43 protein-coding genes (2 of these 43 running past the window's edge) are annotated in these 57,671 nt (G+C 64.1%); 24 read left to right on the forward strand and 19 right to left on the reverse strand.

Annotation, left to right across the window (positions count from 1 at the left end):
- Positions 1 to 256 carry the 3' portion of a TSUP family transporter gene (locus CAF92_RS04210; protein WP_085599384.1) on the forward strand. The gene continues 524 nt to the left of window position 1, outside the view, so 256 of the gene's 780 nt are visible here — the last part of the coding sequence; its start codon lies beyond the left edge, outside the window; its stop codon occupies positions 254 to 256.
- Here CAF92_RS04210 and nudC read toward each other — a convergent pair.
- Positions 224 to 1,054 carry an NAD(+) diphosphatase gene (gene nudC / locus CAF92_RS04215; protein WP_085599386.1) on the reverse strand — a complete coding sequence of 277 codons (831 nt, stop codon included), beginning with the start codon at positions 1,052 to 1,054 and terminating at the stop codon, positions 224 to 226. The genes CAF92_RS04210 and nudC overlap by 33 nt on opposite strands.
- 35 nt (positions 1,055 to 1,089) lie before the next feature.
- On the reverse strand, positions 1,090 to 1,902 hold the full coding sequence (locus CAF92_RS04220) for a crotonase/enoyl-CoA hydratase family protein (RefSeq protein ID WP_046617238.1): 813 nt from the start codon (positions 1,900 to 1,902) through the stop codon (positions 1,090 to 1,092).
- A gap of 150 nt (positions 1,903 to 2,052) precedes the next feature.
- Between CAF92_RS04220 and nhaB the strand changes: the two genes are divergently transcribed.
- The 4 genes from nhaB to CAF92_RS04240 all read left to right on the forward strand — a co-directional run bounded on the left by nhaB (position 2,053) and on the right by CAF92_RS04240 (position 6,129).
- Complete coding sequence (gene nhaB, locus CAF92_RS04225) at positions 2,053 to 3,555, forward strand: sodium/proton antiporter NhaB (protein WP_085599388.1); 1,503 nt, start codon at positions 2,053 to 2,055, stop codon at positions 3,553 to 3,555.
- A gap of 195 nt (positions 3,556 to 3,750) precedes the next feature.
- Positions 3,751 to 4,365, forward strand: a complete 615-nt coding sequence (locus tag CAF92_RS04230; RefSeq protein WP_085599390.1) for a dihydrofolate reductase family protein — start codon at positions 3,751 to 3,753, stop codon at positions 4,363 to 4,365.
- Between the two features lie 80 nt (positions 4,366 to 4,445).
- The gene (locus CAF92_RS04235; RefSeq protein WP_046617235.1) at positions 4,446 to 4,991 is read left to right on the forward strand and encodes a lipocalin family protein; all 546 of its coding nucleotides are present in this window, start codon (positions 4,446 to 4,448) and stop codon (positions 4,989 to 4,991) included.
- Between the two features lie 178 nt (positions 4,992 to 5,169).
- Complete coding sequence (locus CAF92_RS04240) at positions 5,170 to 6,129, forward strand: ribonuclease Z (protein ID WP_085599392.1); 960 nt, start codon at positions 5,170 to 5,172, stop codon at positions 6,127 to 6,129.
- A 42-nt stretch (positions 6,130 to 6,171) separates the two neighbouring features.
- On the opposite strand, the gene CAF92_RS04245 is transcribed toward CAF92_RS04240, so the two are convergent.
- Both CAF92_RS04245 and CAF92_RS04250 read right to left on the reverse strand, forming a co-directional pair.
- A complete protein-coding gene (locus CAF92_RS04245) occupies positions 6,172 to 7,455 on the reverse strand; it encodes a Zn-dependent hydrolase (protein ID WP_085599394.1) in 1,284 nt (427 codons plus the stop codon).
- A 138-nt stretch (positions 7,456 to 7,593) separates the two neighbouring features.
- The gene (locus tag CAF92_RS04250) at positions 7,594 to 9,084 is read right to left on the reverse strand and encodes an NCS1 family nucleobase:cation symporter-1 (RefSeq protein ID WP_046615651.1); all 1,491 of its coding nucleotides are present in this window, start codon (positions 9,082 to 9,084) and stop codon (positions 7,594 to 7,596) included.
- Positions 9,085 to 9,427: 343 nt separating this feature from the next.
- Between CAF92_RS04250 and hydA the strand changes: the two genes are divergently transcribed.
- The 3 genes from hydA to preA all read left to right on the forward strand — a co-directional run bounded on the left by hydA (position 9,428) and on the right by preA (position 13,723).
- A complete protein-coding gene (hydA, locus tag CAF92_RS04255; RefSeq protein WP_085599396.1) occupies positions 9,428 to 10,867 on the forward strand; it encodes a dihydropyrimidinase in 1,440 nt (479 codons plus the stop codon).
- Between the two features lie 213 nt (positions 10,868 to 11,080).
- A complete protein-coding gene (locus tag CAF92_RS04260; RefSeq protein ID WP_085599398.1) occupies positions 11,081 to 12,448 on the forward strand; it encodes an NAD(P)-dependent oxidoreductase in 1,368 nt (455 codons plus the stop codon).
- Entirely contained in the window at positions 12,449 to 13,723 is a 1,275-nt protein-coding gene (gene preA / locus CAF92_RS04265) for an NAD-dependent dihydropyrimidine dehydrogenase subunit PreA (RefSeq protein ID WP_085599400.1), read from the forward strand.
- A gap of 147 nt (positions 13,724 to 13,870) precedes the next feature.
- Here preA and CAF92_RS04275 read toward each other — a convergent pair whose 3' ends face one another.
- From CAF92_RS04275 to gnd, 4 genes are all read right to left on the reverse strand, one after another.
- Positions 13,871 to 14,491 (reverse strand): TetR/AcrR family transcriptional regulator, encoded by a 621-nt coding sequence (locus CAF92_RS04275; protein ID WP_015270992.1) that lies wholly within the window; start codon positions 14,489 to 14,491, stop codon positions 13,871 to 13,873.
- A 183-nt stretch (positions 14,492 to 14,674) separates the two neighbouring features.
- The gene (locus tag CAF92_RS04280; protein ID WP_085599402.1) at positions 14,675 to 16,471 is read right to left on the reverse strand and encodes a glycoside hydrolase family 15 protein; all 1,797 of its coding nucleotides are present in this window, start codon (positions 16,469 to 16,471) and stop codon (positions 14,675 to 14,677) included.
- Positions 16,472 to 16,615: 144 nt separating this feature from the next.
- Entirely contained in the window at positions 16,616 to 18,121 is a 1,506-nt protein-coding gene (zwf, locus tag CAF92_RS04285; RefSeq protein ID WP_085599404.1) for a glucose-6-phosphate dehydrogenase, read from the reverse strand.
- Positions 18,118 to 19,152 (reverse strand): phosphogluconate dehydrogenase (NAD(+)-dependent, decarboxylating), encoded by a 1,035-nt coding sequence (gene gnd, locus CAF92_RS04290; RefSeq protein ID WP_256573610.1) that lies wholly within the window; start codon positions 19,150 to 19,152, stop codon positions 18,118 to 18,120. Before gnd ends, zwf begins: the two co-directional genes overlap by 4 nt.
- A gap of 152 nt (positions 19,153 to 19,304) precedes the next feature.
- Here gnd and CAF92_RS27420 point away from each other — a divergent pair, with 152 nt between their 5' ends.
- Positions 19,305 to 19,472, forward strand: a complete 168-nt coding sequence (locus CAF92_RS27420; RefSeq protein WP_013973320.1) for a DUF6026 family protein — start codon at positions 19,305 to 19,307, stop codon at positions 19,470 to 19,472.
- Positions 19,473 to 19,514: 42 nt separating this feature from the next.
- Here the strand turns inward: CAF92_RS27420 and CAF92_RS04295 are convergent, their stop codons facing one another.
- From CAF92_RS04295 to CAF92_RS04315, 5 genes are read right to left on the reverse strand one after another with little or no spacing between them, the layout of a single operon-like run.
- Positions 19,515 to 19,772, reverse strand: a complete 258-nt coding sequence (locus tag CAF92_RS04295; RefSeq protein ID WP_046615644.1) for a PAAR domain-containing protein — start codon at positions 19,770 to 19,772, stop codon at positions 19,515 to 19,517.
- Between the two features lie 54 nt (positions 19,773 to 19,826).
- Positions 19,827 to 20,789: a PoNi-like cognate immunity protein gene (locus tag CAF92_RS04300; RefSeq protein WP_085599408.1), complete on the reverse strand. Its 963-nt coding sequence runs from the start codon at positions 20,787 to 20,789 to the stop codon at positions 19,827 to 19,829.
- Between the two features lie 15 nt (positions 20,790 to 20,804).
- On the reverse strand, positions 20,805 to 21,761 hold the full coding sequence (locus tag CAF92_RS04305) for a PoNi-like cognate immunity protein (RefSeq protein WP_085599410.1): 957 nt from the start codon (positions 21,759 to 21,761) through the stop codon (positions 20,805 to 20,807).
- Positions 21,762 to 21,770: 9 nt separating this feature from the next.
- A complete protein-coding gene (locus tag CAF92_RS04310) occupies positions 21,771 to 23,174 on the reverse strand; it encodes a hypothetical protein (protein WP_178081762.1) in 1,404 nt (467 codons plus the stop codon).
- The gene (locus CAF92_RS04315; RefSeq protein WP_085599412.1) at positions 23,171 to 25,486 is read right to left on the reverse strand and encodes a type VI secretion system Vgr family protein; all 2,316 of its coding nucleotides are present in this window, start codon (positions 25,484 to 25,486) and stop codon (positions 23,171 to 23,173) included. The genes CAF92_RS04310 and CAF92_RS04315 overlap by 4 nt, the downstream gene beginning before the upstream one ends.
- Before the next feature lie 896 nt (positions 25,487 to 26,382).
- Here CAF92_RS04315 and glgA point away from each other — a divergent pair.
- The 8 genes from glgA (at position 26,383) to CAF92_RS04360 (ending at position 39,514) form a co-directional block, all read left to right on the forward strand.
- A complete protein-coding gene (glgA, locus tag CAF92_RS04325; protein ID WP_046615641.1) occupies positions 26,383 to 27,942 on the forward strand; it encodes a glycogen synthase GlgA in 1,560 nt (519 codons plus the stop codon).
- Positions 27,943 to 27,956: 14 nt separating this feature from the next.
- A complete protein-coding gene (treZ, locus tag CAF92_RS04330; protein ID WP_085599416.1) occupies positions 27,957 to 29,699 on the forward strand; it encodes a malto-oligosyltrehalose trehalohydrolase in 1,743 nt (580 codons plus the stop codon).
- Positions 29,696 to 31,765, forward strand: a complete 2,070-nt coding sequence (malQ, locus tag CAF92_RS04335) for a 4-alpha-glucanotransferase (RefSeq protein WP_085599418.1) — start codon at positions 29,696 to 29,698, stop codon at positions 31,763 to 31,765. Before treZ ends, malQ begins: the two co-directional genes overlap by 4 nt.
- Positions 31,762 to 34,536, forward strand: coding sequence for a malto-oligosyltrehalose synthase (locus CAF92_RS04340; RefSeq protein ID WP_085599420.1), 2,775 nt, complete (start codon positions 31,762 to 31,764; stop codon positions 34,534 to 34,536). The genes malQ and CAF92_RS04340 overlap by 4 nt, the downstream gene beginning before the upstream one ends.
- A gap of 14 nt (positions 34,537 to 34,550) precedes the next feature.
- Positions 34,551 to 34,835, forward strand: coding sequence for a DUF2934 domain-containing protein (locus CAF92_RS04345; protein WP_085599422.1), 285 nt, complete (start codon positions 34,551 to 34,553; stop codon positions 34,833 to 34,835).
- Between the two features lie 155 nt (positions 34,836 to 34,990).
- Positions 34,991 to 37,144, forward strand: coding sequence for a glycogen debranching protein GlgX (glgX, locus tag CAF92_RS04350; RefSeq protein WP_046615636.1), 2,154 nt, complete (start codon positions 34,991 to 34,993; stop codon positions 37,142 to 37,144).
- A 183-nt stretch (positions 37,145 to 37,327) separates the two neighbouring features.
- Positions 37,328 to 38,137 carry an endonuclease/exonuclease/phosphatase family protein gene (locus CAF92_RS04355; RefSeq protein WP_046615635.1) on the forward strand — a complete coding sequence of 270 codons (810 nt, stop codon included), beginning with the start codon at positions 37,328 to 37,330 and terminating at the stop codon, positions 38,135 to 38,137.
- A 300-nt stretch (positions 38,138 to 38,437) separates the two neighbouring features.
- Positions 38,438 to 39,514 carry an autotransporter outer membrane beta-barrel domain-containing protein gene (locus tag CAF92_RS04360; RefSeq protein WP_085599424.1) on the forward strand — a complete coding sequence of 359 codons (1,077 nt, stop codon included), beginning with the start codon at positions 38,438 to 38,440 and terminating at the stop codon, positions 39,512 to 39,514.
- 117 nt (positions 39,515 to 39,631) lie between these two features.
- Here CAF92_RS04360 and glgB read toward each other — a convergent pair whose 3' ends face one another.
- The 3 genes from glgB to CAF92_RS04375 all read right to left on the reverse strand — a co-directional run bounded on the left by glgB (position 39,632) and on the right by CAF92_RS04375 (position 47,350).
- The gene (gene glgB / locus CAF92_RS04365) at positions 39,632 to 41,842 is read right to left on the reverse strand and encodes a 1,4-alpha-glucan branching protein GlgB (protein ID WP_085599426.1); all 2,211 of its coding nucleotides are present in this window, start codon (positions 41,840 to 41,842) and stop codon (positions 39,632 to 39,634) included.
- Positions 41,843 to 45,160 (reverse strand): maltose alpha-D-glucosyltransferase, encoded by a 3,318-nt coding sequence (gene treS, locus CAF92_RS04370; RefSeq protein ID WP_085599428.1) that lies wholly within the window; start codon positions 45,158 to 45,160, stop codon positions 41,843 to 41,845.
- A gap of 171 nt (positions 45,161 to 45,331) precedes the next feature.
- A complete protein-coding gene (locus CAF92_RS04375; RefSeq protein WP_085599430.1) occupies positions 45,332 to 47,350 on the reverse strand; it encodes an alpha-1,4-glucan--maltose-1-phosphate maltosyltransferase in 2,019 nt (672 codons plus the stop codon).
- Between the two features lie 140 nt (positions 47,351 to 47,490).
- On the opposite strand from CAF92_RS04375, the gene CAF92_RS27425 reads away from it, so the two are divergent.
- Positions 47,491 to 47,652, forward strand: a complete 162-nt coding sequence (locus tag CAF92_RS27425) for a hypothetical protein (RefSeq protein WP_173015129.1) — start codon at positions 47,491 to 47,493, stop codon at positions 47,650 to 47,652.
- A 140-nt stretch (positions 47,653 to 47,792) separates the two neighbouring features.
- Here the strand turns inward: CAF92_RS27425 and CAF92_RS04380 are convergent, their stop codons facing one another.
- On the reverse strand, positions 47,793 to 49,475 hold the full coding sequence (locus tag CAF92_RS04380; protein WP_085599432.1) for an AMP-binding protein: 1,683 nt from the start codon (positions 49,473 to 49,475) through the stop codon (positions 47,793 to 47,795).
- Between the two features lie 241 nt (positions 49,476 to 49,716).
- On the opposite strand from CAF92_RS04380, the gene CAF92_RS04385 reads away from it, so the two are divergent.
- The 4 genes from CAF92_RS04385 to CAF92_RS04400 are packed head-to-tail and all read left to right on the forward strand — an operon-like array spanning position 49,717 to position 55,275.
- Positions 49,717 to 50,880: an isovaleryl-CoA dehydrogenase gene (locus CAF92_RS04385; protein ID WP_013973339.1), complete on the forward strand. Its 1,164-nt coding sequence runs from the start codon at positions 49,717 to 49,719 to the stop codon at positions 50,878 to 50,880.
- Between the two features lie 19 nt (positions 50,881 to 50,899).
- Positions 50,900 to 52,507 carry a carboxyl transferase domain-containing protein gene (locus CAF92_RS04390; protein ID WP_046615628.1) on the forward strand — a complete coding sequence of 536 codons (1,608 nt, stop codon included), beginning with the start codon at positions 50,900 to 50,902 and terminating at the stop codon, positions 52,505 to 52,507.
- 3 nt (positions 52,508 to 52,510) lie between these two features.
- A complete protein-coding gene (locus CAF92_RS04395) occupies positions 52,511 to 53,326 on the forward strand; it encodes a gamma-carboxygeranoyl-CoA hydratase (RefSeq protein WP_046615627.1) in 816 nt (271 codons plus the stop codon).
- Positions 53,323 to 55,275 (forward strand): acetyl/propionyl/methylcrotonyl-CoA carboxylase subunit alpha, encoded by a 1,953-nt coding sequence (locus CAF92_RS04400; protein WP_085599434.1) that lies wholly within the window; start codon positions 53,323 to 53,325, stop codon positions 55,273 to 55,275. Before CAF92_RS04395 ends, CAF92_RS04400 begins: the two co-directional genes overlap by 4 nt.
- 137 nt (positions 55,276 to 55,412) lie before the next feature.
- On the opposite strand, the gene CAF92_RS04405 is transcribed toward CAF92_RS04400, so the two are convergent.
- Positions 55,413 to 56,066, reverse strand: coding sequence for a LexA family transcriptional regulator (locus CAF92_RS04405; RefSeq protein ID WP_046615625.1), 654 nt, complete (start codon positions 56,064 to 56,066; stop codon positions 55,413 to 55,415).
- 130 nt (positions 56,067 to 56,196) lie between these two features.
- Here CAF92_RS04405 and CAF92_RS04410 point away from each other — a divergent pair, with 130 nt between their 5' ends.
- Entirely contained in the window at positions 56,197 to 56,508 is a 312-nt protein-coding gene (locus tag CAF92_RS04410; protein ID WP_046615624.1) for a DUF6124 family protein, read from the forward strand.
- A gap of 438 nt (positions 56,509 to 56,946) precedes the next feature.
- Positions 56,947 to 57,462: a DUF4880 domain-containing protein gene (locus CAF92_RS04415; RefSeq protein ID WP_085599436.1), complete on the forward strand. Its 516-nt coding sequence runs from the start codon at positions 56,947 to 56,949 to the stop codon at positions 57,460 to 57,462.
- A gap of 53 nt (positions 57,463 to 57,515) precedes the next feature.
- Here CAF92_RS04415 and CAF92_RS04420 read toward each other — a convergent pair whose 3' ends face one another.
- Positions 57,516 to 57,671, reverse strand: the final stretch of a protein-coding gene (locus CAF92_RS04420; RefSeq protein ID WP_085599544.1) for an MFS transporter. The gene runs 1,032 nt beyond the window's last position; the window shows 156 of its 1,188 coding nt (coding positions 1,033-1,188); its start codon lies beyond the right edge, outside the window; it ends in the stop codon at positions 57,516 to 57,518.

Consider the following 57,671-nt stretch of genomic DNA (forward strand, 5'->3'; position numbering starts at 1 on the left):
CCTGGTCCGTGCCAGCGGCGTGGCGCGCAGCATGAACTTCGTCAGCAACATCGCGGCGCTGACGGTGTTCATCATTTCCGGGCAGGTGGACTACATCGTCGGCCTCTGCATGGGCCTGTCGGTGATGGTCGGCGCGTTCTTCGGCGCACGCACGGCGATCAGTGGCGGCAGCAAGTTCATCCGCCCGGTGTTCATCACCGTGGTGCTGGCATTGACCGTGCGCCTAGCGTGGCAGCACTGGTTCGGCCAAGCCTAGGCGGCGCGCAACGTACAGATCGATCAGGTACCGGGCAATCGACCGCCCGGCCGGCAGCGGCGGCAGGTCGTGGACGCTGAACCACTTGGCATCCTCGATCTCGTCCGGCTGCATGACGATCTCGCCGCCAGCGTATTCGGCGTGGAAGCCCAGCATCATCGAATGCGGGAAAGGCCAGCACTGGCTGCCGACGTACTGAATGTTCTTCACTTCTACCGCCACCTCTTCACGCACTTCGCGCACCAGGCAGTCCTCGGCCGACTCGCCCGGTTCGGCGAAGCCTGCCAGGGTGCTGTACACCCCGGTGACGAAACGCGGCGAGCGCGCCAACAGGATTTCGTCGCCACGGGTCACCAGTACGATCATGCTTGGCGAAATGCGCGGGTAGCTGCGCAGGTCGCAAGGCTGGCAGTACATCGCCCGCTCCCAGCGAATCTGCGTCATTGCCTGGCCGCAGCTGCCGCAGAAGCGGTGCTCGCGGGCCCAGGTGCCGATCTGCGCGGCATAGCCCAGCACTTTGTAGGTGTCGAAATCACCCTCGAGCATGAACGCGCGCAGGCCCCGCCAAGTGCAGCCAGGCACGTGGGTGGCGCTGCGCAGCTCCAGCAGGAACACCGGCTGGCCGTCGAAGTGGCCGATGCCGTGCTCGCACAGTACGTCGAGGTCCTGGCGCTTGAGCCAGTCGCGAGGGAACAGCGCGCCGTTGTCGTCCACCAGGAACCCTTCCGGGCTGCGGGCCACGGCCAGCCCGCCGTTGATCTGCGGGTCGATTACTGCGGTAGTCCAGCGTGCTGACATGTCGGGGCTCCTTTACTGCGCGTCCCCCGGCCCGATCAGTCGGCGAACGTCGGTTTCTGTTTGCTCATGTGCGCCGCCACCGCCACCCGCAGGTCTTCGGACTGCAGCATCGCGGCGTTCCAGGTAGCGATGTACTCCAGGCCATCGTCGATGCGATGGTCACGCATGTAGCTGAGCATTTCCTTGGTGCCGGCCACGGCAATCGGCGATTTTGCGGCAATCTCGCCGGCGATGGCAAAGACCCCTTCCATCAGCGCGGCCTGGTCATCATAGACCCGGTTGACCAGGCCGATGCGCAGCGCCTCTTCGGCCTCGACATTGCGCCCGGTGAAAGCCAGCTCACGCATCATGCCGTCACCGATGATACGAGGCAAACGTTGCAGTGTGCCGACATCGGCGGCCATGCCCATGTCGATTTCCTTGATCGAGAACTGCGCGTCGCGGCTGCAGTAACGCATGTCGCAGGCCGAGATCAGATCGATGGCGCCGCCAATGCAGTAACCCTGCACTGCCGCCAGTACCGGCTTGCGGCATTTGTCCACGGCATTGAACGACGCCTGCAGGCGCAGGATTGTACTGCGCAGGAAACGTGCGTTACGACCCACGTCCTTGCCCATCTGCCCGGCCAGCGAAGCCAGCATCATCAGGTCGATACCAGCGGAAAAATGCTTGCCTGCCCCACTGATCACTACCGCCCGCACCGCATCGGTGTCGTCGATCCACTGGAAGATATCCACGATCTCTTCCCAGAAGGCCGCATTCATCGCGTTGACCTTCTCTGGGCGGTTGATCTGAACGTGGGCGATGCTGTCGGTCAGTTCGACCTTGAATGCGCTGTACTCGGTCACGGGCGGCACTCCTGCGGGTGAAGGGTTCATGGCACGGATGGTAACCCAGCCGGGTGACCGCACTTGTGCCAAAAACGGGACTTTACGCCTTGCCTAAGGCGCGCTGATCCGGCACCGTGCGCCATCGCCGAATCATAAGGATACAAATTCATGTCGCGCTCCCTGACCGGCGCCCTGGCCCACAGCTTTCTGGGCCAGTCGCCGCTTTGGTACAAGGCAGTCATCTGCCTGTTCCTGGTGCTCAACCCGCTGCTGCTTATGACCGTCGGCCCGGTGGCCGCCGGCTGGGCACTGGTGCTCGAATTCATCTTCACCCTTGGCATGGCGCTGAAGTGCTACCCGTTGATGCCTGGCGGCCTGCTGCTGGTCGAGGCCCTGCTGTTGCAGATGACCACCCCACAAGCCCTGTATGAAGAGCTGCAACACAACTTCCCGGTGATCCTGCTGCTGATGTTCATGGTGGCGGGCATCCACTTCATGAAGGAACTGCTGCTGTTCCTGTTCTCGCGCATCCTGCTGGGGGTGCGTTCGAAGGCGATTCTGGCGTTGCTGTTCTGCGTGCTGTCGGCATTCCTGTCGGCGTTTCTCGATGCGCTGACCGTGACCGCCGTGATCATCAGCGCCGCGGTCGGTTTCTATGCGGTGTACCACCGCGTAGCCTCCGGGGCCAACCCGCGCGAAGACAGTGCGCTGGACAGCGACCAGCAGGTCGCACAGTTGCACCGTGAAGACCTCGACCAGTTCCGCGCCTTCCTGCGCAGCCTGCTGATGCATGGCGCGGTGGGTACCGCCCTGGGCGGCGTGTGCACGCTGGTGGGCGAGCCGCAGAACCTGCTGATCGGCCATGAGATGGGCTGGCACTTTGCCGATTTCTTTCTGAAGGTGGCGCCGGTGTCGTTGCCGGTGCTGGGCGCCGGCCTGCTGACCTGCGTACTGCTGGAGAAGCTGCGCCTGTTCGGCTACGGCACGTTGATGCCCGAGCCGGTGCGTCAGGTACTGGCCGCCTACGCCGCCGAGGACGATGCTGCACGTACCACTGCCCAGCGCATCGCGCTTTGGGTGCAAGGGTTCGCCGCACTGATCCTGATCGTCTGCCTGGGCCTGCATGTTGCCGAGGTCGGCCTGATCGGCCTGATGGTCATCGTGCTGATCACGGCATTCACCGGCATTACCGACGAACACCGCCTGGGCCGTGCCTTCCAGGACGCCATGCCGTTCACCGCTTTGCTGGTGGTGTTCTTCGCCGTGGTGGCGGTAATTCATCAGCAGCAACTGTTCAGCCCGCTGATTACCTGGGTGCTGGCGCTGCCGGCAGAGCAGCAGCCGGGCATGCTGTACCTGGCCAACGGCCTGCTGTCGGCCATCAGCGACAACGTATTCGTTGCCACCATCTACATCACCGAGGTGAAGCAGGCATTTCTCAATGGCAGCATGAGCCGCGAGCATTTCGAGACGCTGGCGGTGGCGATCAACACCGGCACCAACCTGCCGAGCGTGGCTACGCCGAATGGGCAGGCGGCGTTCCTGTTCCTGCTGACTTCGGCGATTGCACCGCTGATCCGGCTGTCGTATGGGCGAATGGTGTGGATGGCCTTGCCCTATACCGTAGTGATGGGTGGGCTGGGGTGGTGGGCGGTGACCTACTGGCTTTGAGGTAGCCTGCACCGGCCTCTTCGCAGCACAAGGCTGCTCCTACAGGCACAGCAGCGCTTTCTGGAGCTGTGGTGATCCTGTGGGAGCGGGCATGCCCGCGAAAGGGCCGGCACAGGTTTGCGCTGTCGATTCTGCTGCCTGCCATTCGACTATCCCATGCCCTCAGCCACCCCGGCTGCCAACAGGAGAGTCCCCATGCGCAAACTCATCGTAGCCGCCTTCATCAGCCTCGACGGTGTCATGCAGGCCCCCGGCGGCCCGCAGGAAGACACCAGCGGCGGCTTCACCTACGGCGGCTGGATCGTGCCCTACGCCGAGGAAGTCTTCGGCCAGGCCATGCAGGCCCTGTTCAGCCAGCCCTTTGAGCTGCTGCTGGGCCGTCGCACTTACGACATCTTCGCCGGCTACTGGCCAAAGGTAAAAGACAGCTCGGAAGACTTCTCCATCGCCAACCTGTTCAACAGCGTGCCCAAGCACGTGGCCACCCACACCCCCGCAACCCTCGACTGGCACAACAGCCACTCCCTGGGCGCGGACGTCACCGCAGCGGTCCGCGCGCTGAAACAACAGGGCGGCGCCAACCTGCTGACTCAGGGCAGCAGCGATCTGGTGCAACAACTGCTGTCGGCGGGCCTGGTCGATGAACTGCAACTGCTGATCCACCCGTTGCTGCTCGGCCACGGCAAGCGCCTGTTCGGCGACGATGCGGCAGCGACGGCCTTCACCCTGCAGCACTCGCAGGTTTCGCCCAAGGGCGTGGTCATCGCCCGTTACGTGCGTGCCGGCGAAGTGCAGACCGGTTCGTTCTGAAAGGCACGATTCTGTACAACTTTTGCCTCTCGCCCGCATCGAAACACAGGTAAGCCCTGTCCGTATCAAGGAGGTTCACCATGGCGCTACGTAACACGTTGCTGCTTTCCTGCATGACCCTGGCCCTGCTCGGCTGCGCCGGCAACGATCACCCGGCGCCGCCGCGCACCCAGCAGGTCGACCTGCAACGTTACCAGGGCACCTGGTACGAACTCGCGCGGCTGCCGATGTTCTTTCAGCGCAACTGCGTGCAGTCCGAGGCGCGCTATGGGCTGCGAGAGGACGGCCGCATCGACGTGACCAACCGCTGCCGGGAAAAGGACGGCCAGTGGAACCAGGCCAAGGGCATCGCCGAAGCCCAGCAACCGGGCAGCACCGACAAGCTCTGGGTGCGCTTCGACAACTGGTTCAGCCGCCTCGCGCCCGGCCTGACCAAGGGCGAGTACTGGGTTCTGTATCACGACCAGGACTACCGCGTGGCGTTGGTCGGCCACCCGAACCGCGAATACCTGTGGCTGCTTTCGCGCACGCCCGCGGTCACCGACCAATTGCGCGAGCAATTGCTGACGATCGCCCGGGAGCAAGGCTATGACACCAGCAAGCTCATCTGGCGGCAGGCCGAGTAGGCAAGACCTGGCGCGCCATCGACGACATGCGGCAATCCGGCTAAGGTGTGCGCCCCCGCACACCTTGAAGGAACGAGCCCGTTGAGTACCACGCCGCCATCAGCACCTTGTCTTCGTCTGACGCACATCGGCCCGCTGGTACTGGCGTCACTGCCGGACTGAAACAAGGAGGCAGACCATGGACCTGCTGTTTCTGGGCACCTCCGCCGGCGTGCCGACCAAGGCACGCAACGTCAGTGCCACCGCTGTGATCGAAGCCAGTGGCAGCCACTGGTACCTGGTCGACTGTGGCGAAGGCACCCAGCACCGGCTGCTGCACACGCCGCTGTCGATCCGCGACCTGCGCGCCATCTTCATCACCCACGTGCACGGCGACCACTGCTTCGGCCTGCCGGGCCTGCTGGCCAGCGCTGGCATGAGCGGGCGCACCCAGCCGCTGGACCTTGTCCTGCCCGCCGCCCTGCACGACTGGGTGCGCCAGGGGCTGGTGGCCAGTGATACCTTTTTGCCGTTCGAACTGCGCCTGCTGGCCGTCGAAGAGCTGGTGGAGTGGCGCAGTGACGCCCTGCAAGTGACCAGCGTGCAGCTTTCGCACCGGGTGCCGAGCGTCGGCTTCGTGTTCACCGAACTAAAACCCGAACCGCGGCTGGACATCCCGCGCCTGGAAGCCGAAGGCATCCCCCGCGGCCCGTTGTGGGGCGACCTGGCAAAGGGCCTGACGGTGCCGCATGGCGGGAGGCTGCTGCACGGCAATGACTACCTACGCCCTTCACGCCCGCCACGGCGGGTGATCGTGTGCGGCGACAACGACAACCCCGAGCTGTTGGCCGACGTTGCCGAGGGCGCGGACGTGCTGGTGCACGAGGCCACGTTCACCCAGGCGGTGGTCGAGCGCACAGGGGTCACCTTCGGCCACAGCACCGCGGCTGCAGTGGCGCGCTTTGCCGAAACTGCGGGCGTGCGCAACCTGGTGCTGACGCACTTCAGCGCCCGCTACCAGAGCGACCCACGGCGCAGCCCGAGCATCGACAACGTGCGCGACGAAGCCCTCGCCCACTACAGCGGGCGGCTGACCCTGGCGCAGGACCTGCAGCGTTATCACATTGGGCGCGATGGCTGTCTTGAGCCCGCGGGATGAATTGTGGAGCTTCGCAGGTGCTCGCCACAACCCGCTGCTCCACTATGCCGCCAACCGGCCACTGGCAATCGCCTCGGACGCCGCCAGCATCGCGCGCAGCAACACCGCGCAGCCCGCGGCCAGGTCCTCGGGTGTGGCGTTCTCGATCTCGTTATGGCTGATACCGTTCTCGCACGGCACGAAAATCATCCCCGCCGGCCCCAGTTCGGCCAGGAAGATCGCGTCGTGCCCCGCGCCGCTGACAATGTCCATGTGCGGCAGGCCCAGCGCCTGCGCAGATTCACGCACAGCATCGACACACCCCTGGTCGAAGTACAACGCCGGGAAATCGGCCGTGGGTACCAGTTCGTGGCTCAGGCCATGCCTGGCACAGGTCGCCTCGATCACCGCGCGCACATCGGCAATCATGGCATTCAGCTGCTCACCCTCCAGATGACGGAAATCCAGGGTCATGCGCACTTCGCCCGGGATCACGTTGCGCGAACCTGGGTAGGCCTGCAGGCAACCCACCGTGCCACAGGCATGGGGCTGGTGCCCGAGGGCGGTGCGGTTGACTGCCTCCACCACCGCCGCCGCGCCAACCAGGGCGTCCTTGCGCAGGTGCATGGGCGTAGGGCCGGCGTGCGCCTCGACACCGCGCAGGGTCAGGTCGAACCACTTCTGGCCCAGCGCGCCCAGCACCACGCCGATGGTCTTGCGCTGATCTTCGAGGATCGGGCCCTGCTCGATATGCGCTTCGAAATAGGCCCCCACCGGGTGGCCTGACACGACGCGCGGGCCGGCGTAGCCGATGGCGTTCAACGCCTCGCCAACGCTGACACCCTGGGCGTCGCGCTTGGCCAGGGTTTCCTCCAGGGTGAACTTGCCGGCGAACACCCCGGAGCCCATCATGCACGGCGCAAAGCGCGAACCTTCCTCGTTGGTCCACACCACCACTTCCAGCGGTGCTTCGGTTTCCACGCCGAGGTCGTTGAGGGTGCGGAGCACCTCCAGCCCGGCCATCACCCCGAAGCAGCCGTCGAACTTGCCACCGGTGGGCTGCGTGTCGATGTGGCTACCGGTCATTACCGGGGGCAGCTTGGGATTACGCCCCGGGCGGCGGGCGAAGATGTTGCCGACGGCGTCGATGCTGACCGTGCAACCGGCGGCCTCGGACCACTGCACGAACAGGTCGCGGGCCTGGCGGTCGAGGTCGGTCAGGGCCAGGCGGCACACGCCGCCCTTGGCGGTGGCACCGAGGCGGGCCAGGTCCATCAGGGACTGCCAAAGGCGGGTGCTGTCGATATGGTGAGTGGTGGTCTTCAGGATCTCTTTGACTGGGGTCACGGGTTTCTCCTTCAGGCTTTTCTGTTGTCTGTGCTGGCCTCTTCGCGGGTAAACCCGCTCCCACAAGGACAGCGTTGGCCTCGGGACCTGCGCTGTACCTGTGGGAGCGGGTTTACCCGCGAAAAAGCCAGCGCGGTCTCACGGCAAGGGCTTGGCCACTCGCGCCGGGCTGCGCGCGACCACGCCGGCGAAGAGGTAATACAGCGCCCCACCCAGCAGCGAACCGGTGAACCAGCCGTAGTCGTAGAACCAGCTGAAACTGTTGTTGCCAATCGCCATGACGGTCAGCGCCACCGGCAACGCAAAGGCGGCAAAACCGGCCCAGTTCCACGCCGGGTACACGTCGTCGCGGTACAGCCCGGCCAGGTCCAGCTTCTGCCGGCGAATCAGGAAGTAGTCCACCACCATGATCCCGGCGATCGGCCCCAGCAGGCTGGAATAACCCAGCAGCCAGTTGGAGTACACACTCTCCAGGCTCAGGTCGGAGACGATCCAGCCCAGCTTCTTCAGCAACTCATGCCCCATAAGCGCCAAGCCGATGAAGCCGGTCAGCCACACCGCTCGGCTGCGACCGATCAGGCGTGGGGCGATGTTCTGGAAGTCGTTGGTCGGCGACACGATGTTCGCCGCGGTGTTGGTCGACAGCGTGGCGATCACGATCAGCGCCATGGCCAGGGCCACCCAGAACGGGCTGTGGATCTTGCCGATCAGGCTGACCGGGTCGGACACGGTCTCGCCAACCAGCGACGCCGAGGCAGCGGTCAGCACCACGCCCAGCGCGGCGAACAGGAACATGGTCAGCGGCAAGCCGAAGATCTGCCCAAGAATCTGGTCCTTCTGGCTGCGGGCGTAACGGCTGAAGTCGGGAATGTTCAGCGATAGCGTGGCCCAGAAACCGACCATGGCGGTAAGCCCGGCGCAGAAGTAGCCGAGCATGTTCGCTCCTTCCGGGCGCTTGGGCGGCTGGGCCAGCAGTTCGGTCATCGACATGTGCGGCAAGGCCCAGAACAGCAGGCCTACGCCAACCGCCACCAGCAGCGGTGCCGACAGCGTTTCGAGCCACTTGATCGACTCGGCGCCGCGCAGCACCACCCACAGGTTCAGGCACCAGAAGATCATGAAGCCGATCACCTCGCCAGTGCCGCCCAGGGCCTTCCAGCCGTCGAACACCGAGCCGAGGAACAGGTGGATGGCCAAGCCGCCGAACATGGTCTGGATGCCGAACCAGCCACAAGCGACTACCGCGCGGATCAGGCATGGCACGTTTGAGCCGATGATGCCGAACGACGAACGCAGCAGCACCGGGAACGGAATGCCGTACTTGGTGCCAGGGAAGGCGTTGAGGGTGAGCGGAATAAGCACGATCAGGTTGGCCAGCAAGATCGCCAGCAAGGCTTCGCCCACGCTGAGGCCGAAGTAGGCGGTGAGCACGCCGCCGAGGGTGTAGGTGGGCACGCAAATGGACATGCCCACCCACAGGGCGGTGATATGCCATTTGTTCCAGGTACGCTGGTGCACCTTGGTCGGGGCGATGTCGTGGTTGTAGCGCGGGCTGTCGAGAACATCGCTGCCCTCGGACAGCTCGAACAAGCCATCCTGCTCGACCACTTCCGATCTGCTTTGCTGCATGGGAGCCTTCTCCAGATTTTTTGTAGTTGTTTGCCCATCGGGTTCACTCGATGGCCGGAGTACACACGCATTCATGTGTTTGAAAATCTCGACCAGATTTTCATCTTGTCAAGTTAGTCAACGCTTTGGAGAACCGCGCAGTCAGCGCACTGAAATAAATTAACCCTTTAATATCAATATCTTAAAAACCACAAATTTAATGTGAAAATTTTCTTGCCGAATCCAGGATCTGCATCTAGCCTCGAATCTTGTCAGGCCTGACAGGATTAACCACCCCTGCCCGCCCTGCACCAAGACAATTCCAAGAACCGGCCCAGACCGGTCAGCCTGCGAGGAAAACGGCATGTCCCTGTTGATCCGTGGCGCCACCGTGGTCACCCACGAAGAGAGTTACCCCGCCGATGTCCTGTGTGCCGATGGCCTTATCAGCGCCGTCGGGCAAAACCTCGAACCGCCCACCGGCTGCGAAACCCTCGACGGCAGCGGCCAGTACCTGATGCCCGGCGGCATCGACCCGCATACCCACATGCAGCTGCCGTTCATGGGCACCGTGGCCAGCGAGGACTTCTTCAGCGGCACCGCCGCGGGCCTGGCCGGTGGCACTACCTCGATCATCGACTTCGTCATCCCCAACCCGCAGCAGTCGTTGCTGGAGGCCTTTCACACCTGGCGCGGCTGGGCGCAGAAAAGCGCCAGCGACTACGGCTTCCATGTCGCCATCACCTGGTGGAGCGAGCAGGTAGCCGAAGAGATGGGCGAACTGGTGGCCAACCATGGGGTGAACAGCTTCAAACACTTCATGGCCTACAAGAATGCGATCATGGCCGCCGACGACACCCTGGTCGCCAGCTTCGAGCGATGCCTGCAACTGGGTGCAGTGCCCACCGTGCATGCCGAGAACGGCGAACTGGTGTACCACCTGCAGAAAAAACTGCTGGCCCAGGGCCTGACCGGGCCAGAAGCCCACCCGCTGTCACGTCCGTCCCAGGTCGAGGGCGAGGCGGCAAGCCGCGCCATCCGCATTGCCGAGACCCTGGGCACGCCACTGTACCTGGTGCATGTTTCCAGCCGCGAAGCGCTGGACGAAATCGCCTATGCCAGGGGCAAGGGCCAGCCGGTGTACGGTGAAGTCCTGCCCGGCCATCTGCTGCTGGATGACAGCGTCTACCGCGACCCGGACTGGGCCACCGCCGCAGGCTATGTGATGAGCCCACCATTCCGCCCGCGTGAACACCAGGAGGCGCTGTGGCGCGGGCTGCAGTCGGGCAACCTGCACACCACCGCCACCGACCATTGCTGCTTCTGCGCCGAACAGAAAGCCATGGGCCGCGACGACTTCAGCCGTATCCCCAACGGCACTGCCGGCATCGAGGACCGCATGGCGGTGCTGTGGGATGCCGGGGTGAACAGCGGGCGCCTGTCGATGCATGAGTTCGTCGCGCTGACCTCCACCAACACCGCGAAGATCTTCAACCTGTTCCCGCGCAAGGGTGCCATTCGTGTTGGCGCTGACGCCGACCTGGTGCTGTGGGACCCGCAAGGCACCCGTACCATCTCGGCCAAGACCCACCACCAGCAGGTGGATTTCAACATCTTCGAAGGCCGTACCGTGCGCGGCATCCCCAGCCATACCATCAGCCAGGGCAAGGTGCTCTGGGCCGATGGCGACCTGCGTGCGGAAAAAGGCGCGGGGCGGTATGTGGAACGGCCGGCGTATCCGTCGGTGTATGAGGTGCTGGGGCGCAGGGCCGAAGTGCAGCGGCCGACGCCCGTGCAGCGCTGAAGCCATTGGGCTGCTGCGCAGCCCATCGCCGGCAAGCCAGCTCCCACAGGAATAGTGCTGCTCTCCAGGACGTGGCTCTCCTGATGGCACCAGCTCTTACAGGGATGGCACTGCTCTCAGGGACAACACTGTACCTGTGGGAGCTGGCTTGCCGGCGATTGGGGCGCACCGCGCCCCCATTCCAAGCCCCATATAAAAAGAGAGGCTACAACCGTGATCGACGCCCTGAACCACTTGCCGCGCCCCCGGGCCGGCGCCGACCAGCTGGCCGAGCGCTTCAGCGACCTGGCCCCACCCCTCACCGCTCGCCAGGCCGCCGTCGAAAGCGCACGCTGCCTGTATTGCTATGACGCTCCCTGCGTCAACGCCTGCCCCAGCGAGATCGACATCCCGTCGTTCATCCACCGCATCAGCGACGAAAACCTGCAAGGCGCCGCCGAGCGCATTCTCTCGGCCAACATCCTCGGCGGCAGTTGCGCCCGCGTCTGCCCCACCGAAATCCTTTGCCAGCAAGCCTGCGTACGCAACAACGCGCAGGAATGCGCACCGGTGCTGATCGGCCAGCTGCAGCGCTATGCCCTGGACAACGCCCACTTCACCGAGCACCCGTTCCAGCGCTCGCCGGCCACTGGCAAGCGCATCGCCGTAGTTGGTGCCGGCCCCGCCGGGCTGTCGTGCGCCCACCGCCTGGCCATGCACGGGCATGATGTGGTCGTGTTCGAGGCCAGCGACAAGGCCGGGGGCCTCAACGAGTACGGCATCGCCCGCTACAAGCTGGTGGACGACTACGCCCAGCGTGAAGTGGAATTCCTGCTTGGTATCGGTGGCATTGAAATTCGCCATGGCCAGCGCCTGGGCAGCAACCTCGGCCTGGGCGAACTGCGCGACCAGTACGACGCAGTGTTCCTCGGCCTCGGCCTGAATGCTGTGCGCCAGCTCGGTCTGCCGGATGAAGAGGCCCCCGGCCTGCTCGCCGCCACCGCATACATCCGCGAACTACGCCAGGCCGACGACCTGAGCCAGTTGCCCCTGGCCGACCGCTGCCTGGTGATCGGCGCCGGCAACACCGCCATCGACATGGCCGTGCAGATGAGCCGCCTGGGTGCTCGCGACGTCAACCTGGTGTACCGCCGCGGCCATGCCGACATGGGTGCGACCGGCCACGAGCAGGAGATCGCCAAGGCCAACCAGGTACGCCTGCACACCTGGGCCCGCCCCGATGCCGTACTGCTGGACGACAGCGGCAAGGTGCGCGGCATGCGCTTCGCCCGCACCGAACTGGCAGACGGCCACCTGCGCGACACCGGCGACACCTTCGAACTGGCCGCCGATGCGATCTTCAAGGCCATCGGCCAACGCTTCGACGACACCAGCCTCGGTGACCCGGTGGCCGCACAGCTGGCGCGCGACGGCGAGCGCATCCGCGTCGACGAAAGAATGCAAACCAGCCTGCCGGGCGTATACGCCGGCGGCGACTGCACCGCCCTGGGCCAGGACCTTACCGTCCAGGCCGTGCAACACGGCAAGCTGGCCGCCGAAGCCATCCATGCCCAACTCATGCTCAACGTGGAGGCTGCGTAAATGGCCGACCTGTCCATCGAATTTGCCGGCATCAAGGCACCCAACCCCTTCTGGCTGGCCTCCGCACCGCCAACCGACAAGGCCTACAACGTGGTCCGCGCCTTCGAGGCCGGCTGGGGTGGCGTAGTGTGGAAAACACTGGGCGAAGACCCGGCGGCAGTCAACGTGTCGTCGCGCTACTCGGCGCATTACGGCCCCAACCGCCAGGTGCAGGGCATCAACAACATCGAGCTGATCACCGACCGCTCGCTGGACATCAACCTGCGCGAAATCACCCAGGTGAAGAAGGACTGGCCCGACCGCGCACTGATCGTGTCGCTGATGGTGCCGTGCGTGGAAGACTCGTGGAAGTTCATCCTGCCGCTGGTGGAAGCCACCGGGGCCGATGGCATCGAACTGAACTTCGGCTGCCCGCACGGCATGCCGGAGCGCGGCATGGGTGCGGCGGTCGGCCAGGTGCCGGAGTACGTCGAAATGGTCACCCGCTGGTGCAAGACGTACTGCTCGCTGCCGGTGATCGTCAAACTCACGCCGAACATCACCGACATCCGCCAGTCGGCCCGCGCCGCCCACCGTGGCGGGGCCGATGCGGTGTCGTTGATCAATACCATCAACTCGATCACCAGCGTCGACCTCGACCGCATGGTCGCCCACCCCATCGTCGGTGACCAGAGCACCCATGGCGGTTACTGCGGTTCGGCGGTGAAGCCGATTGCCCTGAACATGGTGGCGGAAATCGCCCGCGACCCGCAGACGCACGGTTTGCCGATCTGCGGTATTGGCGGCATCGGTAGCTGGCGTGACGCAGCCGAGTTCATGGCCCTGGGCAGCGGCGCCGTGCAGGTGTGCACGGCAGCGATGCTGCACGGCTTCCGCATCGTCGAGGACATGAAGGACGGCCTGGCGCGCTGGATGGACCAGCATGGGCACCACAACATCGAGGCGTTCCGCGGCCAGGCGGTAGGGCATACCACCGACTGGAAGTACCTGGACATGAACTACAAGTCGGTGGCGCAAATCGACCAACAAGCATGCATTGGCTGCGGGCGCTGCCACATTGCCTGTGAGGATACTTCCCACCAGGCGATTTCCAGTACGCTGAAGGCAGATGGCACGCATGCCTACAGTGTGATCGAGGAAGAATGCGTGGGCTGCAACCTGTGCCAGATCACCTGCCCGGTGGAGAGCTGCATCGAAATGGTGGCTCAGGATACCGGCAAGCCTTACCTGAACTGGACGCAGGACCCGCGTAACCCCTACCGCGAGGCCAGTTGAGGCAATTGGGGCTGCCTTGCAGCCCTTCGCGGGCACGCCCGCTCCTACAGGGATCGCGCCGTTTGGGAGGGCAGCGAAACACCTGTGGGAGCGGGCGTGCCCGCGAAGGGCCGCAAAGCGGCCCCAATCGCTCAGCGTACACAGACCTCAAGGCTCCAGCCCGATCCCCCGCAAGATCACGCTGGTCACCGTCTGCACGGCATTTTCAAAGGCCATGTCCGACAACGCCTCCCCGCCATTGAGCAACGTCACCTGGTAACCAAAGTCGGCATAGTGCTGGGTCGAGGCCCAGATCATGTACAAAAGCGCCGACGGCTCCACCGGCAGGATGCGCCCCTCCTCCACCCAGCGGCGGATCTTGGCTTCCTTCAGCTTGGCCCAGGGCACCAGGCTTTCATCCAGGTTCACCCCCAGCACCGGCGCCCCATGCAGCATCTCTTCGGCCCAGATCTTCGAGCCCAGCGGCCGCGAGCGCGAGTGGCCCATCTTTGCCCGGATGTAACTGGTGAGCACCACGCGCGGGTCGTCGAAGTTCTCGAAGCACAGCGCGTCCTGCTTCCACACGTCCAGCAGGTCCTGCAGCACAGCACGGAACAGGTCGTCCTTGGTGCTGAAGTAGTAATGAAGGTTGGAACGCGGCAACTCGGCCTGCTCGGCGATATCACCCATCGAGGTGGCGCCATAGCCCTTCTCGGCGAACACCTTTTCCGCTGCCTGCAGAATCTTCTCGATATTGCGTCGGCGGATTTCGATCTTGTGGTTGGCCATCAGGCTTGGGCCGTCCACACCGCCAGCTCATGACCGTCTGGGTAGATGAAATTGAACTCGATGTTGTCGATCTGCCGGTCAGTACCGCGAATGCCCATGTGTGCTCCGTGCCAAAGGGGTTTGCCCTAGTCTACTCCGCTTACTCCAAGCCAGCGCAATCCCTGTAGGAGACCGCCACCTGACTTAGCTACAGCTCGCCCGATCACGCACCGGGCACTGTGCGCGGTGCAGGTTCAGTGCGGTGTTGATGATGCCGATATGGCTGAACGCCTGGGGGAAGTTGCCAAGCATGCGCTGGCCCGCCGGGTCGTACTGTTCAGCCAGCAGGCCAAGGTCGTTGCACAGGCCGGTCAAGCGTTCGTACAGTGCCTGCGCTTCTGCCTGGCGGCCCAGCAATACATACACGTCGGCCAGCCAGAACGAACACACCAGGAAGGTGCCCTCCCCGGACGTCAGGCCATCGCTGCAGCGATCGCTGTCATAGCGCAGCAGCAGGCCGTTTTTCAGCAGGCGTTGTTCGACCTGTTCGAGCGTGCGCAAAAAGCGCGGGTCATCCGCCGGCAGAAAGCCGGTCAGGGCGATCTGCAACAAGCTGGCGTCCATCTCGGTCGAGCCATAGGCCTGGACGAAAAAGCGGCCGCTGGGGTCCAGGCCCTGCGCGCACACTTCACGACGAATCTCGTCAGCCACCTGGCGGTAATGCCGCCCGCGCTCGCGGCCTTCCTCGGTGGTGTCGGCCAGCCCCGCGGCACGGTCGAACGCCACCCAGGCCATGACCTTGGAGTGCACGAACTGCTGCCGGCCGCCGCGCACTTCCCAGATGCCCTCGTCCGCCTGGCGCCAGATGCGCTCGACGTAAGGCAGGATCGAGCGGGCAATGGCGGCGCTGCGCGGGTGGCGGGGCAAGCCGCCCTTGATTGCCTGGGTCATGGCATCGGCGAGTTCGCCGTAGATGTCCAGCTGCATCTGCGCTGACGCTGCATTGCCCACCCGCACCGGTTGCGAGTGCTCGTAGCCGGCCAGCCACGGCAAGGTGTATTCCTGCAGGTCGCGTTCGCCGGCCAGGCCGTACATGATCTGCATCTGCTCCGGGTTGCCGGCCACCGAGCGCAACAACCACTCGCGCCAAGCCTGGGCTTCATCGAAGTAGCCGAGGTTCATGAAGGCCAGCAGGGTCATGGTCGCGTCGCGCAGCCAACAGAAGCGGTAGTCCCAGTTGCGCTCGTGACCGATGCGCTCGGGCAGCGAGGTGGTGACGGCGGCAACGATGCCGCCGGTGGGCGCATAGGTCATGGCCTTGAGGGTCAGCAGCGAGCGGCGCACCAAGGCGGAGTATGGGCCCACCTGTGGGCAGCGGGCGGCGAAGGCCTGCCATTGATCGATGGTCTGCGCCAGCGCTTCGTCGCTATCACAGCCGGGCTGCACCGGCAGGTGCGATGGCTGGTGACGCAGGCTGAACACCTGGCGTTCGTCCGCACCGACGCGAAAGCGGGCGACGGTGTGCTGGTCGCGGGCATGCGGGGGAACGGTGCTGCACAGAATCAGTCGGTCGGGGCCGGCGACAGCGCTGAGGGTCAGCGGGTCGAGCCGTTCTACCCAGGGCACGCTGCGGCCGTAGTCGAAGCGCATTACCAAGTCCATTTCGAAGTTGGTTTCGCCGGCTAGGCCTTCGACGATGCGCACCAGCGCGTTGACCTCGCCCAGCGGCATGAAGTCCAGCACGCGGGCGCGGCCGGTGGCGGTGACCCAGATGGTTTCCAGTACCAGGGTGTCGTCCAGGTATTGGCGGTTGCTGTGTTCGACCGGGTCGCTGGGGGCCAGGCGCCAGCGGCCGTTTTCCTCGTTGCCCAGCAGTGCGGCGAATACCGCGGGGGCGTCGAAGCGTGGCAGGCACAGCCAGTCGAGCGAGCCATCGCGGCTGACCAGGGCGGCGCTGCGGCAATTGCCCAGCAGGGCATAGTCTTCGATGTGGGCCGGCATTGAGGCTCCTTAGTATGGTTGCCTGTGCTGGCCTTTTCGCGGGTGAACCCGCTCCCACAGGTACATCACAGGCCTTGAAACCTTCGATATCCCTGTGGGAGCGGGTTCACCCGCGAAAGGGCCAGCACAGGCTTTACAAACAACTCACCCCAACCGATGCCACTCCCGCTTGTCCCGGGTCAGCAATTCATTGCCGGCCTCGGGCCCGTCTTCACCGGCCGGGTATTCGTGCACCTCGCCGCCCTGGGCCCAGGCATCCAGGAATGGCTGCACCGCGCGCCAGCCGTTCTCGATGTTGTCAGCCCGCTGAAACAAAGTCTGGTCACCGGTCAGGCAGTCGTAGATCAGCGTCTCGTAGCCGGTCGCCGGGGTCATATTGAAGAAGTCCTTGTAGGCAAAGCCCAGCTCGACATTCTCCATTACCAGCTCCGGCCCGGGGCGCTTGGCCTGCAGGTCGAACCACATGCCCTCGTTGGGCTGGATCTGGATTTTCAGGTAATTGGGCTTGGGCCGCTCCAGCTCCGATTCGCGGAACTGCGCATAAGGCGCGGGCTTGAAGCAGATGGCAATTTCGGTATCACGCACGCTCATGCGCTTGCCAGTTCGCAGGTAGAACGGCACGCCAGCCCAGCGCCAGTTGTCGATCATCACCTTCAGCGCCACATAGGTCTCGGTCTGGCTGTCCGCCGCGACGTTGGCCTCGTGGCGGTAGCCAAGCAACTGCTTGCGCCCCTGCTTGCCGGCGCTGTACTGGCCGCGCACGGAGTTTTTCAAGGCCATCTTCGTCGACCACGGACGGATGGCGCCGATCACCTTGGCCTTTTCGCTGCGCACGGCATCGGCGGCAAACGCCGCCGGGGGCTCCATGGCTACCATCGCCAGCAACTGGAACAGATGATTGGGCACCATGTCGCGCAACGCGCCGGTGCTGTCGTAGAACGCACCACGGGTCTCGACACCTACGGTTTCCGCAGCGGTGATTTGCACATGGTCGATGTAGTGGTTGTTCCAGAACGACTCGAACAAGCCGTTGGAGAACCGGCTGACCAGGATGTTCTGCACCGTCTCTTTGCCCAGGTAATGGTCGATGCGGTAGATCTGCCGCTCGCCCATCACCTTCAACAGGCAGGCGTTGAGCGCCTCGGCGCTGGCCAGGTCGGTGCCGAAGGGCTTTTCCACCACGACGCGGCGAAAACCGCCGGCCGATTCGTCGAGCAGCCCGGCCTGCCCCAGGCGCTGCGCCACTTCGGGGAAGAAGCGCGGCGAGGTCGCCAGGTAGAAGATGGCGTTGCCGTGGCGGGTTGTGTCGATGCGCTTGGCGAGGGCCTGGTACGTGGCCGGGTCGAGGAAATCGCCGGTCTGGTAATCCAGGCGCTTGGCCAGGCGTGCCCACAGCTTCTCATCCAGGCACTTGGCCGTGCCCTCGCCAACTTTGTCACGCTCGACCATGAACGCATGCAGGCGCCCGGCGAATTCCTCGGCAGTGGCCGGGTTGTGGTCGACACCAACGATACGCAGGTTGCGGTCCAGCAGGCCGTCACGGCTGAGGTTGTAAAGCGCCGGCATCAGCAGGCGCTTGACCAGGTCGCCATTGGCGCCGAACAGGAACAGAGTGCATGGCGGAGCGGCCGGAATGCTCTGTTTGGTCATTCGGCTTTTTTCTCGACGTGGCCACCGAAGCCCAGGCGCATGGCCGAGAGAATCTTGTCACCATAGGTGCCTTGCTGCTGGCGCGAGCGGAAGCGGGCGAACAGCGCGCTGGACAGCACCGGCACCGGCACCGCCTGCTCGACGGCGGCGTCGATGGTCCAGCGGCCTTCACCACTGTCGGATACCGAGCCACTGAACTGCGACAGCTGCGGGTCGGCCACCAGCGCATCGGCGGTGAGGTCGAGCAGCCACGAGGTGACCACGCTGCCACGCCGCCACACTTCGGCGATTTCGGCCACGTTCAGGTCGAAACGCTGGTCTTCCGGCAGTTCGTTGCCGCCCTTGCTGCGCAGCAGATCGAAACCTTCGGCATAGGCCTGCATGAGGCCGTACTCGATGCCGTTGTGCACCATTTTCACGTAGTGCCCGGCACCGGGTGGGCCGGCGTGGATGTAGCCGTGTTCGGCACGCTGGTGCTCGCCGCTGCGGCCATGGGTACGCGGGATGTCACCCACGCCCGGGGCCAGCGCCTTGAACAGTGGTTCCAGGCGCTCGAACACGTCCTTTTCGCCACCGATCATCATGCAGTAGCCACGGTCCAGGCCCCACACGCCGCCCGAAGTGCCGACGTCCAGGTAATGCAGCCGGCGCTTGGCCAGCTCGGCGGCGCGGCGCACATCATCCTTGTAGAAGGTGTTGCCGCCGTCGATGATCGCATCGCCCGGCTCCAGCAGCTCGGCCAGTTGAGCAATGGTCTGCTCGGTGGGCTCGCCGGCGGGCAGCATGACCCACACCGCACGCGGTGCTTTCAGCTTCTGTACCAGCGCACCGAGGTCGTGCGCGCCTTGGGCGCCCTCGCCTTCCAGGCCGTCGATGGCCTCGCGGTTACGGTCATGCACCACCGTACGGTGGCCGGCGCGCATCAGGCGCCTTGCGATATTGCCGCCCATGCGGCCCAGCCCGATGATTCCCAGTTGCATGAGCCGATGCTCCCCTTTCGAAATAAATGACAACACAATCCAGCTTTTCAGATTAGTCCAGCGAACCGATCGAGGGTTCAGCGACGAACGGCGAGACAACGATAAACAAAAAAGTTCCCAAGACCTGCGAAAGAATTCAAAATGCGCCCGCCTGAAGCGTCTACGCTTTAACTTGTCACCAGCCAAAACCGCGAGGTGTGCTCATGGGTACCTTGATGCCTGCAACCCCAACCCAGACCCTCTATGTCTCCGTGCGCCGTGATGAGCTGCGTAAACTGAAGGACGAACGTGACCAGCTGCGCCAGCAGGTCGCCCAATTGAACCTGCTGCTGGCGCAAGCACGCACAGACGGCAAGGCCGTCAGCCTCTGAAGTTGCCCCGTCCCTGTGGGAGCTGAACTGCTCCCACATCGCTCAATCGAGCAGCCAGCTATTATCGCCATTTTCCAGGGTACCGCCATGACTGGTGGCATCGCCGACCCTGGCAAGCGGCTGCCCATCATCCATCATCAGTGCCGAGCCGCTGGTAATCACCGCCCCACACCCGAGCCTGTCGCCAACCCTGGCGGCTGCCCTGCCGTTGACGAAGAACAGACTGGAGCCGCTGCTGATGCTGGTCGGGCCGCACAATGGGCAGTGGTGAGGGTGACCCAGCAGAACGATGGCGGGCATTGTTGCCACTCCCGAATCATGTGAGGCGCCAGGCACGCATGCCGGCAGCGCCAATCAGAACGTTCTCGACAGCCGCCAGTGCACGACCTGGCCATCGATCTCAGGGAAAGGTACCTGGTGCATGAACACCTGCTCGCCCACCATGCGCTCGACGCAGACGTAGTACCCGGGCCATGGGCAAGGCGTGCCGGAAGGCCAGCCTGGGGCATCCTCGCGCCTGGCGGTTTCCGGGTCGCGGAACTGCTTGCCCAGGCGTCGGTAATGCGCCCTTTCGATGAGCGCCTGCGGGTAAAAGTGAGGAGCGCTTTTCAGGCCATCACCCTGCACAGACCATAAAAACGCCACCAGTGCGGCCTCGAAGGCCCAGTAACCCAAGTGGTCACTCCGTGCCCGGGTGTGGCGCTCGTGCCAGTAGCAAACGTGCGCATTGGCGTACCACTGCCCGAGATAGTGCATGAGCGCGTCATGCTGCGCGGGCCCTTTCAGGTCGAGGCTCTCCAGCAAGGCGCCATAAGGTTCGGGGTGAAGCAATGAGGTGCCAGGGTAGGCCTTGCCCAGCCGCTGGAACAGGCGATGCAGCAGCAGGTCGGGGCTGCGCTCGTCGTCCTGGTTCAGCCAGCCCAGTACCTGGTCGATACGCTCGGGGTAACCGCACAGCACCGCCAGCGACAACAGCCACAAGGCAAGCCGGTATTCATCCGACACCCAGGGGCGCAACTGCTCGCTGGTTGCCGGGTACGCCGAAAAATGCCGGGCGAACTGGGCGAACGCATAGTCTGCATAGGCCTCTACCAGTTCCATCGGCTCGCCACCGGAATACCGCTGCACTGCCAGCTCCAGTGCCATGTGGGCCCAGTCACGGCTAAGGCCACGGTAGTGGTGCCTGTGCTCGGCTGGCCCGCTCAGCAATGCCTGGGCGTCAGGGTCGGCGAATTCCTGCTCTTTTTCACGGGTCGAAGCCAGGTAATGCTGCTCGACCATCCACGGGTCGCGCTTGATGCTGTCGAACTGGCCCATCGGCCCTCCCGCACGCTATAAGCCTTTCACCAAGCGCCAAACCAGAGAGCGCCCATTTTCGCTCGGCATCTCTACGCCTTGCATGAATGTCTGAGGCCCCACCGCCCATTCATCACATACCCACACACCCGTGCGCGGGCAGATTTCGCCCGACCTGGCAAGCGCATCCGAATATGGCGCGCTTTGCAGTTGTTCAGGGAAGCTTTTGATAACTTGACGCTTGCGAGCATCGTCTACCAAATCCTTCGGGTAGAAAGGAAGGTCTCTATAGGGCGTATCGTCGACGCCCCACAACACAGTGACCAATCCTGCCTCAAATGCCCAATAGCCAAAGAAACCCGCATCGCTTCGTGCCTTGTGCCGGTCATGCCAATAACAGTTGCGCATGCCGCGATACCACTGCTTCAGGTAACTACGCACTGCCTGTTGCTGCTCATCCTTCTCGGTAGTTACGGCATTGAGCAATTCATGATAGGGGCGCTCATGAATCAACGTACTCCCGGGGATCGTCACCCCCACACGGGAAAACAGTTGCCGCAACAGGATGTCCTCACCGTCATCTGGGTCTTCACTCAAAAAACCTGCGATTTGCCTGATGCGCCCGGGCTTGTTGAACAGCACTGCAAACGATAGAAGCCAGAGTGTGTACTGATACGCATCCGGCTCCCACAGCTTCAAGCTGAAAGCCGGATAAGCTTGCTTGTGACGTTGAAACTGGGAAAACATGTGATCCACGTAAAACTCAAGCGCTTCAACGGGCTCTCCCCCCGAATAAAGTGCTACTAGTAACTCCAGAGATTCAAAGCACCAATCCCAACTCAACCCTTCAATATTTACGTAATCTGGGCGTTCCAACGCTAGACACTCTTCAGCCTTTAGCTGCACATAGTATTTCTTCCAAAAATCAACAGAGTCCAGATAGGCTGTCTCTTGCAGCAAAGGCTCACGCTTGATCTCATCAAATTTCTTCATTTTCAGATCCTACTGAATTACATCACCTATAGATTTAGCATGCCCATCAAGCTTGACTACCTGGGTTACAGCACCCTTCTCATCTACGGTTATCAACCAACGCTCATATCCAGCCGAGCGAATATTCATTGCCTGTTCTTTCCCCAAACTTTCGGAAAGCCTTGGACGAATCCACGCATCACTCATCTGCCTGGCGCTCGGAAACCCCTTACTCCCCTTTGTAACCGGCAAACTACCCGGCGAAAACGCGCCCCCCGTTCGATACTTGGTCTCGGTAATGATGAACGGCGGCGGTGGATGGGCATTACGATAGACGCCATCCAGCCCGCGCCCGGTGGGTTTCATTTCCAGGCTGCGAGGCCCACGAGCGGCCGACAGCAGGTTCTCATGGCCTTTGCCGAGCATGTACTGATCACTGACCACCTCCCCATAAATGCCCTTCTGCGCCCGGGTCGCCGTCGAATGATCGAACACGTGCACATTGGCGCCATGCGTGGCGGCAGCCGCAGAGGTGGGCACTGGCGGGCCGAGCGCACCCTCGGGGCGCTCGAGGTAACGCGGACGCATGCCAATGCCAGAAGTCACCCGCCCACCACTCATCGCCATGGGCACCGGCTTAGGCGCATGCACCCCGGCCTGCGCAACCTGCGCGGGCAGATCGCTGGCCTGTTCCAGCACCTTGGCCAACCTGGCGTCGAGTTGCATCAGCGCCTGTGGGATTTCCCGCACTGCATGCACCTGCACCGCGTAGAACTGCGCTTCCATGGCCTGCAGCCGCACCAACAGGTGCGAGGCCGCCTGGTTGAAGGGCCAGTTGCCCAGGTAGCTGCGAAGCTTTGCCGTTGCAGCCATGACCTTGGTCAAGAACTGGTTCAGATAGGCCAGCAAATCCTTTTCATAGCTCGTGAACCTGACCTGGCGAAGCCAGAACTCCACGCTGCCGCGGGTGAACTTGCCAAGAAACGCAACCACGGTCCGCAAGATGATCTGGCTTTCACGGATAAGTAGCAGGCACAAACCTCGCAGAAACGCTGCCGCTTCCTGGCCGACCAATGCACCTGCCACCGAGCCCACGGGCGTACCCACCGCCCCCACCACGGCACCGATGATCGGCGCGATCAAGGTAATCAGGCAGGCGACCAGCAGCACCCACTCCTGCCACTGTGGCGGCTGCGCCGTTGCCTGGCTGCCATCCGCCGTGTAGCGCTTGCCCAGGCGCAGGCACACTGCGGCCAGGTCACGGGCACTGAGCACGATCACCACCCCAGGCACCAACGACAGCAGCATGTCGGCAATGACCACGCTCAGTGGCCGTTCCTCGGCAAACTCGCCCAGCACCAGGTCACGCAGCCAGCCAAAGCCACCTGCCACCCTTTCCACCGCTTCATCCAGCCAGTCAGCAGCAGAGTTCATGGCTGGCCACCTGCCGAGGTACAGCCGGCAAGCAATGCCTGCAGGGCAGCATCCGGCTCGGTTGCGGTCGTCAGCTGCAGCGAACCTTGGCCAACCTCGTAGCGCACCTGGGCGCTACAACCGGGGGTAACGCCAGCCAGGCGGGCATAGCCGTTCTGGTCGACCATACCCTGGCGCTGGGTGCCATCGGACAACGTCGCTACGTAGGCCGTGCCCGCAATCGGCGTACCGTCGGCATGCACCAGGCGAAACTCGATTTCCTCCTGCGACGGTGCAGGCGGCTCGCCGTAACGTGCAGGCGCCTTTACCTGGGCGATGGCATGCAACAGCAGTGGCTCGGGGCAACCGATTTCGATGCGGCCATCAACCAGCTTGATGAACGCCCCGCCGCAACTCAGGGTCAGCGACGTTCGGCTGTCGATGTGCACATGGCCGTGATGGCTGGTGATCGACACATCGTCATTGGCATCGACCCGCAGTTGCCCGCCGACCTGCACACGCTTGTCCTGCGCGACCTGCTCGCTGGCCTCGAGGCCAACCATCACGCTCAACGCCCCGCCAACGGCCAACGACTTGCCCAGGCCTATGCTTTCGACTTTGCCAAGGGCGACCGTTTCGCTCTTGCTGGCGCCGACCTTGACACTGCGGTTGCCACCTATGTGCACCACTTCGTCATGCTCGACGCGCTCGCTACGATCATTGCCGATGAGCGTGGTTTCGTTGTGTTTCACGACGTTGTTCTGGTCGCGCTCGGCATGAATGAATACTTCCTGCCGCCCCAGTTCGTCCTCGAAGCGCAACTCGTTGAAGCCATCGCCTTTATGGGTCTGGCTCTTGATGGTCATGCGGGTCTTGTGTTCGGGCAGGTCGTAAGGCGGCAACTGGTCACCGCAGTAGGTGCGCCCGGTGATCATCGGCTGGTCCGGGTCGCCATTGACGTACTGGACAATCACATCCTGGCCAATACGCGGAATGGCCATCGAACCCCAACTGCCACCGGCCCAGCCTTGCGACACCCGCACCCAGCAGGAACTGAATTCGTTGTTGCTGCTTTCACGGTCCCAGGGGAAGCTGACCTTGACCCGCCCCCACTGGTCGCAAAAAATCTCTTCGCCCGGCGGGCCGACCACGGTGGCCATGTGCGGGCCATCGATACGCGGCTTGGCCAAGGGTGCCGGGCGCCATTCGGCCATGCCTTGCACCAGCAGCGCATCGTTCACATAGCGGGTACCTTGTTCGGCGCCGACGGCTTCTTCCTGCAGGCTGGTGATCTGCGTACCTTCGTGGTACAGGCTGATTACGCGCCAGTGCACATTGAGGTCTTCACGCGGGTGGCCGACGAGTGTGAAGCTCAGGCCTGGCTGCAGGCGCACGTCATCGCCCTGTACTTCGGCCAGGAGGGCGTCATGACGCAGCGCCGTCAGCCGCGTTTCAGTGAAGGGCTTGCCGACCGCATCGCGCTTGTAGCGCCCCGGGTAATCAAAAAATTCGTAGTCCAGCGACTGGTGCGTGATTCCGCTGGCCTGAGCCTTGTGCTCCTGGCGATAGGCCGGGTTGGTGAAGGTGTAGTCGCGCTGCACCTGCTGCGCGGTACGCACCTGCTCGCAGTAGCGCAAACGCCGCAGGCAGGTACGGGCCTGGTCGCCACCGCTGCTGGCGTGGTACAGCACCTTGTCGGGGCCGAGATCATCTTCATCCAGCCAAAGCGCCTCATCATCTACGGGCTTTAGCGAGCCCCGGCTGAGCAACCCAAGCGATAGCAGGCGATCGGTAACGATCAGCGTGTGGTGCCTGGCGCAGTGTGCAAAGCGGTAGACGAAGCCCTCTTCAGCGGCGAGGCGATGGATGAAGTCGAGGTCGGTTTCCCCCGCCTGGACACAAAACTCACGCACCTGGTGATCGGCGCTGCTATTGAGCTCAAACCGGGCAATGCCCTGACGCTTGAACATCAGTTCAAGAATCTGAGGTACGGTTTTCTGCTGGAAGATTCGCCAGTTCGAACGCAAGCGGGCACGGGCCAGTTGCGGCTCGACCACAGCGTGGTAGCGCGTGCGACAGAAGCCGGTTTCACCTTGGCTGAAGGCACTGACCAAGCCATGCACATGACGCAGTGGCCGGCCTGCGCAATAAAGGGTGAATAGCGCAGGCTTGTCGAGCACCTGGCCGAAGTCGACATCACTGTCGTAGCTGACAAGTTCAAGGCTCAGCACAAATGGCTGGCTGATAGCTTCTTCCAGCTTGAATGAAACCACTTCGAACTCCGTGCGCCCGGCGAGCGCCTGAAATCCGAAACGAAAGTCCGACTGTTTCATGAGTTGCTCTACCCGCCATCATGTTTACCGGCGAAAAAACAACCACATCCTGGCTTTCTTCAAGATGAGCATGTCGAATGAAAATTGCCCGTCGCCAACGTCCAAGCCGGCTAGATCCGTGGCGTCGGCGGACTTGACCGATGACGACAGTGAGGATGAGGCAGTGACTGAAGAGCAACTTAAACCGTACCGCCCCGCCATGACAGGAACGATGGGTTTCATGCATCGACGACTTCGTAGGAAATTTCCTAAAGCATCAACTTACAAACTTTTGCGCGTGCGAGTCCGCTCTCAGAAACACCAAAAATTCAAATTAGGAAAAGAATAAGGACAGTTACTGAAAAGATCGCGAAACAGCCCCTTTCACCTTCCTGAAAACATTGAGATTCCGAAATGCACCATTTTGTTGGAAGGCGATGACCCTGACCCCCTCCAGCGCACCAAAAAGGTGCACGACTATCAGTAATGGGGCAGCCGGTCTGCCCTTCATCAACCGCTCCCTCCCCTGCATTCACATCCGGTCACAACCGCCAACGTTTGCGTCTACTCCGCGGCACGACAATGGTGACCAGCGGGTCACATTTTTATCTCTTTCTCTCCTACACTCGGTTTTCGGCCCGCCATTTGCTCAACGGAAGAGTGACGAAAAAAAGTCGAACTTTACGGAACGCGGGCAGGTCAGGAACTAAGTAGGCCAAACGCAAAGGGACTTCCCAGCCTCGGCCCACACACCCCACCAGCCCAATCGCCTTCGGCGGGAATGCCGATCGCGCCGTGCCTGCGCGCACGACCTTGGGGCATGGAACGCACTACGCAGAATCCAGAAACAGAGAGAACCAACACGAAACATTGCCACGGGTGCCAGCACCCGGCCAAGCATAGGGATGGAGAGAAGTATGATCAGTGCCGCTGTCGAGCCTCACGTAGATTCATTCAACCCGGACAACCGCGAACCGCTCACCCCGGACTTCGCCACGACAGGCAAGGCACCCGGCGCCCAGCGCCAGCACAACCGCAACAAGCGCAAGATTTTGTTCGTGACCTCGGAAATCGCCGACCTGGTGAAAACCGGTGGCCTGGGTGACGTGTCCGCTGCCCTCCCCCGGGCACTGGCCCACCTGCACGATGTGCGAGTGCTGATCCCCGGCTACCGCCAGGTGATGGAAAGCGACAACCCCATCCACATTGTCGGTGAGCTGGGCGGCCACGCCGCCCTGCCGCCGTGCAAGATCGGGCGCATGGACATGGCCGACGGCCTGGTTATCTATGTACTGATCTGCCCCGAGCTGTACCAGCGCGACGGCACTCCCTATGGTGCCAACAACGGCCGCGACTGGCCCGACAACCACATCCGTTTCGCCCGCCTGGGCCTTGCCGCCGCCGAAATCGCCGCCGGCGAAGGCAAGATCCACTGGAAGCCCGAAGTAGTGCACGCCCACGATTGGCCTGCCGGCCTGGCACCGGCCTACATGCACTGGCGCGGGCTGAGCACGCCAACATTGTTCACCATCCACAACCTGGCCTACCAGGGCGTGTACAGCCGCGGTTGCAGCCCGGAGCTGGCGATCCCCGAACATGCCATGCAACAAGAAGGCATGGAATTCTACGGCAAGCTGTCGTTCCTCAAGGCCGGCCTGGCCTACGCCAGCCACATCACCACGGTCAGTGCCACCTATGCCCGGGAAATCACCACCCCGGAATTCGGCTGCGGCCTGGACGGGTTCCTCGCCAGCAAAGCCCAGCAAGGCCTGCTCGGCGGCATTCCCAACGGCATCGACGAAAGCTGGGACTCTGCCACCGACAAGCACCTGCAGCACAACTTCAGCATCAACGACTGGGAAGGCAAGGCGCGCAATGCCCAGGAAGTGCGCGAGCTGTTCAAACTGCAGCCCTCCGAAGGCCCGCTGTTCGCCGTGGTTTCGCGCCTGGTCTACCAGAAAGGCCTGGACCTGACCCTGGGTGTGGCCGACTACATCGTCGAGCAAGGCGGGCAGATCGCGATCATCGGCCGTGGCGAGCCGGAAGAAGAGCAGGCCATGCGCGAACTGGCGCTACGCCACCCGGGCCGTATCGGCGTACGCATCGGTTTCAACGAAACCGATGCGCGGCGCATGTTCGCCGGCAGCGACTTCCTGCTGATGCCGTCACGCTACGAGCCATGCGGCCTCAGCCAGATGTACGCGCAGCGTTTCGGCTCGCTGCCGGTGGCGCGCAACACTGGCGGCCTGGCTGATACCATCGAGTGCGGCGTCACCGGCTTCCTGTTCAACGAGTCCACCGTCGAGAGCTATCGCCAGGCACTCAGCCGCGCCTTCTATGTATACGGCAAGAAGGACCTGCTGAACGCCATGCGCTGCCTGTCGATGACCCAACCGTTCAACTGGTGCCAGGCCGTGGAACCCTACGCCCGCCTGTACGAAGACCTGGTCAAGCAGGCGCAGCACAGCCACTACTGAACGGGGATTTGGAGATGCACAGACATGGCGCACACCTGCTGGACGCCACGTCGGCGCGCTTCGCCCTCTGGGCGCCGGATGCGCGCAGCGTGAGCGTGGAACTTGAGCAGCAGCCGGCCGTCGAGCTGTTGCCCGACGATGAAGGCTGGTACACCGGCGTGGCCTCGTGCCAGGCCGGTGACCGTTACCACTACCGTATCGACGGTGAACTGCAGGTGGCCGACCCGGCTTCACGCTACCAGCCCGACGGCGTGCAGGGGCCGAGCCAGGTGGTGGATGTGGCCAGCTATGCCTGGCAACATCCGTGGCAAGGCCGGCCCTGGCACGAAGCGGTCATACAGGAGCTGCATGTGGGCCTGCTTGACGGTTACACCGGGGTCGCCCGGCAACTGCCGCGCCTGGCCGAGCTGGGTATCAGCGCCATCGAGCTGATGCCGCTGGGGCAGTTCCCCGGCGAGCGCAACTGGGGTTACGACGGCGTGCTGCCCTATGCACCGCAAAACACCTACGGCAGCCCCGAGCAGTTGTGTGCGCTGGTCGACCAGGCACATGGCAATGGGCTGATGGTGCTGGTCGATGTGGTGTACAACCACTTCGGCCCCGACGGCAATTACCTGCACCAGTATGCCAGCCCGTTCTTCCGCGAGGACCGGCAGACCCCCTGGGGCGCAGCTATCGACTTCCGGCGCCCACAGGTGCGCGAATACTTCATCCAGAACGCCCTGATGTGGCTGTGCGACTACCGCTTTGACGGCCTGCGCCTGGATGCCGTGCACGCCATCGACCAGCCCGACTTCCTGATCGAGCTGGCGCAAAGGGTACGCGCTGCCGTGGAACCGGGCCGCCACGTATGGCTGGTACTGGAGAACGAACACAACCAGGCCTTCCTGCTGGAACAAGGCTTCGATGCCCAGTGGAACGACGACGGCCACAATGCCCTGCATGTGCTGCTGACCGGCGAAACGGAAGGCTACTACGCCGACTACCAGCAGCGCCCCATCGACCAGCTGGCTCGCTGCCTTGCCGAAGGTTTCGTGTTCCAGGGCCAGGCCAACCGCCATGGCACGCCCCGCGGCGAGCCCAGCGCGCACCTGCCGCCCAGCGCCTTCGTGCTGTTCCTGCAGAACCATGACCAGGTCGGTAACCGTGCCCTGGGCGAACGCCTGACCCGCTTGTGCCCACCGCAGGCGCTGCGGGCGGCCACCGGGTTGTTGCTGCTGGCACCGATGATACCGCTGCTGTTCATGGGCGACGAGGACGGTAGCTGCCGACCGTTCCTGTTCTTCACCGACTTCCATGATCAACTGGCCGACGCCGTGCGCGAAGGCCGGCGCGGGGAGTTCGCCCATTTCGCCGCCTTTGCCGACCCCGAACAACGCCAACGCATTCCCGACCCCAACGCCGAACAGACCTTCGAGGCCTCCCGCCCGCAAGGCAAGGATGTGATCGCCGGCTGGCACGGCCTGTACCAGCACCTGCTCGAACTGCGCCGCCGCCATGTGATCCCGCACCTGCCCGGCAGCCGCGCGCTGGGCGCCGAAGTACACGGCGACAAGGCCCTGACCGCACGCTGGTGCCTGGGCAATGGCACTACCCTGCGCATCGACCTGAACCTGGCCGCCACCCCGCAGGGGGTCGAGTTGCCCGCGCCGGCCAACCGCCTGTTCGACAGCAGCGACACCCGGCACCCCGATACCCACCTGGCCGCATACAGCTGCGTGGTCAGCCTGCTTCCCCCTGCCCAGGAGCGCCCATGAGCGAAACCGCCCTGCACCGCCTGGCGACCCGCGTCGGGCTGAGCCGCGACTGGATCGACGCCAATGCCCGGCCTCAGCGTGTCAGCGACGAGGTACTGCGCAACATCCTAGAAGGCCTTGGCCACCCAGCCAACGATGACGCCGCCATTGCCGCCAGCCTGCGCGCCGTGGACGCTGCCGAAGACAGTGAGCACCTGCCGCCGTTGCTGACCGTCGACCTCGGCCAGCCATTGGCACTGGCGCGCTACTTCAGCGCCGCCAGCGTCGCGCACTGCACCCTGGAAGACCACAGCCCCCTCACCCTCAGCCTCGACGACCAGGCCCGTCTGCCCGGTGCACTGCCCATCGGCTACCACCAGGTGGAAATCGACAGCCGCCGCTTCACCGTGGCCGTGGCCCCGCCACGCTGCTACAGCCTCGAAGACCGGGTGCAGCAGCCGCCCCCGCGCTGCTGGGGCCTGGCGGTGCAGCTGTACAGCCTGCGCCGCCCCGGCGATGGCGGCTATGGCGACTGCCTGGCCCTGGAACAACTGGCCCGCGCGGCCGCCGAGCGCGGTGCCGATGCCTTGGCCATCAGCCCGATCCACGCGCTGTCGGCCATCGACCAGACGCACTACAGCCCCTACTCGCCCTCCAGCCGCCTGCTGCTCAATACCCTGTACGCCAGCCCGGCCGCGCTGCTGGGCGAGCGGGAGGTGCGCGTGGCCATCGAAGCCTGCGGCCTGGAGCAACAACTGGAAGACCTGGAGCAAAGCCCGCTGGTCGACTGGCCGCGTGCCGCCAGCGCCCGCCAACGCCTGCTCGAAGCCCTGTACCAGGGTTTCAGCCAGGGCGACCACCCGCTGCGCAAGGATTTCGACAGCTTCCGCGAAGCCGGTGGCCAGGCGCTGGAGCACCATTGCCGCTTCGAGGTGCTGCAGGCCCAGGCCGTGGAGCATGGCCTGGGCGCCGACTGGCGCCATTGGCCCAAGGCCTGGCACGACCCATACCACCCGGAAGTGGAGGCCTTCGCCAACGCCTACCCGGCCAAGGTCGAGTTCCATGCCTTCTGCCAATGGCTGACCGAACGGGGCCTGCAACGCGCCCAGGAAGCGGCACGCGGCAACGGCATGGCGGTCGGCCTGATCGCTGACCTGGCGGTGGGCGCCGACGGTGCCGGCAGCCAGGCCTGGAGCCGCCAGGACGAGCTGCTGGCAGGGCTGAATGTAGGCGCGCCGCCCGACATCCTCAACCGTGCCGGCCAGGACTGGGGCATCTGCGCCTTCTCGCCCGAGGGCCTCAAGCGCAACGGCTACCGCGCCTTCATCGAAATGCTGCGGGCCAACCTCGCCCACGCCGGCGGCCTGCGCATCGACCATGTCATGGGCCTGCGCCGGCTGTGGCTGATCCCGCAAGGGGCCAAGCCCAGCGAAGGCGCCTACCTCAACTACCCGCTGGACGACCTGCTGCGCCTGCTGGCGCTGGAGTCGGTGCGCCACCAGGCAATCATCCTCGGCGAAGACCTGGGCACCGTGCCGGAAGGCCTGCGCGAGCAACTGGCGGCCAAGGCCGTGCTGGGCATGCGCGTGCTGCCCTTCGAGCAGACCCAGCCCGGCCATTTCAAGCCGATTCTCGACTGGCCGGACAACGCCCTGGCCACCACCGGCACCCACGACCTGGCGCCGTTGGCCGGCTGGCTGGAAAACCGCGACATCGACTGGAGCCACCGCCTGCAACTGATCGATGCCGCCACCGAACTGCACTGGCGCCACGACCGGCAGAAAGAACACGATGGCCTGCGCCGTACCCTGGAAGCCAACTACGGCACGCTGCCGGACAACGACGCGCTGATCGACGCCGCCATCCGCTACGTTGGCCACACCCGCGCACCGCTGGTGCTGGTGCCGCTGGAAGACCTGCTGGGCTGCGACGAGCAACCCAACCTGCCCGGTACCACCGCCGGCCACCCCAACTGGCGACGGCGCTTCGCCCGGCCGGTACGTGAACTGCTCGACGACGAAGACGCCGCGCGGCGCCTGGAGCTCCTGGCCCAGGCTCGCGAACAGGCCTGGGAGCGTGACCAATGAAAGCGCTGACCGCGACCGTGCGCCTGCAGTTTCACAGTGACTTCACCCTCGATCACGCTGTGCCGCTGGTGCCGTACTTCGCCCAGTTGGGCATCAGCCACCTGTATGCCTCGCCCATCCTCAAGGCCCGCGCCGGCTCGCGCCACGGCTACGACGTGGTCGACCCGACCTGCGTCAACCCCGAACTGGGCGGCGAAGCGGCGCTGCAACGGCTGGTCGCCGCCCTGCGTCAGCACGGCATGGGGCTGATCCTCGACACGGTGTCCAACCACATGGCCGTGGGCGGTGCCGACAACCCTTGGTGGCAGAGCCTGCTGGCCTGGGGCCGGCGCAGCCCGTATGCAGAATTCTTCGACATCCAGTGGCACTCCAGCGACCCGTTGCTGGCCGGCCAGTTGCTGCTGCCGTTCCTCGCCAGCGACTATGGCATGGCGCTGAAAAACGGCGAGATACCGCTCGAGTTCGACAAGCACCATGGGCTACTGCAGGTTGCCCACTACCAACACCGCTTCCCGATCTGCCCGGTCGACTATGGCTGGATTCTCGCCCTCAGCCCGGAGCCGGCACTCAAGGCCCTGGCCGAACGCTTCACCGCGTTGAACGCATCGGCCACGCCGCTCGCCGACGCCCTGCCTCTGCAAGCCGAACTGGTGCGCCTGGCAGGCGAAGGCGCCGACCTCGAATCGGCCCTGATGGCGTTCGACAGCCGTAGCGAGAATGGCTTCAAGCGCCTGCACCTGCTGCTGGAGCGCCAAACCTACCGGCTGGCCAGCTGGCGCACCGCCGCCGACGACATCAACTGGCGCCGCTTCTTCGACATCAACGAGCTGGGCGGCCTGCGGGTGGAACGCGCGGCGGTGTTCGAGGCCACCCACGCCAAGCTGTTCGAGCTGATCGAGCGCGGCCTGGTGGACGGCTTGCGTATCGACCATATCGACGGCCTGGCCGACCCGCGCGGTTACTGTCGCAAGCTGCGACGGCGGGTCGATGGCCTGCTGGCACGGCGGCCGTTGAACGCTGCCCTGGAGCACTTCCCGATCTACGTGGAGAAGATCCTCGGCGCCAACGAGCACCTGCACCGCGACTGGCTTACCGACGGCACTACCGGCTATGAATTTATGAACCAGGTCTCGCTGCTGCAGCACGACCCGGCGGGCGAAGCCGCGCTGACCGAGCTGTGGGCCAGTGTGAGCGAACGCCCCGACTTCCCCGAAGAAGTGCGTCAGGCCCGCCACCTGGTGCTCAATGCCAGCCTGGCCGGCGACTGCGAGTCGGTGGCCCAGGCGCTGTTGCAGGTGGCGCGCAACGACCTGATGACCCGCGACCTGACCCTGGGTGCTATCCGCCGCGCCTTGCAGGCACTGGTGGCGCATTATCCGGTGTACCGCACCTACTTCAATGCCTGCGGGCGCCCGGCAGAGGACGAAGGGTTTTTCCAGCAGGCCCTGGCCAATGCCCGGCAGGATCTGGGCGAAGCCGACTGGCCGCTGCTGGAGCACCTGCAACAATGGCTGGGCGGGCAAGCCTGGCGCAGCCTGCCAGCAGGCCGGGCGCGCAAGCAGCTGCGCCACGCCTGCGTGCGCTTCCAGCAACTGACCGCGCCCAGTGCCGCCAAGGCCGTGGAAGATACTGCGTTCTACCGCAGCGCGCGGCTGCTGTCGCGCAACGATGTGGGCTTCGACGCCGAGCGTTTCAGCGCCCCGCTCGAGCACTTCCACAACGAGGCCCAGCGGCGCCTGCGCGATTTCCCCGACAACCTGCTGGCCAGCGCCACCCATGACCACAAGCGCGGCGAAGACACCCGTGCACGCCTGGCCGTGCTCAGCGAGCGCGGCCCGTGGCTGGCCAGCCGCATTGAACACTGGCGCGAACTGGCCACCCCGTTGCGCACGCAACTGGATGACGGCCCGGCACCCAGCCCCGGCGACGAGCTGATGCTGTTGCAGACCTTGCTGGGCAGCTGGCCGCTGGACCTCGACCTGCACGATGACAACGCCCTTGGCCACTACGCCGAACGCATCCGCCAGTGGCAGCAGAAGGCCTTGCGCGAGGCCAAGCTGCGCAGCAGCTGGAGCGCGCCGAACGAAGCATACGAAAACGCCTGCGCCCGCTACATCGATGGGCTGTTGCTGGACGGCGAGAACCAGCAGCTGCGCAAGTCGCTGGCCGACGCCGCGCACCTGCTGGCCTGCCCCGGCGCCCTCAACGGCTTGGTCCAGGCCCTGCTGCGCATGACCACGCCGGGCGTACCGGACCTGTACCAGGGCAACGAATACTGGGACTTCAGCCTGGTCGACCCGGATAACCGCCGCGCCGTGGACTACGCCTGCCGGCGTCGCACCCTGGACGATGCAACGCCGGTAGCCGAGCTGCTGGAACACTGGCGCGATGGCCGCCTCAAGCAGGCGCTGATCGCCCGGGTGCTGGACTGCCGCCAGGCCCATGCCGAGTTGTTCCGCCGTGGCGCCTACCTGCCACTGACCGTGCACGGCCGGCATGCCGACAAGGTGGTCGCGTTCGCTCGCCTTGGCGAAGGCGAACGGGCCGTCATCATCGCGCCACGCCTGGCCAGTACCCTGCTGGCAGGCGCACCGATACCCCTGATCCCGGCACAGAACTGGGACGATACCCGGGTGAGCCTGCCGTTTGCCTTGTCGCCTGCCAATTCGACGGGACTTTTCCCCAGTGCTGCGGTCAGCTCTTCCAGGGAGCTGATGTTGAGCGCCGTGCTGGCGGAGTTTCCGGTCAACCTGCTGATACAACAATCTTGAGCATCAGGAGCGTCATGATGAGTGTTGATGAAAAGCGTATCCGCGAATTTGCCTACCAGATCTGGGAATCCGAGGGTAAGCCCGCCGGCCAGGAAGAACGTCATTGGGACATGGCGCGCAAGCTGGCCGAAGCCGAGGCGCTGGCACCCAAGGCGGCGCCGCGCAAGCGGGCCCCGGCCAAGCCCAAGGCAGCCGCTGAGCCGAAGGCGCCTGCCGAGCCCAAAGTGGCTGCCCTGCCGGGGGTTAAACCAGCTGTGGCGAAAAAGACCCGGGCGGTGAAAAAGCCTTCTGCCGGTTAAGCCTTTCCTGGCCCTATCGCCGGCAAGCTCAGGTCCCCAAAGTACAGCGCCGGTTTTGAGACCTGTGGAGACCTTGTGGGAGCTGGCTTGCCGGCGATAGGGCCAGGACAGGACTACACAACCCTCCCCTTCACCACGGCCACTAGAGGACCACCATGAGCCCCCGCACCCCGAAGAAAACCCGCTCGGTCGCCCCGTCGCGTATCCGCGAAGGCCTGCCCTTCCCCCTCGGCGCCACATGGGATGGCCTTGGGGTCAACTTTGCCCTGTTCTCGGCCAACGCCACCAAGGTCGAGCTGTGCCTGTTCGACTCCACTGGCGAGCACGAGATCGAACGCATCGAGCTACCCGAATACACCGACGAGATCTACCACGGCTACCTGCCCGACGCGCACCCAGGGCTGGTCTACGGCTACCGCGTGCACGGCCCGTACGAGCCGGAAAACGGCCACCGCTTCAACCCCAACAAACTGCTGATCGACCCCTATGCCAAACAACTGGTCGGCAGCCTTCAATGGTCCGAAGCACTGTTCGGCTACACCATCGGCCACCCCGACGGCGACCTGTCGTTCGACGAGCGCGACAGCGCGCCGTTCGTGCCCAAGTGCAAGGTGATCGACCCTGCCTTTACCTGGGGCCGCGACCAGCGCGTGCTGATCCCCTGGGAGCGCACGATCATCTACGAGGCCCACACCCGTGGCATCAGCATGCGCCACCCGGCGGTACCCGAAGAACTGCGCGGCACCTTCGCCGGCCTGGCCAATGACGAGTTGCTCAAGCACATCAAGGAGCTGGGCGTTTCCAGCATCGAGCTGCTGCCGATTCACGCCTTCGTCAACGACCAGCACCTGCTGGACAAGGGCCTGAACAACTACTGGGGCTACAACAGCATCGCCTTCTTCGCCCCCCACCCGCGCTACCTGGCCAGCGGCAAGATCGCCGAATTCAAGGAAATGGTCGCGCACCTGCACGATGCCGGGCTGGAGGTGATCCTCGACGTGGTCTACAACCATACCGCCGAAGGCAACGAGCGCGGCCCAACGTTATCGATGCGCGGCATCGACAACGCTTCCTACTACCGCCTGATGCCGGACGACAAGCGTTACTACATCAACGATTCCGGCACCGGCAACACCCTGGACCTGAGCCACCCCTGCGTGCTGCAGCTGGTCACCGACTCGCTGCGCTACTGGGCAGGCGAAATGCACGTGGACGGCTTCCGCTTCGACCTGGCGACCATCCTTGGCCGCTACCACGACGGCTACAGCGAACGCCACGGCTTCCTCGTCGCCTGCCGCCAGGACCCGATGCTGAGCCAGGTGAAGCTGATTGCCGAACCCTGGGACTGCGGCCCGGGCGGCTACCAGGTGGGCAACTTCGCACCGGGCTGGGCAGAGTGGAACGACCGCTTCCGCGACACCGTGCGGGCCTTCTGGAAAGGCGACGAGGGTCAACTGGCCGACTTTGCCTCGCGCATGACCGCGTCGGGGGACATGTTCAACAACCGTGGCCGGCGCCCCTATGCCTCGGTCAACTTCGTCACCGCCCACGACGGTTTCACCTTGCGCGACCTGGTGTCGTACAACCACAAGCACAACGAAGACAACGACGAAAACAACCAGGACGGCACCGATAACAACCTGTCGTGGAACTGCGGTGTCGAGGGGCCAACCGACGACCCGGCCGTGAATGCCCTGCGCATGCGTCAGATGCGCAACTATTTCGCTACCCTGCTGCTGGCCCAGGGCACGCCGATGATCGTCGCTGGTGACGAGTTCAGCCGCACCCAGCACGGCAACAACAATGCCTATTGCCAGGACAGCGAGATCGGCTGGGTGAACTGGGACCTGGACCAGGAGGGCGAAGAGCTGCTGGCCTTCGTCAAACGCCTGACCCGCCTGCGCCTGGCCTACCCGGTACTGCGCCGTTCGCGCTTCCTGGTGGGCGACTACAATGAGGCGATCGGCGTCAAGGATGTGACCTGGCTGGCACCGGACGGCAACGAGATGAGCGTGGAGCAATGGGAAGACCCGCACGGGCGCTGCCTGGGCATGCTGATCGATGGCCGCGCCCAGGTCAGCGGCATTGCCCGGCCAGGTGCCGAGGCCACCGTGTTGCTGATCGTCAACGCCCATCATGACACCGTGCCGTTCAAGTTGCCGACCGTGCCCGAAGGGGATTACTGGAGCTGCCTGGTCGATACCGACCGGCCAGAGCTGCGCAAGGGGCAGCATCTGCAGTTCGACAGCACCTTCGAGGTGAAGGGGCGATCGTTGCTGCTGATGGTGTTGCAGCGTGATGAGGAGTGAACCCCGGGGGACCCTCGTCGGTCCCATTGTGTATCGGTTGCCTGTACTGGCCTCATCGCCGGCAAGCCAGCTCCCACAGGTAATCCGCTGGCCGACGGGCCTGTGCGTTACCTGTGGGAGCCGGCTTGCCGGCGATAGGGCCGGGACATACAACACCCATGCACCCGCCATTGAGGAGTAACCGTGAACCCCGAAGCCGGCAGTAAAGGTTTCGCCAGTATCAACCAGGCCCCGGCCGTGAAGCGGCTGCAGGTGCTGACGGTGAATACCCACAAGGGCTTCACCGCCTTCAACCGGCGCTTCATCCTGCCAGAACTGCGCGAGGCGGTGCGCAGCACCCAGGCCGACATCGTCTTCCTCCAGGAAGTGCTCGGCAGCCACGACCGCCACGCCGCGCGCTACCCCGGCTGGCCGCAGACTTCACAGTACGAGTTCCTCGCCGACAGCATGTGGAGCGACTTCGCCTACGGCCGCAACGCGGTCTACCCCGACGGCCACCACGGCAACGCGCTGCTGTCCAAATACCCGATCATCGAACACCGCAACCTCGACGTGTCGATCACTGGCCCCGAACGACGTGGTCTGCTGCACTGCATCCTCGACGTGCCCGGCCAGCACCAGGTGCATGCCATCTGCGTGCACCTGTCGTTACTGGAAAGCCACCGCCAGAAGCAGCTGCAACTGCTGCGCAAACTGCTCGAATCTCTGCCTGCCGACGCCCCGGTGATCATCGCCGGCGATTTCAACGACTGGAAAACCCATGGCAACCGTACCCTGCACCTGCAGCGCGACCTGCACGAGGCTTTCGAGCGCCACCACGGGCACCTGGCCCGCACCTATCCTGCGCGCCTGCCCCTGTTGCGTCTGGACCGCGTTTACCTGCGTAACGCCGAAAGCCATGGGCCGCGGATTCTGGGGCACAAACCTTGGTCGCACCTTTCGGACCATCTGCCGCTGTCCGTCGAAGTCAGGCTTAGCAATCATTCTTCATAGCCATGCCACGGCAAATAGCGAACCCCGCTATACCCGACAGATTTATCAGAAGATTCAACACGTTGAACAAACACACACATCCTGAACACTTCCTTCACACTTTCTTGACGCAAGCGGCCGCCTCTCCTTAGCTGAACATATCAAGCAGTAAAGATCTCGCGCCGGGCGTCTAGCTCGCGCCTTCGTGCGCGCTGGCGAAAGCCTGGCGTGCTGGTTTGGGTCGCCCACTGTTTTTGCCGTACAGCTCGTGACAACAGGCCAGGTCCTCGGGCTGTAACACAAAAACAAAGGAGATCCGCCATGAAAAGAACCTCGAACCTCTTGCGTTTCGACAGCATTTTCTGCGCGGTTTCCACGTCGCTGCTTCTGGCAACCCCGGTGGAAACTATCGCGTATGAACTGCAGGGCGACCCGACCTCGCCCGGTTTCCTGCACCAACCGGCAGTACCACAGCTGTCGCTCGACCCGGTCAGCGCCAGTGGCTTGAGTATCGGCACTTTGAACGCGTTTTCGCAAAAGATGAGCGAGCGCCATGGGCAGCCTGCACCGGATCTGGTCGCCAGCCAGTGGGCACAGTTCTTCCCCACCACTGCGCGCGGTATCGCGCAGCCCCCGGACCAGCTGGAGGCACCCAGCCAGCAACTGATGATCGGCCCGGACCTGTTCGTGCGTGAAACTGCAGCGGGCAATGTGCACCGCGCGGGGATATTCGTGGGGCAGAACAACCTGCAGACCAACTTCAACGGTACGCGCCGGCTGCTGGGCGACAAGCAACGCAACGCCGTGAACCTCAGCGGTGAAAGCCTGGGGGTGTACTGGAGCATGACACATGAACAGGGCTGGCACCTGGATGCCGTGGCCATGGGTTCGCGCATCGACGTCAATGGCCGTGGCGAGAACGGCCAGCGCCTGGACGACAGCGGCCACGCGATGACCTTCTCGCTGGAAGGCGGCATCCCCATCGGCCTGGGTGGCGGCTGGGTGATCGAGCCGCAGGCGCAGTTGATCAACCAGCAGTTCTTCCCCGGCAGCCGGGCGCAGGAAGAGACCTTGCAGGCCTTCGACAGCCAGCCGAGCTGGAGCGGCAGGGTCGGCGCCAGGCTGTCCGGGCGTTATGAAGTACGCGGCATGCCAATCGAACCCTATGTGCGGACCAACGTGTGGTATGACTTCAGCAATGCCGATGAGGTGAAGCTGGACCAGGTCGACAAGATCTCCAGCTCGCGCTACTCGACCACGGTGGAACTGGGGCTGGGGCTGGTGGCGCGGGTGACGCCCTCGGTGGCGCTGTTTGTCAGTGCCGATTACAGCAGTGATGTGGACGACAATGATCTGAACGGGTTGATTGGCAGCCTTGGGGTGCGGATGCGGTGGTAGGCAGGTTCGGCCCTTTTGCGGGCACGCCCGCTCCCACAGGGATAGCACAAGGCCAGAGGCTGGCGCCGTACCTGTGGGAGCGGGCATGCCCGCGAAGAGGCCAGTACAGGCAGAAGATCAGACCGGTTTCAACACCAGCACACCCAGCGGCGGCAGGTTCAGGGCCAGCGACAGCGGCTGGCCATGGCTGGCAATCGCGTCGCTCTGCACCACCCCCAGATTGCCGACATTGGACCCGGCATACAGCTCTGCATCACTGTTCAAGAGCTCCTGCCAGCGCTCGCCGAACGGCACACCGATGCGATACCCCTCGCGCGGCACCGGGGTGAAGTTGGCCACCACCAGCACCGGCTCGCCACTGCTGCTCCAGCGCAGCCAGGCATACACGCTGTTCTGCGCATCGTCACCAATCAGCCACTGGAACCCCTGCGGCTGGCAATCCTGCTCGTGCAATGCCGGCACCTCGCGGTACAGGCGGTTGAGGTCGCCGACCAGGCGCTGTACGCCCTGGTGCTCAGGGTACTGCAGCAGGTACCAGTCCAGTTCGCCGTCATGGTCCCACTCACGCCACTGGCCGAACTCGCAGCCCATGAACAGCAGCTTCTTGCCAGGATGCGCCCACATGAAGGTGAGGTAGGCACGCAGATTGGCGAACTTCTGCCAGCGGTCGCCGGGCATCTTGTCGATCAGCGAATGCTTGCCGTGCACCACTTCGTCGTGGGAGATGGGCAGGATGAAGTGCTCGGAATAGGCATAGATCAGCCCGAAGCTCATCTCGTTGTGGTGATAGGTGCGGTGCACCGGGTCGTTCTGGATGTAATGCAAGGTGTCGTGCATCCAGCCCATGTTCCACTTGTAGGCAAAGCCCAGGCCGCCCTGCTGGGTCGGCTGGCTGACGCCGGGCCAGGCGGTGGATTCCTCGGCGATGATCAGTGCACCCGGGGCCTCGTGGGCCGCCACGCCGTTGAGGTGGCGGATGAAGTCGATGGCCTCCAGATTCTCGCGCCCGCCGTGGCGGTTGGGCACCCATTCGCCGGCCTTGCGCGAATAGTCGCGGTACAGCATCGAAGCCACCGCATCGACGCGCAGGCCGTCGATATGGAAGTGCTTCAGCCAGTGCAACGCCGAAGCCATCATGAAGCCGCGCACTTCGTTGCGGCCAAGGTTGTAGATCAGCGTGTTCCAGTCCTGGTGGTAGCCCTCCAGGGGGTTGTCGTATTCGTACAGGGCGGTGCCGTCGAAACGCGCCAGGCCATGTTCGTCGGTGGGGAAATGCGCCGGCACCCAATCGAGCAGCACGCCAATGCCGCCCTGGTGGCAGGCGTCGATGAAGGCGGCGAAGTCCTCAGCGCTGCCGTAGCGCGAAGTAGGCGCGAACAGCGACAGCGGCTGGTAGCCCCAGGAGCCGCCGAACGGATGCTCCATGATCGGCAGCAGTTCGATGTGGGTGAAGCCCAGTTCCTGAACGTACGGCACCAGGCGCTCGGCCAGCTCGCGCCAGTTGTAATAGCGCCCGACCTCGCCCGCCTCATCCAGCTCGCAGCGCCACGACCCTGGGTGCAGTTCATAGATCGACAGCGGCGCGCTGTAGGCATGGCGCTGCGCGCGTTGCGCCATCCAGTCGTGGTCTTGCCAGGCGTGGCTGAGCGGCCCCGCTACCTTGGAAGCGGTGCTCGGCGGCAGTTCGGTGGCGCGCGCCAGCGGGTCGGCCTTCAGGGGCAGTATGCCGTCCTTGCCCAGCACCTCGAACTTGTAGGTTTCGCCCACGCCCAGGCGCGGCACGAACAGCTCCCACACCCCGGCGCTGTGGCGCAGGCGCATGGGGTGGCGACGGCCATCCCAGTTGTTGAAGTCACCGACCACCGACACGCGCCGGGCGTTCGGTGCCCACACCGAGAAACACACGCCATCGACGCCATCGACCTGGATGGGTTGGGCGCCGAAGCGCCCGGACAGGTCGCGGTGGTTGCCTTCGGCAAACAGGTACAGGTCCATGTCGCCCAGTTGCGGGCCGAAGCTGTAGGGGTCTTCGGTGACCTGCTCGCCACCGGCCCAGCCGATCTGCAGCAGGTACGGGTGTGCCTCATCGAGGTGCGCGGTGAACAACCCCGGCAGGCTGCCCTGCTCCATTTCGGCGAGGATGCGCCCGTCATGTCGGGCCAGTATGCGCACATTCAGGGCGTTGGGCAGGAAGGCGCGGACCACTTGCCCGCCCGCGCCGTCGCCATGGGGGCCGAGTACCGCAAATGGATCGGCGTGCTCGGCGCGGGCCAGGGCGTCGAGGTCCCGTTGCCGAAGGCCGCCGTTTTCACGCGTGGTTGCATTCATCTATGACTCTCCCCAGGTACTGATCAGTCCATGCAGGCCATGCAAAGGCACGGCCAGCCAGCTCGGACGGTTCTCGGCTTCGTATGTGATTTCGTAGGCAGCTTTTTCCAGGCAGAACAGCTCCAGTGCGGCACGCTCGCCCTCGGCCTGTTGCCAGGCGTGAGGCATGGCCGCGGTGGCCAGGCCATAAGCTTCGACAAAGGCATGCCGCGATTGGTGCAGGTACTGCCTGGCAACCCGTTGCCGGGCTTGGCGCGCCGGGTCGGAAAGGTCGACCGCAGACGCGCTGCGCAAGATCATGGCAGCAGCATAGTCGAAGGATCGCAGCACGCCGCTGACATCTTTGTACGGACTGTGTTTTGCCCGACGCTCTTGCAGCGGCCGGGCCGGTTCACCTTCAAAATCGATGAGGTAGGCGTCGCCCTGCACCACCAGCACCTGGCCCAGGTGCAGGTCGCCATGCACGCGCATCAGCAGGCCACCCTGGGCCTGGCGGGTCAGCTCGGCGATGTGCTGGGCCAGGCCGTCGCGCTGTTGCTGCAAGTCGTCGACCAGCGCCTGGCTTTCGCTGTCGAGGCTGTCGCGGTGCTGGGCCAGCAGGTCGAGGGCATGGGTGAGCTCTGCGCTGATCTGCGCACTCCAGCGTTCGCTGTCGTCGGCATCGCTCGGGCGCGGCTGGAAGGCCTCGTCATTGGTCGGTGCGGCCAGCAGCAGGTGCATCTCGCCCAGGCGCTGGCCGAGCAAGGCGGCAAAGCCGGTGAGCTCGGCCAATGCATCGGTGTGCGCATCGGCGTCGAGGCTGGAGGGCTCCATCTGGTCGCGTATGGCCCGCTCCAGGGTGTTTTGGGTCCAGGCCCAGGCGTCACCCTGGTTGCTCAGGTAGCCCTGGGCGATCATCAGCAGGTGTGGCGCACCCTGCTCGTCCACCCGGCTGACCCAGGCCAGCAGGGGCGATATGTTGGCAAAGCCTGCGGCGGTCAGGTAGGCACTCATTTCCAGCTCGGGGTGCACACCCGGGTTGACCCGTCGAATCAGCTTGAGCACCACCTGGTCGCCGATCACCACCGAGCTGTTGGACTGCTCGGCGCTGAGATAGCGCACGCTGCTTTCGTCGTTCAACGCCAAGCCCGCCAACTGCTGCGTGCTTTCGAAACGCAACTCGCCCTCGCCGTTGCCACACGGTAGATGCATGCCATTCTCACAGGCACGCAGCACCGCGCGGATGAACGGCTCGAGGACGAAGGCGTCGGTGATCAGGCCAACCTGATGGGCTCGGCGCACCCGTGACAGGGCCAGCTGTTGTGGCAGTGCGCTGTTGATCTGCTCTTCGGGCAGCAGGCCGAACGGCAGTTGGTAGCGATTGGCCACACCGTCGCTGAGCACTTCGATTTCACTGAGCAACACCGGTGTGGTCGACGTGCCGAAACGCACGCCGTAGCACAGGCGCACCTGGTCGATCGGCCCTTCCTTGCCGGCGAACCAGCGCCGCTTGGGCAGATACTGGGGCAGAACGGTGCTTTGCAGGGTATCGCTGGAGGGGGCCTCCAGCAGTTCTTCCAGGCGTTTGCGCAATACCAGTGTGGTCAATTCGGGTAACCCCTCGGTGGCCTTGATGTGCCAGCTGGGCATGCGGTCATGGCTGGCCAGCAGGAACCAGTAGAAGGCGTAGGGTGGCAAGGTCAGCAGGAACGGCAGTTGGCCGATTGGCGGGAAGGCGCTGCCGCCGAGCATCTCCACCGGTACTTTGTCGGCGTACTGTGACAATTCCAGTTCAGCCGCCTGGGCGGCGCGGGAAACGTTGGCCACGCACAGGATGACTTCGCTGTTGCCATCGGCGTCGGTGTACTCGCGCAGATAGGCAAGGATGCGCCGGTTGTTAGGCGTGAGGGTACGCAGGCTGCCGCGGCCGAAGGCCTTCTGCTGCTTGCGCACCGCCAGCATGCGCCGGGTCCAGTTCAGCAGCGAGTGCGGGTCGTTGGCCTGGGCTTCGACGTTGACCGTCTGGTAACCGTACAGCGGGTCCATGATCGGTGGCAGCACCAGGCGCTGCGGGTCGGCACGGGAAAAACCGCCGTTGCGGTCCGGCGACCATTGCATGGGCGTGCGCACACCGTCACGGTCGCCCAGGTAGATGTTGTCACCCATGCCCAGTTCGTCGCCGTAATACAGGGTGGGCGTGCCGGGCATCGACAGCAGCAGGCTGGTGAGCAGTTCGATGCGCCGGCGGTCACGCTGCAGCAACGGCGCCAGGCGACGGCGGATGCCCAGATTGATGCGGGCGCGACGGTCTTCGGCGTAGTAGTTCCACAGGTAGTCGCGCTCGCGGTCGGTGACCATCTCCAGGGTCAGCTCATCGTGGTTGCGCAGGAAGATCGCCCATTGGCAGTTGGCGGGAATTTCCGGTGTCTGGCGCAGGATGTCGGTGATCGGGAAGCGGTCCTCCATGGCCAGGGCCATGTACATGCGTGGCATCAACGGGAAGTGGAAGGCCATGTGGCATTCGTCGCCCTCGCCTTCGCCGAAGTACGGGCGGGTGTCCTCGGGCCATTGGTTGGCCTCGGCCAGCAGCATGCGGTCGGGGTAGTTGGCGTCGATTTCGGCGCGGATCGCCTTGAGCACGTCGTGGGTTTCGGCGAGGTTCTCGTTGTTGGTACCGTCACGCTCGATCAGGTAGGGGATGGCATCCAGGCGCAGGCCATCTACACCCAGGTCCAGCCAGAAGCGCATCACCCCGATCACTGCCTTGAGCACCTGCGGGTTGTCGAAGTTGAGGTCGGGCTGGTGCGAGTAGAAGCGGTGCCAGAAGTACTGGCCGGCGACCGGGTCCCAGGTCCAGTTGGACTTCTCGGTGTCGAGAAAGATGATGCGCGTGCCGTCGTACTTCTGGTCGTCATCCGACCACACGTAGAAGTCCCGTGCCTTGCTGCCGCGCTTGGCGTGGCGGGCGCGCTGGAACCAGGGGTGCTGGTCGCTGGTGTGGTTGATGACCAGCTCTGTGATTACCCGCAGCCCGCGTTTGTGCGCCTCGGCGATGAAGCGGCGGGCATCGGCAAGGTTGCCGTAGTCGGGGTGCACGGCCTTGTATTCGGCGATGTCGTAGCCATCGTCGCGGCGTGGCGAGGGATAGAACGGCAGCAGCCACAGGGTGTTGACGCCAAGCTGGGCAATATAGTCGAGCTTGCTGATCAGGCCAGCGAAATCGCCGATGCCGTCGTTGTTCGAATCGAAGAACGACTTGATGTGCAGCTGGTAGATGACGGCGTCCTTGTACCACAGCGGGTCGTCGATGAAGGCTGCCGGGCGGGAACGCTTGGCCATGTGCGACTCCTTTCAATTCCAGGTTGCTCTGGCCCCAATGCACAAGCAACTGACTTGACACAATCCCTGTGGGAGCGGGTTTACCCGCGAACACCGGCGAAGCCGGTGCCATGCTCCGCGGCGCCTGCTTCGCGGGTAACCCCGCTCCCACAGGGGATGGCGTGTACCTTGCTAACGGGCCTTTTCGATGCGCCAGATACCGAACGGCAGATGCCAGGGTTCGATGCGCATCCATTGGGTCTTGCCGTACCACGACCAGCGATGGCCGTTCATCAGGTCTTCCCCCAGGGTTTCGGCGTTGTCATCCAGCCCCAGCTCCCACAGCGGCAGCTCGAAATGCGCTTCCTGGGCGTTGTGCGGGTCGAGGCTGATTGCCACCAGGATGTAGTTGTCGCGCTCGGGCGTGCGCTTGGCGAAGTACAGGATGTTGTCGTTCCAGCAGTTGAAGAACGCCACGCCCAGGTGGGTCTGCAAGGCGCGGTTCTGCCGGCGGATGCGGTTGAGCTGGGCAATCTCGGCAATGATGTTGCCGGGTTGGCTGAAATCGCGTGGGCGAATTTCGTACTTCTCCGAATCCAGGTACTCCTCCTTGCCCGGCAAGGCCGCCGCTTCGCACAGTTCAAAGCCCGAGTACATGCCCCACAAGCCCGACCCCATGGTGGCCAGCGCCGCGCGGATGAGGAATCCGGCACGCCCTGAGGTGTGCAGGAAGTACGGGTTGATGTCGGGGGTGTTGACGAAGAAGTTGGGCCGGTAGCACTGGCTCCATGGCGGCTGGTTGAGCTGCTCGAAATACTCGCGCAGTTCCTGTTTGTGGTTGCGCCAGGTGAAATAGGTATAGCTCTGCGCGTACCCGACCTTGCCCAGGCGGGCCATCATCGCCGGCTTGGTGAAGGCTTCGGCAAGGAAGATGACCTCGGGGTGCTGGCTGCGCACGTTGGCGATCAGCCATTGCCAGAATGGCAGTGGCTTGGTGTGCGGGTTGTCGACGCGGAAGGTCTTCACCCCCTCCTCGACCCAGCCGACCACCACGTCGCGCAGGGCCAGCCACAGTGAGGGCACGGCTTCGGGGGCGTAGAAATCGACGTTGACGATGTCCTGGTACTTCTTGGGCGGGTTCTCGGCATAGCGGATTGTGCCGTCCGGTCGCCAGCTGAACCAGCCGGGGTGCTCCTTGAGCCAGGGGTGGTCCTGGGAGCACTGGATGGCAAAGTCGAGGGCGATTTCCAGGCCATGCTCGGCCGCCGCGGCCACCAGGCGGCGGAAGTCGTCGCGGCTGCCCAGCTGCGGGTGAATCGCCTCGTGGCCGCCTTCCGCGCTGCCGATGGCATACGGGCTGCCCGGGTCGCCGGGCTCTGCCGTGAGGGCGTTGTTGCGGCCCTTGCGGTGCTGCATGCCGATGGGATGAATGGGCGGAAAGTACAGCACGTCGAAGCCCATGTCGCGGATCATCGGCAGCCGCTCGTGCACATCATTGAAGGTGCCGTGGCGCTCGGGGCTGTCGGTGATCGAGCGCGGGAACAGCTCGTACCAGCTGGCGAACTGCGCTGCCGGGCGGTCGACATCGACGGGGAAGTCGCGGCTACGGGTCAGGTAGCTGCGGTGCTCGGCGTCACTCATCAGGCGGGCGGTGGCGGGGTCGAGAAACAGCGCTACCTGGTCGTCGGCATTCAGCGTGAGCAGGCGCTGCTGCAAGGCCTGCAGCTCCTCGCGCAGGGCACCGCTGCACAACTCGATGCCCTTGCCGAGCATCAATCGGCCTTCTTCCAGCTCCAGCCGCACCTCGACACCGGCGTGGTATTTCTTCTCCAGGTCGTGGCAATAAGTGGCGAACGGGTCGATCCAGGCCTCGATGCTGAAAAGGTGCGGGCCCAGTTCGGTGGGAGTGAACTCGGCCAGCCAAAGGTCGTTGCCCGGCGAGTGCATGGGCACGCAATGCCAGCGCCGGCTGTGGGCCTGACGCCAGTTGAGCATCACTGCCAGGCGGTCGTGGCCGTCGCTGTAGACCTTGCTGCTGACCGCCACCGGTTGGCCACTGATGGCCTTGACGGCGAAGGTGCCGGCTTCGAGCACGGGTTGGGTGTCTTCGATCACGATGCGCGGCGCCAGCAGCGCCTGGGACAGGCTGATGGCCTGGTCCGGGTGATCATTGGCCATGGGCACGCTTTCGAAGGGCTCGTTTCGTGACATCGGACCTTGCTCCCTCAGGCTGGTGGCGGTAAGGGTTCAGAGCCGGGCACAGGCGTGGGGTTCAAAAAAAATGAGCGAACGGCAGCTGCCAGGAGTCGAAGCCTGCAGCACCTCTTCAATCACCCAAGCGAGGTCAGGCCATGAACATTCCCATTCCACCGGAGACTCCCGATCCCAACATCGACGACCCGAGCCTGCCGCCGCCCGTGCCGGAGGAAGACCCGGACGAGCTGCCGATCAAGCCGACCGTGCCGCCGACGGTGGGCGACCCGCCGAGCCAGGAACCACCGGTGAAGGTTTAAGGGTAGACCAGGATCTTGTGCTGGCAGGGCCGGCCTCTTCGCGGGCACGCCCGCTCCCACAGGTATTTCACAGAACCCGAGGGCAGTGAAATACCTGTGGGAGCGGGCGTGCCCGCGAAAGGGCCGGAACAGCCAATGCATCAACCAGCAGTAACCACCGAGATCTCCGCCACGCTGATCTCCCGCATGCGGAACTTCTGCACCTTGCCAGTCACCGTCATCGGGTACTCGTCGACAAAGCGGATATGCCGCGGCACCTTGAAGTGTGCAATGCGCGCCTTGCACCAGCCCTGCAATTCCTCGGCCGTGGCGCTGTGCCCAGGGTGCAGCTTGATCCAGGCGACGATCTCCTCGCCATAACGGCTGCACGGGATGCCGATCACCTGCGCATCGGCCACCGCCGGGTGGGTGTAGAAGAACTCTTCCAGTTCACGCGGGTAGATGTTCTCGCCGCCGCGAATGATCATGTCCTTGTTGCGCCCGACGATGCGTACGTAGCCGTGCTCGTCCATTACCGCCAGGTCGCCCGAGTGCATCCAGCCGGCCGGGTCGATGGCATCCGCCGTGGCCTGGGGGTTGTCCCAGTAGCCGAGCATCACGCTGTAGCCGCGGGTACACAGCTCGCCGATCTCGCCGCGCGGGACGATGCAGCCGTCGGCGTCCACCAGTTTGTTTTCCAGCTGCGGCTGGGTGCGGCCGACGGTGGTCACGCGCAGTTCCAGGTCGTCGTCCGGGCCGGTCTGCAGCGACACCGGGCTGGTTTCGGTCATGCCGTAGGCGATCTGTACTTCGGCCATGTGCATCTGGTCGATGACCCGGCGCATCACTTCGATCGGGCAGGTGGCGCCGGCCATGATGCCGCTGCGCAGGGTCGACAGGTCCATTTGCGCACGGGCGGGGTGGTCGAGCATGGCGATGAACATGGTCGGTACGCCATAGAGAATGCTGGCGCGCTCTTCGGCCACCGCGCGCAGGGTGAGCTCGGCGTCGAAGGCGTCGTTGGGGTAGATCATGGTGCTGCCATGGGTGATGCAACCCAGGTTGGCCATGACCATGCCGAAGCAGTGGTACAGCGGCACCGGGATCACCATGCGGTCGCGTGCGGTCAGGCCCAGGCTTTCGCCGACCATGAAGCCGTTGTTGAGTATGTTGTAGTGGCTGAGCGTGGCGCCCTTCGGTGCGCCGGTGGTGCCGGAGGTGTACTGGATGTTCACCGGCTGGTCGAACTGCAGGCTTTGCTGGCGCTTCGCATAAGCCTCGACGGAGGTCTGCCCTGCCCGCTCGGCCAGCGCTTGCCAAGGCAGGAAGCCTGCCGGCGGGTTGGCGGCCAGGCTGACCACACCACGCAGGTCGGGCAGGCGTTCACTGGCCATTTCACCGGGGGTGGCTCTGGCCAGCTCCGGCGCCAGTTCCTGGACCATGGCGTGGTAGTCGGACGTCTTGAAGGCATCGGCACATACCAGCCAGCGGCAACCGGACTGGCGCAGCACGTATTCCAGCTCGCCCACGCGGTAGGCCGGGTTGATGTTGACCAGAATCGCGCCGACCTTGGCACTGGCCAGCTGCAGGATGCACCACTGGGCGCAGTTGGGCGACCAGATGCCGACCCGATCGCCGGTGTTCACGCCCAGGGCCATCAGGGCACGAGCATGCACCTCGACCTGCTCGGCCAACTGCCGCCAGCTGTAGCGCAGGCCCTGATGGCGCGACACCAGGGCCTCGCCGTCGGCACAACGGGCCACGGTGGCGTCGAAGGCCTGGCCGATGGTCTGGGTCAGCAAGGCTTGGTCCTGGCGACCGCGGGTATAGCTTGGTTGACTCATGGGTGTCCCTTCTTGTGGTTGTTCTGGGCACGACTGAAGCAAGCGGGAATACTTTGGCGCAGATTTACGTTTACGTAAAGGTGATGATCCGATTGACAGTGAGCATCTGCAGGTTTACGTTAACGTAAAGGTGAAAACGACATCGGGTTTGTCGGCGTGTCACCGACCCGCTCCACAGGGTCGGTAGATAGCCCTTGAGCTACGGTGTTACCCAATTTCAAGAACAACAAGGTGCCCCAGCATGCATTACCCCACCCTGAACTTCGCCCTGGGCGAAACCATCGACATGCTGCGCGACCAGGTGCGCACCTTCGTCGCCGCCGAACTGGCCCCGCGCGCCGCGCAAATCGACCACGACAACCTGTTCCCTGCCGACATGTGGCGCAAGTTCGGTGACATGGGTCTGCTGGGCATCACCGTGCCGGAAGAATATGGCGGTGCCGGCCTGGGCTACCTGGCCCACGTGGTGTCGATGGAGGAAATCAGCCGTGGCTCGGCCTCGGTGGCCCTGTCCTACGGTGCCCACTCCAACCTCTGCGTCAACCAGATCAACCGCAACGGCAGCCACGAACAGAAGCTCAAGTACCTGCCCAAGCTGATCAGCGGCGAGCACATCGGCGCCCTGGCCATGAGCGAGCCCAATGCCGGTTCCGACGTGGTGTCGATGAAACTGCGCGCGGAAAAGCGCGGCGACCACTACGTGCTCAACGGCAGCAAGACCTGGATCACCAACGGCCCGGATGCCAACACCTACGTGATCTACGCCAAGACTGACCTGGAAAAGGGCGCGCACGGCATCACCGCATTCATCGTCGAGCGTGACTGGAAAGGCTTCAGCCGCAGCAACAAGTTCGACAAGCTGGGCATGCGTGGCTCCAACACCTGCGAGCTGTTCTTCGATGGCGTCGAAGTGCCGGAAGAAAACATCCTCGGCCAGCTCAACGGTGGCGTGCGCGTGCTGATGAGCGGCCTGGACTACGAGCGCGTGGTGCTGTCCGGCGGCCCGACCGGCATCATGCAAAGCTGCATGGATCTGGTGGTCCCTTACATTCACGACCGCAAACAGTTCGGCCAGAGCATCGGCGAGTTCCAGCTGATCCAGGGCAAGATCGCCGACATGTACACCCAGCTCAACGCCAGCCGCGCCTACCTGTATGCCGTGGCCCAGGCCTGCGACCGTGGCGAGACCACCCGCAAGGACGCCGCCGGGGTGATCCTGTACACCGCCGAGCGTGCCACGCAAATGGCCCTGGAAGCGATCCAGATTCTCGGCGGCAACGGCTATATCAACGAATTCCCGGCCGGCCGCCTGTTGCGCGACGCCAAACTGTACGAGATCGGTGCCGGCACCAGCGAAATCCGCCGGATGCTGATCGGCCGCGAACTGTTCAACGAAACCCGCTGAGCACAAGGGACGGGCGCACATGGCTACCTTGCACACCCAGATCAACCCGCGTTCGGCGGAGTTCGCCAGCAACAGCGCGGCCATGCTCGAACAGGTCCAGGCCCTGCGCGGCCTGCTCGCCCAAGTGGCCCAGGGCGGTGGGCCCAAGGCACAGGAGCGGCACACTTCGCGTGGCAAGCTGCTGCCGCGCGAGCGCATCGACCGCCTGCTGGACCCGGGCTCGCCGTTCCTCGAAATCGGCCAACTGGCTGCCCATGAGGTATATGGCGAAGACGTGCCCGCTGCGGGCGTGATCGCCGGCATCGGCCGCGTCGAAGGCGTGGAATGCATGATCGTGGCCAACGACGCCACGGTAAAAGGCGGTTCCTACTACCCGCTGACGGTGAAGAAGCACCTGCGTGCGCAGACCATCGCCCTGCAGAACCGCCTGCCGTGCATCTACCTGGTGGACTCTGGCGGCGCCAACCTGCCACGCCAGGACGAAGTGTTCCCCGACCGCGAGCACTTCGGGCGGATCTTCTTCAACCAGGCCAACATGAGCGCGCTGGGCATTCCGCAGATTGCAGTGGTGATGGGCTCGTGCACCGCCGGCGGTGCCTACGTGCCAGCGATGGCCGACGAAGCGATCATGGTGCGCCAGCAAGCGACCATCTTCCTCGCCGGGCCACCCTTGGTAAAGGCCGCCACCGGTGAAGTGGTGAGTGCCGAAGACCTCGGCGGTGCCGATGTTCACTGCCGCACCAGCGGCGTGGCCGACCACTATGCCGACAACGACGAACACGCCCTGGCACTGGCCCGACGCAGCGTGGCCAACCTCAACTGGCACAAGCTGGGCAAGCTGCAGCGCCTGGCCCCGGTGGCACCGCTGTATGCCGCCGATGAGCTGTATGGCGTGGTGCCGGCCGATGCCAAGCAACCGTTCGACGTGCGCGAGGTGATCGCGCGCCTGGTCGACGGCTCGGTGTTCGACGAGTTCAAGGCGCTGTTCGGTACCACCCTGGTGTGCGGCTTCGCCCACCTGCACGGCTACCCGGTGGCGATCCTCGCCAACAACGGCATCCTGTTCGCCGAGGCCGCGCAAAAAGGCGCGCACTTCATCGAGCTGGCCTGCCAGCGCGGCATCCCGCTGCTGTTCCTGCAGAACATCACTGGCTTCATGGTCGGCAAGAAGTACGAAGAAGGCGGCATCGCCAAGCACGGCGCCAAACTGGTCACTGCCGTGGCTTGCGCCCAGGTGCCGAAGTTCACGGTGATCATCGGCGGCAGCTTCGGCGCCGGCAACTACGGCATGTGCGGCCGTGCCTACGACCCGCGCTTCCTGTGGATGTGGCCCAACGCGCGGATTGGCGTGATGGGGGCCGAACAGGCCGCCGGCGTGCTGGCCCAGGTCAAGCGCGAACAGAGCGAGCGCAGTGGTCACCCGTTCAGCGCGGAAGACGAAGCCCGGCTCAAGCAGCCGATCCTTGACCAGTACGAGCACCAGGGCCACCCCTACTATTCCAGCGCCCGCCTGTGGGACGACGGTGTCATCGACCCGGCACAGACCCGCGACGTGCTCGGCCTGGCGTTGTCCGCAGCGCTGAACGCACCGATCGAACAGAGCCGCTTCGGCATTTTCCGGATGTGACCCATGAGCGATTTCAGCACCCTCGAAGTGATCCGCGACCCGCGCGGCTTCGCCACCCTGTGGCTGAGCCGCGAGGACAAGAACAACGCGTTCAACGCCTTGATGATCCGCGAACTGATTGTCGCCCTGGACCAGTTGGCCGAGGACGCCACCCTGCGCTTCGTGCTGCTGCGCGGCCGCGGCCGGCACTTCAGTGCCGGTGCCGACCTGGCCTGGATGCAGCAGTCGGCGCAGCTGGACTTCAACACCAACCTGGATGACGCCCGCGAGCTGGGCGAGCTGATGTATGCCCTGCACCGCCTCAAGGCGCCGACCCTGGCCGTGGTGCAAGGCGCGGCCTTTGGCGGCGCGCTGGGCCTGATCAGCTGCTGCGACATGGCCATCGGCGCCGAAGACGCCCAGCTGTGCCTGTCGGAAGTGCGCATCGGCCTGGCACCGGCAGTGATCAGCCCGTTCGTGGTCAAGGCCATCGGCGAGCGTGCCGCGCGCCGCTATGCCCTCACCGCCGAGCGTTTCAGCGGTGTGCGGGCCCGCGAGCTGGGCCTGCTGGCCGAGGTCTACCCAGCCAGCGAGCTGGACGCCCAGGTCGAAGCCTGGGTGAGCAACCTGCTGCAGAACAGCCCCCAAGCGCTACGCGCCACCAAGGACCTGCTGCGTGAAGTGGACGACGGTGAACTCAGCCCGGCCCTGCGCCGCTACTGCGAAAACACCATCGCCCGCATCCGCGTCAGCGCCGAAGGCCAGGAGGGCCTGCGCGCCTTCCTGGAAAAACGACGCCCCGCCTGGCAAACCGACGACAAGAAGGAACCGCGCCCATGAGCCGCCCCGCTTTGACCACCCTGCTGGTCGCCAACCGCGGCGAAATCGCCTGCCGGGTGATGCGCACCGCCAAGGCCATGGGCCTGACCACCGTGGCCGTGCACAGCGCCACCGACCGTGATGCCCGGCACAGCCGCGAAGCCGATATCCGCGTCGACCTCGGCGGCACCAAGGCTGCCGAAAGCTACCTGCTGGTCGACAAGCTGCTGGCTGCCGCCAAGGCCAGCGGTGCCCAGGCCATCCACCCGGGCTATGGCTTCCTGTCCGAGAACGCAGGCTTTGCCCGCGCCATCGAAGAGGCCGGGCTGATCTTCCTCGGCCCTCCGGCCAGTGCCATCGACGCCATGGGCAGCAAGTCGGCGGCCAAGGCACTGATGGAAGCTGCTGGCGTGCCGCTGGTGCCGGGCTACCACGGCGAAGCCCAGGACCTGGATACCTTCCGCGCCGCCGCCGAACGCATCGGCTACCCGGTGCTGCTCAAGGCCAGCGCCGGCGGCGGAGGCAAGGGCATGAAAGTGGTCGAGGAGGAAAGCCAGTTGGCCGACGCCCTGGCCTCGGCCCAGCGCGAGGCACAGTCGTCGTTCGGCGATGCACGCATGCTGGTGGAAAAGTACGTGCTCAAGCCTCGCCACGTGGAAATCCAGGTATTCGCCGACCAGCACGGCAACTGCCTGTACCTCAACGAGCGTGACTGTTCGATCCAGCGCCGCCACCAGAAGGTGGTGGAAGAAGCCCCTGCGCCAGGCCTTTCACCCGAATTGCGCCGGGCCATGGGTGAAGCGGCGGTACGCGCGGCCCAGGCCATCGGCTACGTGGGCGCAGGCACCGTGGAATTCCTGCTCGATGCCCGTGGCGAGTTCTTCTTCATGGAAATGAACACCCGCCTGCAGGTGGAGCACCCGGTCACCGAGGCCATTACCGGGCTCGACCTGGTGGCCTGGCAGATTCGCGTGGCCTGCGGCGAGGCCCTGCCGATCACCCAGGAACAGGTGCCGCTGATCGGCCATGCCATCGAAGTGCGCCTGTATGCCGAAGACCCGGCCAACGAATTCCTGCCCGCGACCGGCAAGCTGGCGCTGTACCGCGAGTCGGCAGTCGGCGAAGGCCGAAGGGTGGACAGCGGGGTCAGCGAAGGTGATGTGGTGTCGCCGTTCTACGACCCGATGCTGGGCAAGCTGATCGCCTGGGGCGAAGACCGCGAGCAGGCGCGCCTGCGCTTGCTGGCCATGCTCGACGAGTTTGCCATTGGCGGGTTGAAGACCAACATCGCCTTCCTGCGGCGCATTCTCGCCCACCCGGCGTTTGCTGCAGCGGAGTTGGATACTGGCTTCATTCCGCGTCATCAGGAGGTTTTGCTGCCCGCGCCACAAGCGCTGCCGGCAGGCTTCTGGGAAGCAGCGGCCGAGGCCTGGCTGCAGGGTCAGGCCGCACATCAGCGGGACGACGACCGCAGTTCGCCATGGGCCGAGCGCAACGGCCTGCGCCTTGGCCTGCCGGCGCGCAGCAGCCTGCATCTGGTGAGTGGCGGGCAGGACCAGGCGGTTGCCCTGGAGCGTAGCGCTGCGTCTACCTGGCAGCTGGTGGGCGAGCAGTTGGTACATGACCAGGCGGGCGTGCGTCGCCAGCATCTGGCGATCCGCCGCGGTGGCACGCTGTACTTGCACTGGGACGGCGAGATGCATGCCATCGAAGCCTTCGACCCGATTGCCGAGGCCGAGGCCAGCCATAGCCATCAAGGCGGCCTGGGCGCGCCCATGAACGGCAGCATCGTGCGGGTGCTGGTGGAGCCTGGGCAGGTGGTGGAAGCAGGTACGGCGCTGGTAGTGCTGGAGGCCATGAAGATGGAGCACAGCATTCGCGCGCCGCATGGCGGCACGGTAAAGGCGTTGTTCTGCCAGGAAGGGGATATGGTCAGCGAAGGGACGGTACTGGTCGATTTGGCAGAGTAAGCGTCCTGGGGGCCGCTTTGCGGCCCTTTCGCGACACAAGGCCGCTCCTACAGGTACGGTGCATGCCCTGAGGTTGGTGCGGTACTTGTGGGAGCGGCCTTGTGTCGCGAAAGGGCTGCACAGCAGCCCCCGGCAAGCTAGAAAACCTCGTGCCCCCGCACGACCACGCCCAGAAACTCGCAGCCTTCTTCACACAGGACTGTCGGATAGCGCGTATTCAGCGGCTTGAGCATCTTGTCTCCGCCCTCCTCGACCAACTGCCGCAATACTGCCGGCCGCCCGGGCTGCCGCGCGATTACCAACCTCCCTGGTTCTGCGGGCAGGCCGGTATCCACCAGCACACGCATGCCCTCAGGCACGCTCTTGCCGCTGGCGGCATTCATCGAGTCGTTTTCCACCACCAACCAGAATGCATTGCCTGCGGGCATATAGTCCGTCTGTTCGTGGGCCTTGCTTGCCTCTGGCAAAGGCCCCTGCAAGTCAGCCCAACTCAGCACCGGGAAGCGAAAGCTCGCATACAGCAGCGCTTCGGCCGAAACCGGCTGTTCAGCCGCATAGTGACCAGGCGATTCGCGCACGATATCGCGCTCCACCACCATCACTTGGGCTTCCAGAAACACCAGCCCAAGTTTTTCGAGCTTTTCGTTGATGGTTTCCAGCGTCGGCCGCCGCGTGCCACGCAGCCAATGCCCCACGCCCCCCTGAGTCATGCCCAGGCGTTCGGCCAGCTTCAGTTGGCTGAGATTGTGTTCGCGCTTGTAGCGCTTGAGAAATGCGTTCCAGTTTTCCATGAGCGGCAACAATACGGACTGTATTACTCGCAGCAATACACAATCTGAATTATTTATTTTTAGATAGATAGTACAGACTGACCTATCCTGTGATTCCCGCGTGTTTGAAGGGAAATCAGAAGGTATCGCGATGAAACATCCGAAAAACGACGAAACAGATCTCGACAGCGAAGCCGCCCGCCGCGCTCTCGACTACTACCTCAACCCCAACCCGCCGCGTCCCACTCTGGACAACAAGATCTGGACCCTGCACGAGGGCGTAACCACCGACCAGGCCCAGGAGCACGCCATCGCTCTGCTGCGCTGCGCCGCCGCCACCGCACAGGAAACCGCCACCCACCAGCAGGGCAGCCAGCGCGAGCTGACCTTCGCCCTGATGCACATGATGGACATGGCCCGCGCACTGCTGGAGCACAAACGCACCGGGAAACCGGGTTTGTAGACACGAAGAGAAGGGAGAGAACGTGATGGCCGGGTAACGGCAAAGGCCCCGATTGCCGGGACAAGGAAGCGCATCGGTAAAACTTTTTTACCGGATTAGCGAAAATTCATTTGACTGGCAAATGATAACGATTATTATTGCACTCAGCTGATCGCAAGATCTGCTGGATAACCTGGAGCTTAGGTCGCTCTCAGATTATCTCCTCATCAGGCTAATCACGGTTTTTGACCCAGCTTTTTGCTGGGTCTTTTTTTTGGCTCTTCAGGCTAATGAAGATCGTGATGGCGCGCATGATAGCAAAAGTGTTTCAGGGCGTGAACGCTCATTACAAAACTTTGCGGAATCAGCACTTGAGAATCAATCTCGTTTCACCTACGCTGATCACGCATCACGGAAGATGCCCCCATCCCTCCCCCTCCATAGAGCAAGGAGCTGTCCATGAGCCGTCTGCTGCTGCACCTTGAGCACCCAACCCCTGCTGCCGAACATCATGCCGACGACGCCCTGCTGCACGCCCTGAAACGCCTGCCACGGCGTGTGCAACAAGTATTCCTGCTCAACCGCCTCGACCAACTGGACTTCGCCAGCATCGCCGCCCGCCTCGACCTGCCATTGGCGAGTATCGAGCGGCACATGGACCAGGCACTGCAGGCCGGCCGCTCGCGCCGGGATGTGCTGGCGAGTGTTGCCGGGCAATGGTACGTGCGCTTGCAGAGCCCACAGGTAACGGCCTGCGAGCGGATTGATTTTCGCCGTTGGCTGGATGCGGACATGGCGAATCTGCAGGCGTTCCATGACACGGAACTGCACTGGCGCAGCCTGTTGGCACCGGCACGGCAACTGGGCCAGGACGGCTGGTACCAGCAAGGTCGGGCGGCGCTGTCGTTGGGCGGCTGTTCAGTTGCGGTCGGGCTTGGCGTGGCGGCGTTGGTGCTGTTCGGTATCTGGGCCTGATCAACACCTCAGCTACGCCGTAATCGCTTTCAACGAGGATGGCTCGTTTGCTATCAAGTTCGAGTGCTGGTCAGCGTTTCCGTCAGGCATGCAAGCAGTAGCCATCCGCACAAGCTGGCACCCAGGAACAGCAGCCCCAGGCTCATCGGCAACGCGCTTTCGACGCCAGCAATCAGACTGCCAGCCAGACCACCACCTGCGAACAACAA

This window comes from Pseudomonas sp. B10(2017) (assembly GCF_002113295.1).
GTDB lineage: Bacteria > Pseudomonadota > Gammaproteobacteria > Pseudomonadales > Pseudomonadaceae > Aquipseudomonas > Aquipseudomonas pudica.

Bases quoted from the DNA above. Each gene is read 5' to 3' on its own strand.
- nudC (WP_085599386.1), bottom strand. From the start codon at position 1,054: ATGTCAGCACGCTGGACTACCGCAGTAATCGACCCGCAGATCAACGGC.
- nhaB (WP_085599388.1), top strand. From the start codon at position 2,053: ATGTCGCGCTCCCTGACCGGCGCCCTGGCCCACAGCTTTCTGGGCCAG.
- CAF92_RS04230 (WP_085599390.1), top strand. From the start codon at position 3,751: ATGCGCAAACTCATCGTAGCCGCCTTCATCAGCCTCGACGGTGTCATG.
- CAF92_RS04235 (WP_046617235.1), top strand. From the start codon at position 4,446: ATGGCGCTACGTAACACGTTGCTGCTTTCCTGCATGACCCTGGCCCTG.
- CAF92_RS04240 (WP_085599392.1), top strand. From the start codon at position 5,170: ATGGACCTGCTGTTTCTGGGCACCTCCGCCGGCGTGCCGACCAAGGCA.
- CAF92_RS04250 (WP_046615651.1), bottom strand. From the start codon at position 9,084: ATGCAGCAAAGCAGATCGGAAGTGGTCGAGCAGGATGGCTTGTTCGAG.
- hydA (WP_085599396.1), top strand. From the start codon at position 9,428: ATGTCCCTGTTGATCCGTGGCGCCACCGTGGTCACCCACGAAGAGAGT.
- preA (WP_085599400.1), top strand. From the start codon at position 12,449: ATGGCCGACCTGTCCATCGAATTTGCCGGCATCAAGGCACCCAACCCC.
- CAF92_RS04275 (WP_015270992.1), bottom strand. From the start codon at position 14,491: ATGGCCAACCACAAGATCGAAATCCGCCGACGCAATATCGAGAAGATT.
- CAF92_RS04280 (WP_085599402.1), bottom strand. From the start codon at position 16,471: ATGCCGGCCCACATCGAAGACTATGCCCTGCTGGGCAATTGCCGCAGC.
- zwf (WP_085599404.1), bottom strand. From the start codon at position 18,121: ATGACCAAACAGAGCATTCCGGCCGCTCCGCCATGCACTCTGTTCCTG.
- CAF92_RS27420 (WP_013973320.1), top strand. From the start codon at position 19,305: ATGGGTACCTTGATGCCTGCAACCCCAACCCAGACCCTCTATGTCTCC.
- CAF92_RS04295 (WP_046615644.1), bottom strand. From the start codon at position 19,772: ATGCCCGCCATCGTTCTGCTGGGTCACCCTCACCACTGCCCATTGTGC.
- CAF92_RS04300 (WP_085599408.1), bottom strand. From the start codon at position 20,789: ATGGGCCAGTTCGACAGCATCAAGCGCGACCCGTGGATGGTCGAGCAG.
- CAF92_RS04305 (WP_085599410.1), bottom strand. From the start codon at position 21,761: ATGAAGAAATTTGATGAGATCAAGCGTGAGCCTTTGCTGCAAGAGACA.
- CAF92_RS04310 (WP_178081762.1), bottom strand. From the start codon at position 23,174: ATGAACTCTGCTGCTGACTGGCTGGATGAAGCGGTGGAAAGGGTGGCA.
- CAF92_RS04315 (WP_085599412.1), bottom strand. From the start codon at position 25,486: ATGAAACAGTCGGACTTTCGTTTCGGATTTCAGGCGCTCGCCGGGCGC.
- glgA (WP_046615641.1), top strand. From the start codon at position 26,383: ATGATCAGTGCCGCTGTCGAGCCTCACGTAGATTCATTCAACCCGGAC.
- treZ (WP_085599416.1), top strand. From the start codon at position 27,957: ATGCACAGACATGGCGCACACCTGCTGGACGCCACGTCGGCGCGCTTC.
- malQ (WP_085599418.1), top strand. From the start codon at position 29,696: ATGAGCGAAACCGCCCTGCACCGCCTGGCGACCCGCGTCGGGCTGAGC.
- CAF92_RS04340 (WP_085599420.1), top strand. From the start codon at position 31,762: ATGAAAGCGCTGACCGCGACCGTGCGCCTGCAGTTTCACAGTGACTTC.
- CAF92_RS04345 (WP_085599422.1), top strand. From the start codon at position 34,551: ATGATGAGTGTTGATGAAAAGCGTATCCGCGAATTTGCCTACCAGATC.
- glgX (WP_046615636.1), top strand. From the start codon at position 34,991: ATGAGCCCCCGCACCCCGAAGAAAACCCGCTCGGTCGCCCCGTCGCGT.
- CAF92_RS04360 (WP_085599424.1), top strand. From the start codon at position 38,438: ATGAAAAGAACCTCGAACCTCTTGCGTTTCGACAGCATTTTCTGCGCG.
- glgB (WP_085599426.1), bottom strand. From the start codon at position 41,842: ATGAATGCAACCACGCGTGAAAACGGCGGCCTTCGGCAACGGGACCTC.
- treS (WP_085599428.1), bottom strand. From the start codon at position 45,160: ATGGCCAAGCGTTCCCGCCCGGCAGCCTTCATCGACGACCCGCTGTGG.
- CAF92_RS04375 (WP_085599430.1), bottom strand. From the start codon at position 47,350: ATGTCACGAAACGAGCCCTTCGAAAGCGTGCCCATGGCCAATGATCAC.
- CAF92_RS27425 (WP_173015129.1), top strand. From the start codon at position 47,491: ATGAACATTCCCATTCCACCGGAGACTCCCGATCCCAACATCGACGAC.
- CAF92_RS04380 (WP_085599432.1), bottom strand. From the start codon at position 49,475: ATGAGTCAACCAAGCTATACCCGCGGTCGCCAGGACCAAGCCTTGCTG.
- CAF92_RS04385 (WP_013973339.1), top strand. From the start codon at position 49,717: ATGCATTACCCCACCCTGAACTTCGCCCTGGGCGAAACCATCGACATG.
- CAF92_RS04390 (WP_046615628.1), top strand. From the start codon at position 50,900: ATGGCTACCTTGCACACCCAGATCAACCCGCGTTCGGCGGAGTTCGCC.
- CAF92_RS04395 (WP_046615627.1), top strand. From the start codon at position 52,511: ATGAGCGATTTCAGCACCCTCGAAGTGATCCGCGACCCGCGCGGCTTC.
- CAF92_RS04400 (WP_085599434.1), top strand. From the start codon at position 53,323: ATGAGCCGCCCCGCTTTGACCACCCTGCTGGTCGCCAACCGCGGCGAA.
- CAF92_RS04405 (WP_046615625.1), bottom strand. From the start codon at position 56,066: ATGGAAAACTGGAACGCATTTCTCAAGCGCTACAAGCGCGAACACAAT.
- CAF92_RS04410 (WP_046615624.1), top strand. From the start codon at position 56,197: ATGAAACATCCGAAAAACGACGAAACAGATCTCGACAGCGAAGCCGCC.
- CAF92_RS04415 (WP_085599436.1), top strand. From the start codon at position 56,947: ATGAGCCGTCTGCTGCTGCACCTTGAGCACCCAACCCCTGCTGCCGAA.